At 66.9% G+C, this 53,600-nt stretch carries 63 protein-coding genes (1 of these 63 running past the window's edge); 39 read left to right on the forward strand and 24 right to left on the reverse strand.

The window, feature by feature from the left end; genetic code table 11:
- From ACZYSP_RS33280 to ACZYSP_RS33350, 15 genes are all read left to right on the forward strand, one after another.
- On the forward strand, positions 1 to 126 hold a 126-nt coding region (locus ACZYSP_RS33280; RefSeq protein WP_489018229.1), incomplete at its 5' end, for an EF-Tu C-terminal domain-related protein.
- A gap of 21 nt (positions 127 to 147) precedes the next feature.
- The gene (rpsJ, locus tag ACZYSP_RS33285) at positions 148 to 462 is read left to right on the forward strand and encodes a 30S ribosomal protein S10 (RefSeq protein ID WP_007838118.1); all 315 of its coding nucleotides are present in this window, start codon (positions 148 to 150) and stop codon (positions 460 to 462) included.
- Between the two features lie 153 nt (positions 463 to 615).
- Complete coding sequence (locus ACZYSP_RS33290) at positions 616 to 2,187, forward strand: hypothetical protein (RefSeq protein WP_354336776.1); 1,572 nt, start codon at positions 616 to 618, stop codon at positions 2,185 to 2,187.
- Positions 2,188 to 2,204: 17 nt separating this feature from the next.
- Positions 2,205 to 2,753, forward strand: coding sequence for a hypothetical protein (locus ACZYSP_RS33295; protein WP_354336777.1), 549 nt, complete (start codon positions 2,205 to 2,207; stop codon positions 2,751 to 2,753).
- Between the two features lie 237 nt (positions 2,754 to 2,990).
- Positions 2,991 to 3,671, forward strand: a complete 681-nt coding sequence (gene rplC, locus ACZYSP_RS33300) for a 50S ribosomal protein L3 (RefSeq protein ID WP_093057774.1) — start codon at positions 2,991 to 2,993, stop codon at positions 3,669 to 3,671.
- Complete coding sequence (gene rplD, locus ACZYSP_RS33305; RefSeq protein ID WP_019657681.1) at positions 3,671 to 4,291, forward strand: 50S ribosomal protein L4; 621 nt, start codon at positions 3,671 to 3,673, stop codon at positions 4,289 to 4,291. Before rplC ends, rplD begins: the two co-directional genes overlap by 1 nt.
- Positions 4,288 to 4,623, forward strand: coding sequence for a 50S ribosomal protein L23 (gene rplW / locus ACZYSP_RS33310; RefSeq protein ID WP_093057773.1), 336 nt, complete (start codon positions 4,288 to 4,290; stop codon positions 4,621 to 4,623). Before rplD ends, rplW begins: the two co-directional genes overlap by 4 nt.
- Before the next feature lie 2 nt (positions 4,624 to 4,625).
- Positions 4,626 to 5,450 carry a 50S ribosomal protein L2 gene (gene rplB, locus ACZYSP_RS33315; RefSeq protein ID WP_093057772.1) on the forward strand — a complete coding sequence of 275 codons (825 nt, stop codon included), beginning with the start codon at positions 4,626 to 4,628 and terminating at the stop codon, positions 5,448 to 5,450.
- A 10-nt stretch (positions 5,451 to 5,460) separates the two neighbouring features.
- Positions 5,461 to 5,739: a 30S ribosomal protein S19 gene (gene rpsS, locus ACZYSP_RS33320; protein WP_007838132.1), complete on the forward strand. Its 279-nt coding sequence runs from the start codon at positions 5,461 to 5,463 to the stop codon at positions 5,737 to 5,739.
- A 9-nt stretch (positions 5,740 to 5,748) separates the two neighbouring features.
- Positions 5,749 to 6,081, forward strand: coding sequence for a 50S ribosomal protein L22 (gene rplV, locus ACZYSP_RS33325; protein ID WP_007838134.1), 333 nt, complete (start codon positions 5,749 to 5,751; stop codon positions 6,079 to 6,081).
- A 17-nt stretch (positions 6,082 to 6,098) separates the two neighbouring features.
- Positions 6,099 to 7,013: a 30S ribosomal protein S3 gene (rpsC, locus tag ACZYSP_RS33330; RefSeq protein WP_093057771.1), complete on the forward strand. Its 915-nt coding sequence runs from the start codon at positions 6,099 to 6,101 to the stop codon at positions 7,011 to 7,013.
- A gap of 52 nt (positions 7,014 to 7,065) precedes the next feature.
- Positions 7,066 to 7,482, forward strand: coding sequence for a 50S ribosomal protein L16 (gene rplP, locus ACZYSP_RS33335; protein ID WP_007838137.1), 417 nt, complete (start codon positions 7,066 to 7,068; stop codon positions 7,480 to 7,482).
- A gap of 55 nt (positions 7,483 to 7,537) precedes the next feature.
- Positions 7,538 to 7,747: a 50S ribosomal protein L29 gene (rpmC, locus tag ACZYSP_RS33340; RefSeq protein WP_056589463.1), complete on the forward strand. Its 210-nt coding sequence runs from the start codon at positions 7,538 to 7,540 to the stop codon at positions 7,745 to 7,747.
- Positions 7,748 to 7,756: 9 nt separating this feature from the next.
- A complete protein-coding gene (gene rpsQ, locus ACZYSP_RS33345; protein WP_015867662.1) occupies positions 7,757 to 8,026 on the forward strand; it encodes a 30S ribosomal protein S17 in 270 nt (89 codons plus the stop codon).
- Positions 8,027 to 8,102: 76 nt separating this feature from the next.
- Positions 8,103 to 8,609: a peroxiredoxin gene (locus ACZYSP_RS33350; RefSeq protein WP_042578711.1), complete on the forward strand. Its 507-nt coding sequence runs from the start codon at positions 8,103 to 8,105 to the stop codon at positions 8,607 to 8,609.
- Between the two features lie 13 nt (positions 8,610 to 8,622).
- Here ACZYSP_RS33350 and ACZYSP_RS33355 read toward each other — a convergent pair whose 3' ends face one another.
- Positions 8,623 to 9,210 (reverse strand): GNAT family N-acetyltransferase, encoded by a 588-nt coding sequence (locus tag ACZYSP_RS33355; RefSeq protein WP_489018847.1) that lies wholly within the window; start codon positions 9,208 to 9,210, stop codon positions 8,623 to 8,625.
- Entirely contained in the window at positions 9,207 to 9,917 is a 711-nt protein-coding gene (locus ACZYSP_RS33360) for a cytochrome b/b6 domain-containing protein (protein WP_489018849.1), read from the reverse strand. The genes ACZYSP_RS33355 and ACZYSP_RS33360 overlap by 4 nt, the downstream gene beginning before the upstream one ends.
- Before the next feature lie 162 nt (positions 9,918 to 10,079).
- Here ACZYSP_RS33360 and ACZYSP_RS33365 point away from each other — a divergent pair, with 162 nt between their 5' ends.
- Complete coding sequence (locus ACZYSP_RS33365; RefSeq protein WP_489018851.1) at positions 10,080 to 10,526, forward strand: c-type cytochrome; 447 nt, start codon at positions 10,080 to 10,082, stop codon at positions 10,524 to 10,526.
- Between the two features lie 65 nt (positions 10,527 to 10,591).
- Here the strand turns inward: ACZYSP_RS33365 and ACZYSP_RS33370 are convergent, their stop codons facing one another.
- Positions 10,592 to 11,089: a TlpA disulfide reductase family protein gene (locus tag ACZYSP_RS33370; protein ID WP_093057766.1), complete on the reverse strand. Its 498-nt coding sequence runs from the start codon at positions 11,087 to 11,089 to the stop codon at positions 10,592 to 10,594.
- 89 nt (positions 11,090 to 11,178) lie between these two features.
- Between ACZYSP_RS33370 and ACZYSP_RS33375 the strand changes: the two genes are divergently transcribed.
- From ACZYSP_RS33375 to ACZYSP_RS33425, 11 genes are all read left to right on the forward strand, one after another.
- The gene (locus ACZYSP_RS33375; protein ID WP_093079074.1) at positions 11,179 to 11,724 is read left to right on the forward strand and encodes a hypothetical protein; all 546 of its coding nucleotides are present in this window, start codon (positions 11,179 to 11,181) and stop codon (positions 11,722 to 11,724) included.
- A gap of 169 nt (positions 11,725 to 11,893) precedes the next feature.
- Positions 11,894 to 12,349, forward strand: coding sequence for a PTS sugar transporter subunit IIA (locus ACZYSP_RS33380; RefSeq protein WP_093057764.1), 456 nt, complete (start codon positions 11,894 to 11,896; stop codon positions 12,347 to 12,349).
- Complete coding sequence (locus ACZYSP_RS33385) at positions 12,318 to 12,587, forward strand: HPr family phosphocarrier protein (RefSeq protein ID WP_093057763.1); 270 nt, start codon at positions 12,318 to 12,320, stop codon at positions 12,585 to 12,587. Before ACZYSP_RS33380 ends, ACZYSP_RS33385 begins: the two co-directional genes overlap by 32 nt.
- 10 nt (positions 12,588 to 12,597) lie before the next feature.
- Positions 12,598 to 14,400 (forward strand): phosphoenolpyruvate--protein phosphotransferase, encoded by a 1,803-nt coding sequence (gene ptsP, locus ACZYSP_RS33390; RefSeq protein ID WP_093057762.1) that lies wholly within the window; start codon positions 12,598 to 12,600, stop codon positions 14,398 to 14,400.
- A 133-nt stretch (positions 14,401 to 14,533) separates the two neighbouring features.
- Positions 14,534 to 14,908 carry a DUF4148 domain-containing protein gene (locus ACZYSP_RS33395; RefSeq protein WP_093057761.1) on the forward strand — a complete coding sequence of 125 codons (375 nt, stop codon included), beginning with the start codon at positions 14,534 to 14,536 and terminating at the stop codon, positions 14,906 to 14,908.
- Between the two features lie 126 nt (positions 14,909 to 15,034).
- Positions 15,035 to 15,502: a Spy/CpxP family protein refolding chaperone gene (locus tag ACZYSP_RS33400; RefSeq protein WP_093057760.1), complete on the forward strand. Its 468-nt coding sequence runs from the start codon at positions 15,035 to 15,037 to the stop codon at positions 15,500 to 15,502.
- 31 nt (positions 15,503 to 15,533) lie between these two features.
- Entirely contained in the window at positions 15,534 to 15,992 is a 459-nt protein-coding gene (locus ACZYSP_RS33405; protein WP_489018856.1) for a DUF4260 domain-containing protein, read from the forward strand.
- Positions 15,986 to 16,375, forward strand: coding sequence for a hypothetical protein (locus ACZYSP_RS33410; protein WP_093079069.1), 390 nt, complete (start codon positions 15,986 to 15,988; stop codon positions 16,373 to 16,375). The genes ACZYSP_RS33405 and ACZYSP_RS33410 overlap by 7 nt, the downstream gene beginning before the upstream one ends.
- Positions 16,376 to 16,425: 50 nt before the next feature.
- Positions 16,426 to 17,121 (forward strand): response regulator transcription factor, encoded by a 696-nt coding sequence (locus tag ACZYSP_RS33415; protein WP_176928901.1) that lies wholly within the window; start codon positions 16,426 to 16,428, stop codon positions 17,119 to 17,121.
- 91 nt (positions 17,122 to 17,212) lie between these two features.
- Positions 17,213 to 18,595, forward strand: coding sequence for a HAMP domain-containing sensor histidine kinase (locus ACZYSP_RS33420; RefSeq protein WP_093057756.1), 1,383 nt, complete (start codon positions 17,213 to 17,215; stop codon positions 18,593 to 18,595).
- 109 nt (positions 18,596 to 18,704) lie between these two features.
- Positions 18,705 to 19,748, forward strand: coding sequence for an NADP-dependent oxidoreductase (locus ACZYSP_RS33425; RefSeq protein WP_093057755.1), 1,044 nt, complete (start codon positions 18,705 to 18,707; stop codon positions 19,746 to 19,748).
- Between the two features lie 22 nt (positions 19,749 to 19,770).
- Here ACZYSP_RS33425 and ACZYSP_RS33430 read toward each other — a convergent pair whose 3' ends face one another.
- The 10 genes from ACZYSP_RS33430 to ACZYSP_RS33475 form a co-directional block, all read right to left on the reverse strand.
- Positions 19,771 to 20,088 carry a hypothetical protein gene (locus ACZYSP_RS33430; protein WP_093057754.1) on the reverse strand — a complete coding sequence of 106 codons (318 nt, stop codon included), beginning with the start codon at positions 20,086 to 20,088 and terminating at the stop codon, positions 19,771 to 19,773.
- A gap of 86 nt (positions 20,089 to 20,174) precedes the next feature.
- Positions 20,175 to 21,023: a DMT family transporter gene (locus ACZYSP_RS33435; protein WP_489018860.1), complete on the reverse strand. Its 849-nt coding sequence runs from the start codon at positions 21,021 to 21,023 to the stop codon at positions 20,175 to 20,177.
- An 84-nt stretch (positions 21,024 to 21,107) separates the two neighbouring features.
- On the reverse strand, positions 21,108 to 21,815 hold the full coding sequence (locus ACZYSP_RS33440) for a helix-turn-helix domain-containing protein (protein ID WP_489018862.1): 708 nt from the start codon (positions 21,813 to 21,815) through the stop codon (positions 21,108 to 21,110).
- Positions 21,816 to 21,865: 50 nt separating this feature from the next.
- Positions 21,866 to 22,417 carry a hypothetical protein gene (locus ACZYSP_RS33445; RefSeq protein WP_489018864.1) on the reverse strand — a complete coding sequence of 184 codons (552 nt, stop codon included), beginning with the start codon at positions 22,415 to 22,417 and terminating at the stop codon, positions 21,866 to 21,868.
- A gap of 43 nt (positions 22,418 to 22,460) precedes the next feature.
- A complete protein-coding gene (locus ACZYSP_RS33450) occupies positions 22,461 to 23,624 on the reverse strand; it encodes an SLC13 family permease (protein WP_354336789.1) in 1,164 nt (387 codons plus the stop codon).
- Complete coding sequence (locus tag ACZYSP_RS33455) at positions 23,621 to 24,883, reverse strand: MFS transporter (protein WP_093079063.1); 1,263 nt, start codon at positions 24,881 to 24,883, stop codon at positions 23,621 to 23,623. Before ACZYSP_RS33455 ends, ACZYSP_RS33450 begins: the two co-directional genes overlap by 4 nt.
- Positions 24,884 to 24,902: 19 nt before the next feature.
- Complete coding sequence (locus ACZYSP_RS33460; RefSeq protein WP_354336792.1) at positions 24,903 to 25,700, reverse strand: hypothetical protein; 798 nt, start codon at positions 25,698 to 25,700, stop codon at positions 24,903 to 24,905.
- Positions 25,701 to 25,851: 151 nt separating this feature from the next.
- Entirely contained in the window at positions 25,852 to 27,216 is a 1,365-nt protein-coding gene (locus tag ACZYSP_RS33465; RefSeq protein ID WP_489018867.1) for a sigma-54-dependent transcriptional regulator, read from the reverse strand.
- Positions 27,201 to 28,661, reverse strand: a complete 1,461-nt coding sequence (locus ACZYSP_RS33470; RefSeq protein ID WP_489018869.1) for a sensor histidine kinase — start codon at positions 28,659 to 28,661, stop codon at positions 27,201 to 27,203. The genes ACZYSP_RS33465 and ACZYSP_RS33470 overlap by 16 nt, the downstream gene beginning before the upstream one ends.
- Before the next feature lie 37 nt (positions 28,662 to 28,698).
- Positions 28,699 to 30,231 carry a class I adenylate-forming enzyme family protein gene (locus tag ACZYSP_RS33475; protein WP_093079059.1) on the reverse strand — a complete coding sequence of 511 codons (1,533 nt, stop codon included), beginning with the start codon at positions 30,229 to 30,231 and terminating at the stop codon, positions 28,699 to 28,701.
- 179 nt (positions 30,232 to 30,410) lie between these two features.
- Between ACZYSP_RS33475 and ACZYSP_RS33480 the strand changes: the two genes are divergently transcribed.
- A complete protein-coding gene (locus ACZYSP_RS33480) occupies positions 30,411 to 30,908 on the forward strand; it encodes a hypothetical protein (RefSeq protein ID WP_093079057.1) in 498 nt (165 codons plus the stop codon).
- Positions 30,909 to 30,923: 15 nt separating this feature from the next.
- Here the strand turns inward: ACZYSP_RS33480 and ACZYSP_RS33485 are convergent, their stop codons facing one another.
- The 3 genes from ACZYSP_RS33485 to ACZYSP_RS33495 are packed head-to-tail and all read right to left on the reverse strand — an operon-like array spanning position 30,924 to position 36,713.
- Positions 30,924 to 32,366, reverse strand: coding sequence for an efflux transporter outer membrane subunit (locus tag ACZYSP_RS33485; RefSeq protein ID WP_354336796.1), 1,443 nt, complete (start codon positions 32,364 to 32,366; stop codon positions 30,924 to 30,926).
- A gap of 5 nt (positions 32,367 to 32,371) precedes the next feature.
- Positions 32,372 to 35,509: an efflux RND transporter permease subunit gene (locus tag ACZYSP_RS33490; RefSeq protein WP_093079054.1), complete on the reverse strand. Its 3,138-nt coding sequence runs from the start codon at positions 35,507 to 35,509 to the stop codon at positions 32,372 to 32,374.
- Between the two features lie 13 nt (positions 35,510 to 35,522).
- A complete protein-coding gene (locus ACZYSP_RS33495; protein ID WP_093079107.1) occupies positions 35,523 to 36,713 on the reverse strand; it encodes an efflux RND transporter periplasmic adaptor subunit in 1,191 nt (396 codons plus the stop codon).
- A 138-nt stretch (positions 36,714 to 36,851) separates the two neighbouring features.
- On the opposite strand from ACZYSP_RS33495, the gene baeS reads away from it, so the two are divergent.
- Entirely contained in the window at positions 36,852 to 38,237 is a 1,386-nt protein-coding gene (gene baeS / locus ACZYSP_RS33500) for a sensor histidine kinase efflux regulator BaeS (RefSeq protein WP_489018873.1), read from the forward strand.
- Positions 38,234 to 38,938 (forward strand): response regulator, encoded by a 705-nt coding sequence (locus tag ACZYSP_RS33505; RefSeq protein ID WP_218149769.1) that lies wholly within the window; start codon positions 38,234 to 38,236, stop codon positions 38,936 to 38,938. The genes baeS and ACZYSP_RS33505 overlap by 4 nt, the downstream gene beginning before the upstream one ends.
- A gap of 18 nt (positions 38,939 to 38,956) precedes the next feature.
- On the opposite strand, the gene ACZYSP_RS33510 is transcribed toward ACZYSP_RS33505, so the two are convergent.
- Genes ACZYSP_RS33510 through ACZYSP_RS33545 form a run of 8 tightly spaced genes read right to left on the reverse strand, consistent with a single transcriptional unit; the run spans position 38,957 to position 46,227 of the window.
- Positions 38,957 to 40,093 (reverse strand): DegT/DnrJ/EryC1/StrS family aminotransferase, encoded by a 1,137-nt coding sequence (locus tag ACZYSP_RS33510; RefSeq protein ID WP_489018875.1) that lies wholly within the window; start codon positions 40,091 to 40,093, stop codon positions 38,957 to 38,959.
- A complete protein-coding gene (locus ACZYSP_RS33515) occupies positions 40,090 to 41,058 on the reverse strand; it encodes a Gfo/Idh/MocA family protein (protein WP_354336803.1) in 969 nt (322 codons plus the stop codon). Before ACZYSP_RS33515 ends, ACZYSP_RS33510 begins: the two co-directional genes overlap by 4 nt.
- A gap of 19 nt (positions 41,059 to 41,077) precedes the next feature.
- Positions 41,078 to 41,854: a hypothetical protein gene (locus tag ACZYSP_RS33520; RefSeq protein ID WP_489018877.1), complete on the reverse strand. Its 777-nt coding sequence runs from the start codon at positions 41,852 to 41,854 to the stop codon at positions 41,078 to 41,080.
- Positions 41,851 to 43,284, reverse strand: coding sequence for a glycosyltransferase (locus tag ACZYSP_RS33525; protein WP_489018879.1), 1,434 nt, complete (start codon positions 43,282 to 43,284; stop codon positions 41,851 to 41,853). The genes ACZYSP_RS33520 and ACZYSP_RS33525 overlap by 4 nt, the downstream gene beginning before the upstream one ends.
- Positions 43,281 to 44,282: a lipoyl synthase gene (gene lipA / locus ACZYSP_RS33530; protein ID WP_093057742.1), complete on the reverse strand. Its 1,002-nt coding sequence runs from the start codon at positions 44,280 to 44,282 to the stop codon at positions 43,281 to 43,283. Before lipA ends, ACZYSP_RS33525 begins: the two co-directional genes overlap by 4 nt.
- A 7-nt stretch (positions 44,283 to 44,289) precedes the next feature.
- On the reverse strand, positions 44,290 to 44,997 hold the full coding sequence (lipB, locus tag ACZYSP_RS33535; protein ID WP_177192834.1) for a lipoyl(octanoyl) transferase LipB: 708 nt from the start codon (positions 44,995 to 44,997) through the stop codon (positions 44,290 to 44,292).
- A 31-nt stretch (positions 44,998 to 45,028) separates the two neighbouring features.
- The gene (locus tag ACZYSP_RS33540; RefSeq protein ID WP_093079048.1) at positions 45,029 to 45,337 is read right to left on the reverse strand and encodes a YbeD family protein; all 309 of its coding nucleotides are present in this window, start codon (positions 45,335 to 45,337) and stop codon (positions 45,029 to 45,031) included.
- Positions 45,334 to 46,227 (reverse strand): D-amino acid aminotransferase, encoded by an 894-nt coding sequence (locus ACZYSP_RS33545; protein WP_093079047.1) that lies wholly within the window; start codon positions 46,225 to 46,227, stop codon positions 45,334 to 45,336. Before ACZYSP_RS33545 ends, ACZYSP_RS33540 begins: the two co-directional genes overlap by 4 nt.
- Positions 46,228 to 46,385: 158 nt before the next feature.
- On the opposite strand from ACZYSP_RS33545, the gene ACZYSP_RS33550 reads away from it, so the two are divergent.
- From ACZYSP_RS33550 to atpD, 9 genes are all read left to right on the forward strand, one after another.
- On the forward strand, positions 46,386 to 46,871 hold the full coding sequence (locus ACZYSP_RS33550; RefSeq protein ID WP_093057738.1) for an ATP synthase subunit I: 486 nt from the start codon (positions 46,386 to 46,388) through the stop codon (positions 46,869 to 46,871).
- Positions 46,872 to 46,875: 4 nt separating this feature from the next.
- Positions 46,876 to 47,745, forward strand: a complete 870-nt coding sequence (gene atpB / locus ACZYSP_RS33555) for a F0F1 ATP synthase subunit A (protein ID WP_093057737.1) — start codon at positions 46,876 to 46,878, stop codon at positions 47,743 to 47,745.
- 60 nt (positions 47,746 to 47,805) lie between these two features.
- Entirely contained in the window at positions 47,806 to 48,069 is a 264-nt protein-coding gene (atpE, locus tag ACZYSP_RS33560) for a F0F1 ATP synthase subunit C (protein ID WP_007830191.1), read from the forward strand.
- An 88-nt stretch (positions 48,070 to 48,157) separates the two neighbouring features.
- A complete protein-coding gene (locus tag ACZYSP_RS33565) occupies positions 48,158 to 48,628 on the forward strand; it encodes a F0F1 ATP synthase subunit B (RefSeq protein ID WP_093057736.1) in 471 nt (156 codons plus the stop codon).
- Between the two features lie 8 nt (positions 48,629 to 48,636).
- The gene (locus ACZYSP_RS33570; protein WP_489018883.1) at positions 48,637 to 49,167 is read left to right on the forward strand and encodes a F0F1 ATP synthase subunit delta; all 531 of its coding nucleotides are present in this window, start codon (positions 48,637 to 48,639) and stop codon (positions 49,165 to 49,167) included.
- A 48-nt stretch (positions 49,168 to 49,215) separates the two neighbouring features.
- Positions 49,216 to 50,769: a F0F1 ATP synthase subunit alpha gene (gene atpA / locus ACZYSP_RS33575; RefSeq protein ID WP_093057734.1), complete on the forward strand. Its 1,554-nt coding sequence runs from the start codon at positions 49,216 to 49,218 to the stop codon at positions 50,767 to 50,769.
- A 33-nt stretch (positions 50,770 to 50,802) separates the two neighbouring features.
- Positions 50,803 to 51,678 carry a F0F1 ATP synthase subunit gamma gene (gene atpG / locus ACZYSP_RS33580; protein ID WP_093057733.1) on the forward strand — a complete coding sequence of 292 codons (876 nt, stop codon included), beginning with the start codon at positions 50,803 to 50,805 and terminating at the stop codon, positions 51,676 to 51,678.
- A 90-nt stretch (positions 51,679 to 51,768) separates the two neighbouring features.
- Positions 51,769 to 52,155, forward strand: a complete 387-nt coding sequence (locus tag ACZYSP_RS33585) for a hypothetical protein (protein WP_093057732.1) — start codon at positions 51,769 to 51,771, stop codon at positions 52,153 to 52,155.
- Positions 52,156 to 52,292: 137 nt separating this feature from the next.
- Positions 52,293 to 53,600 carry the 5' portion of a F0F1 ATP synthase subunit beta gene (gene atpD / locus ACZYSP_RS33590; protein ID WP_093057731.1) on the forward strand. It continues 93 nt past the right edge of the window, so 1,308 of the gene's 1,401 nt are visible here — the first part of the coding sequence; its start codon is at positions 52,293 to 52,295; its stop codon lies off the right edge, out of view.

Here is a 53,600-nt window from a genome sequence, read left to right on the forward strand (position 1 = left end):
GACAACGTCAGCATCACCGTCAAGCTGATCAACCCGATCGCGATGGAAGAAGGCCTGCGCTTCGCCATCCGTGAAGGCGGCCGTACCGTGGGTTCGGGCGTCGTGGCCAAGATCCTCGACATCTAAGCCGGACGCAAAGGAATCACCATGGCTACCAAGCAAAAAATCCGCATCCGCCTGAAGGCATTCGACTACAAGCTGATCGACCAGTCGGCAGCCGAGATCGTCGACACTGCCAAACGCACCGGCGCGATCGTCAAGGGCCCCGTGCCCCTGCCGACCCGCATGAAGCGTTTCGACATCCTGCGTTCGCCGCACGTCAACAAGACGTCGCGCGACCAGCTGGAAATCCGCACGCACCAGCGCCTGATGGACATCGTCGACCCGACCGACAAGACCGTGGACGCGCTGATGAAGCTCGACCTGCCGGCCGGCGTGGACGTCGAGATCAAGCTGCAGTAATCCGTTCGACCTCGCGTCGCGGTTATTTGTGAAGCCCGCCTGCAGAAATGCAGGCGGGCTTTGTGCTTTATGTCACGCAGATGTGGCATCCTCGCCGGACGACAGCCTCCCTCCATCGAGGCGTCGGACAGCTGAAACGAGGGCAGCACAGCTATGAGACAAAGCATCTCTTTTGCGTCGGGTTTGGTGGCTTGCATCGCGGCGGCGTTGTTGACCGCGTGTGGCGGCGGTGGGGGAGGTGGCGGTGGCGGCATTCCCTTGCTGCCCGTGCTTCCGGCGACGCCAGTTGCCCTGAGCGGTACGGCCACCTATGAGTCGGTGCCCAATCCCAGTGGCCGCCTCGTGTATTCCGATATCTCGATCAAACCGGTGCGTGGTGCTTTTGTCGAAGTACTCGACGCCACCAGTGGCAGCCAGCTGGCCACGACTTCCACCGATGACAACGGCGCCTACTCGGCGAGCGTTCCGTCAAACGCGAACGTCGTTGTCCGCGTGCGCGCTCAACTGACCCGCACTGGCGCGCTTCCGAGTTGGGACGTCACCGTGCGTGACAACACGCAGTCGAACGCGATCTATTCCATGCAGTCGTCGGCATTCTCCACCGGCACCGCGGCGCTCACCCGCGACCTGCGCGCCGGCAGTGGATGGGGCGGGTCGAGCTACACCAGCCAGCGTGTGTCCGGGCCGTTCGCCGTGATGGACACGGTCTACACCGCGATGCAGAAAGTGCTGTCGGTGGCTCCGGCGACGGCGTTTCCGTCGCTGAAGGTGTTCTGGAGTGTCAACAACACCAACTCCGGCGGCAGCATCGCGCTGGGCCAGATTGGCACCACGTTCTTCATCGGAAGGAGTTCGGGTGCCGAAATCTACGTGCTCGGCAAGGAAGATGTGGATACCGACGAATTCGACGCGCCCGTGATCGCGCACGAATGGGGCCACTACTACCAGGCCTCCTTCAGCCGCGACGATTCGCCGGGCGGCGCGCACTCCACGAGTGAACTCATCGACCGCCGCCTCGCTTTCTCCGAAGGATGGGGCAACGGCTGGTCGGGCATTGCGTTGGGGCGCAGCAACTATGTCGATTCGGGTGGCCCTGGCCAGGCCCAGGGCGGCAGCCTCGATCTCACGCAGGGGCCGGCGACCAACCGAGGATGGTTCCGCGAATCCTCGATTCAGTCGATCTTCTGGAATCTGAATCAGCAGGTCGGTTTCAAGCCGATCCACGACACGATGACGGGGGCGCTATTCAGGAGTGGTGCGCCGGTCACGTCGATTCATCCGTTCGCCGTGGCATTCAACGCGACAGCGCAGGGCAGTGCATCCACGCTGGCCGCGTTGCTCACGGGGCAGAGCATCACGGTCAATGATGCCTACGGCGCGGGGGAGGGCAATGATGGCGGCGTGTCGATCGCGTTGCCGATGTACAAGCAGGCAGTGGTCGGTACGGCCACTTCGGCCTGTGTGACGAACGCTGCGGATCCTCAGCGTGACGGAAACAAGCTCGGAAGCTTCGCGTACCTGCGTTTCACGGCGCCCACCAACCGTGGTTACCAGTTCACGATCTCCCCGCCGGGGGGCGCTAATCCCAACTACGCGATCTATCGGGGTGGCGTGGTGAGCCGAAACACCAGTTCGGTCAACCTGTCGGCTGGCGACTATGTTCTGGTTGTCAACGATCTCAACAATTCCGCCACCAGCACCTGCTTCGGCGTGATCATTCAGTAGCAGCGAGGAAGGCCGCCATGAACCTCCGTTCCAGTTCGACGATTGCCGTTGCGGCATGCCTGACGCTAGCCGCCGCGTCGGCGCCGGTCTTTGCAGATGGCGTGCCGGCGCCCCGCACCGCGAAGCACGCAGCCTCGTCCCGCAATGCTGCGCCTATGACGGTCGCGGCACGCAAGCCCAACGATTCCGGTGTCGTGATCCAGTTCAGGGTAGAGGGCACGCCCCAGGTCGGCCGGCCGATCTCTGTTGTTCTGCAGTTCGGCGGCGTGAGCGATCCGGCGGGTGCCACCGCGCGCCTGACGACCGATGCCGGCCTGACCCTGACCACAAGCAGCAGCCTGGCCCTTCCCGCCGGCCAGCGTACGACCGCCACCGCCACGGTGACGAGCGACCGCGAAGGTCTCGCCTACCTGAACGTCTTTGTCACGCAGAACGGCGCCATGAGCATCGTCGCCATCCCCGTGCAGACCGGCTCGGCCGCCCCGGCCATGAAGGCTGCGGGCGAGATGAAGTCGTCCGCGGAAGGCGAAAAAATCATCTCGCTGCCGGCCAAAGAGCCGAAATAAGCCGCGAAAGACCCCGGAAACGGGGCTTCGGCGCCCTCAAGACGGCTACAACTGCAGTGCTTGCGCGGGGCCCGCATCGCGGGCTATAATCGCTGGCTCTGCCCTTGTTGCGTCCGTATTGGGTGCTGTTCTGGCAGAGATTTATCAACCTTCTTACGCTGTCGGGGAAGCCCGGCAAACGCTGTCGCCAATTGAAGTGGCAGCGGCGTAGGGAGTTTCCATTTTTGGAGAAAACAAATGAGTCTGAGCAACTCCCTCGGGTTGCTGGGCCGCAAGGTGGGGATGATGCGTCTCTTCACCGATGACGGGGACGCAGTTCCTGTCACGGTGGTGGATGTGTCCAACAACCGTGTGACCCAGATCAAGTCCCAAGAGACCGATGGCTACGTCGCCCTGCAGGTGACGTTCGGTTCGCGCAAAGCATCGCGCGTGACCAAGCCCGAAGCCGGCCACCTCGCCAAGGCAGGTGTCGAAGCAGGCGAAATCATCCAGGAATTCCGCGTTACCGCCGATACCGCTGGTCAGCACAAGGCTGGCGGCGTGATCGCAGTGACGAGCGTCTTCTCCGTGGGCCAGAAGGTGGACGTGCAAGGCACTTCCATCGGCAAGGGCTACGCTGGCACGATCAAGCGTCACAACATGAGCTCGCAACGCGCGTCGCACGGTAACAGCCGTTCGCACAACGTTCCCGGCTCGATCGGTATGGCACAAGACCCCGGTCGCGTGTTCCCCGGCAAGCGCATGACGGGCCACCTCGGCGACGTCACCCGCACGACGCAAAACCTCGACGTGTTCCGCATCGACGAAGCACGTCAACTGCTGCTCATCAAGGGCGCGATTCCGGGTTCGAAGGGTGGCTTCGTCACCGTGCGTCCCGCCGTCAAGGCCAAGCCGCAAGCGGCCCAAGGAGCGAAGTAATGGAACTCGAACTCCTGAACGAACAAGGCCAGGCCGCGTCGAAGTACGACGCCCCCGAGACCGTGTTCGGCCGTGACTACAACGAAGACCTGGTTCACCAGATCGTCGTTGCATTCCAGGCCAACGCACGCCAAGGCACGCGCGCCCAGAAGGACCGCGAACAGGTCAAGCACTCGACCAAGAAGCCTTTCAAGCAAAAGGGAACGGGCCGCGCCCGTGCCGGTATGACGTCCTCGCCGCTGTGGCGCGGGGGTGGCCGGATTTTCCCGAACATGCCTGACGAAAACTTCTCGCAGAAGATCAACAAGAAGATGTACCGCGCCGGCATGGCGTCCATCTTCTCGCAGCTGGCTCGCGAAGGCCGTCTGGCCGTGGTCGATTCGATCAAGGTCGACTCGCCCAAGACCAAGCCGCTGGCAGCCCGTTTCAAGGCGATGAATCTCGAGTCCGTGCTCGTGATCGCCGAAGAAGTCGACGAAAACCTGTACCTTGCCTCGCGCAATCTGGTCAACGTTCTCGTGGTCGAACCGCGCTACGCCGATCCGGTGTCGCTGGTTCACTACAAGAAGGTGCTGGTCACCAAGGGTGCCGTCGACAAGCTCAAGGAGATGTTCGCATGAGCCGCGTGAACCCTACCGCCGCTGAACGTACGTTCGAAGAAGGCCGCCTGATGGCGGTGCTGGTCGCCCCGATCGTGTCCGAAAAGGCCACGATGGTCGGCGAGAAGTCGAACGCTGTCACTTTCAAGGTGCTGCAAGACGCCACCAAGCCCGAGATCAAGGCCGCTGTCGAACTGATGTTCAAGGTCGAAGTCCAGGGCGTGTCGGTGCTCAACACCAAGGGCAAGACCAAGCGCTTTGGCAAGTCCATCGGCCGCCGCGACAACGTTCGCAAGGCCTATGTGACGCTGAAGGCCGGTCAAGAGCTCAACCTCGTCGGGGAAGGCGCTTAATCATGGCCGTCATCAAGATGAAACCCACTTCGCCGGGCCAACGCGGCGCGGTGAAGATCTCGCGTGACCACCTGTTCAAGGGTGCTCCTCACGCAGCCCTGCTGGAACCCCAGTTCCAGAAGGCCGGCCGTAACAACAACGGTCACATCACGATCCGTCACCGTGGCGGTGGTTCCAAGCACCACTACCGCGTTGTCGACTTCGTGCGCAACAAGGACGGCATCCCGGCCAAGGTCGAACGCATCGAGTACGACCCGAACCGCACCGCCCACATCGCTCTGGTCTGCTACGCCGACGGCGAGCGCCGCTACATCATCGCCCCGCGCGGTCTTGAAGCCGGTGCAACGCTGCTGTCGGGCGCCGAAGCCCCGATCCGCGCCGGCAACACCCTGCCGATCCGCAACATCCCGGTCGGCTCGACGATCCACTGCATCGAACTGCAACCCGGCAAGGGCGCGCAGATCGCACGTTCGGCCGGTACGTCGGCCACGCTGCTGGCCCGTGAAGGCGTTTACGCCCAGGTCCGCATGCGTTCGGGCGAAGTCCGCCGCATTCACATCGAATGCCGCGCGACCATCGGCGAAGTTGCCAACGAAGAGCACAGCCTGCGCCAGCTCGGCAAGGCAGGCGCCAAGCGCTGGAAGGGTATTCGCCCGACCGTTCGCGGCGTCGTGATGAACCCGGTCGACCACCCGCACGGTGGCGGCGAAGGCAAGACTGGCGAAGGCCGCCATCCTGTCGACCCATGGGGCAATCTGACCAAGGGCTATCGCACCCGTAACAACAAGCGCACGCAGGTCTTCATCGTGTCGCGTCGCAAGAAGTAAGGGATAGCCAATGACTCGCTCTCTCAAAAAGGGTCCTTTCGTCGACCACCACCTCGTGGCCAAGGCCGACAAGGCCGTGACGACCAAGGACAAGAAGCCGATCAAGACCTGGTCGCGCCGCTCGATGGTCCTGCCCGAATTCATCGGTCTGACCATCGCTGTGCACAACGGCAAGCAACACGTGCCCGTGTACATCACCGACCAGATGGTCGGCCACAAGCTCGGCGAATTTGCGCTCACGCGCACGTTCAAGGGGCACCCCGCGGACAAAAAAGTCCAGAAGAAGTAAGGAACGACCATGTCTGAAACACGTGCAGTCCTCCGCGGTGTCCGCCTGTCGGTCGACAAGGGCCGTCTGGTCGCGGATCTCATCCGCGGCAAGAAGGTCGATCAAGCGCTCAACGTTCTGCAGTTCACGCAGAAAAAGGCCGCTGTGATCATCAAGAAGGTGCTCGAGTCGGCAATTGCCAACGCCGAGCACAACGACGGTGCCGACATCGACGAGCTGAAGGTCAAGACCATCTACGTCGAGCAAGGTGCAACGCTCAAGCGCTTCACGGCGCGGGCCAAGGGTCGCGGCAATCGCATCAGCAAGCCCACGTGCCATGTGTACGTGACGGTTGGCAACTAAGAAGGCCTGGAAGAAATATGGGACAGAAAATCCACCCAACCGGGTTCCGCCTTGCGGTCACCCGTAACTGGTCCAGCCGTTGGTACGCAAGCGACCGCGATTTCGCGGGCATGCTGGCCGAAGACATCAAGGTTCGCGAATACCTGAAGAAGAAGCTGAAGAACGCTTCGGTCTCGCGCGTCATGATCGAGCGTCCCGCCAAGAACGCACGCATCACGATCTACTCGGCACGTCCGGGCGTCGTGATCGGCAAGAAGGGCGAAGACATCGAGAACCTCAAGCGCGAACTGGGCAAGCAGCTCGGCGTGCCGGTTGCGGTCAACATCGAAGAAGTGCGCAAGCCCGAAATCGATGCGCAGCTGATCGCCGACAGCATCACGCAGCAGCTCGAAAAGCGGATCATGTTCCGCCGCGCCATGAAGCGCGCCATGCAAAACGCCATGCGTCTGGGTGCCCTGGGCATCAAGATCATGTCGGCTGGCCGCCTGAACGGCATCGAAATCGCGCGTACCGAGTGGTACCGCGAAGGCCGCGTGCCGCTTCATACTCTGCGCGCCGACATCGACTACGGCACCTCGGAAGCCAAGACCACCTACGGCGTCATCGGCGTCAAGGTCTGGGTCTACAAGGGCGACACGCTGGGTCGTAACGACCTGCCGGCCGTCGAAACGCCGCGTCCTGAAGAAGAACGTCGTCCGCGCGGTCCGCGCCGTGATGGCCGCCCTGGTGGCGACCGTCCGGGTAGCGACCGTCGTGGTCCCGGCCCGCGTGCCGGTGCCCGTGGCCCGATCGGTGGCAACACCGCCCCGGCCGATGGCAGCGACAAGCCCGCAGAAGCAACCGGCGGTGCCGGTGCAGACTCGAAACCCGCCGTTAAGCGCGTCCGCAAAGCCGCGCCCGCTGCAGCAGCGGACGGTGCCAAGACCGAGTAATCGGTCGCTCCCGGGCACGCAAGTGCCTGGGGCCCTCACGGAGTAACAAAACATGCTGCAACCTGCACGCAGAAAGTTCCGCAAGGAACAAAAGGGCCGCAACACCGGCATCGCAACCACGGGTAACTCGGTTGCGTTCGGTGACTTCGGTCTCAAATGCACCGACCGCGGCCGCCTCACGGCGCGCCAGATCGAAGCCGCTCGTCGCGCGATTTCGCGTCACGTGAAGCGCGGTGGTCGTATCTGGATCCGCGTGTTCCCGGACAAGCCAATCTCTACCAAGCCCGCTGAAGTGCGGATGGGTAACGGTAAGGGCAACCCCGAGTACTACGTCGCTGAAATCCAGCCTGGCAAGATCGTGTTCGAGATCGTCGGCGTGCCCGAAGAACTCGCCCGCGAAGCGTTCCGCCTGGCCGCCGCCAAGCTTCCGCTGCGTACGACGTTCGTCGCTCGCCAGCTCGGCGCCTGAGAGGAGAACATCCATGGCAACACGTAAGAAAAAAGAAACCGCGGCTCCGGCCAAGGTGACGAAGGCCGCAACCCTGCGCACGAAGGACGTCGCGGGCCTGCAAGCCGAAATCAAGGATCTGCAGAAGGCCCATTTCGGCCTGCGCATGCAGAAAGCCACGCAACAGCTGTCGAACACCTCGACGCTGCGCGTCACGCGTCGCGACATCGCACGCGCCAAGACCATTCTTGCTCAGAAGCAGCAAGAAACCCCCGCCGCCAAGTAAGGAGTGAACATGACGGAAGCTAAAAAATCCCTCAAGCGCACCTTGATCGGCAAGGTGGTTAGCGACAAGCGTGCCAAGACCGTGACCGTGCTGGTCGAGCGCCGTGTGAAGCACGAGCTCTACGGCAAGATCGTGGCCAAGACGAGCAAGTACCACGCCCATGACGAAAAGGGCGAGTACAAGCTGGGCGACACCATCGAGATCACGGAAAGCCGTCCGATCTCGAAGACCAAGAACTGGGTCGTGACCCGTCTGGTCGAGAAGGCCGTTCTGGTCTGATCATCCCCGGCTCGATACAGCCCATCTCGAAACGGCCCACAATGTGGGCCGTTTTTCTTTTTCAGGAGCACATTCAATGATCAAAGTCGGCGACACCCTTCCTTCGGCCACCCTGCAGGAATATTCCGAGGTCGAGGGCGAAGGCTGCAGCATCGGCCCGAACGCCGTGGACGTGAGCAAGGCTTCGGCGGGCAAGACCATCGCGCTGTTCGCGTTGCCCGGCGCCTTCACGCCCACCTGCTCGGCCAAGCATGTGCCGGGCTACGTGCAGCACTTCGACGACTTCAAGGCCGCCGGCGTGGACGAGATCTGGTGCGTGAGCGTGAACGACGCTTTCGTGATGGGCGCCTGGGCGCGCGACCAGAAGACCGGCGCCAAGGTGCGCATGCTGGCCGACGGCAGCGCCGATTTCGCCAAGGCCACCGGCCTCACGCTCGACCTGGCCGGCCGTGGCATGGGCCTTCGCAGCAACCGCTATTCGATGCTCGTAAAGGACGGCAAGGTCGCGACGCTGAACGTCGAGGCACCGGGCAAGTTCGAAGTCAGCGACGCCGACACCCTGCTGGCGCAAGCCCGCGGCTGATCGGCCGCTCTGGTCAGAGATCCACCTTGAGATAGTGGGCCCCGGCGACGGGGTTGTGATAGTAGGGCGGCACCTCCGCGAAGCCCAGGTCTTCGTAGAGGGCCCGCGCCGACTCCATGTCGTCGAGCGTGTCGAGCAGCACGCAGCCATATCCCGCGCTGCGTGCGGCATCGATGATCGCCTCGGCCAGCTGACGGCCCAGGCCAAGGCCGCGGAACCCGGGGCGTACGTACAGGCGCTTCATTTCCGCGGCGTTTGCGTAGTCCGCGCTGTCGAGCGGCCGCAGCGCGCAGCACCCCGCCACATGCGCCAGCGTGCCGTCGGCACGTTGCAGCGTCGGCGCCTGGCGCCCGGCGTCTTCCGACACATTGACCGGATCGAGCAGCGCCAACAACAGCGTGCCGCGTGGCTCGGCGTATTCGCCCGGCAGCTGCGCCAGCTCGCTGTCGAAATCCTGAAAGTCCAGATCGATGCCCAGCGAACCCGCATAGTCGCTGAAGATCGCGCGCGTGGCCTCGATCTCGTGCGCCTCTTCGGGCGTGAGCAACACGACAGCCGGCATCGCCGACAGCGGCAGGGGGCGTGACACAGAGAAGCTCATACGCGCAACGAAGAAACCCAATAAGCCACGCCCGCGCACAGCGCGAACAACACCAGCGCAAGCCAGCGCGAGGCCGCGTCGTCGCGGCTCGGCGCCACCTGGCCGCTCTCTGCGGAAACCAGCTTGTCGCCCGTCACCATCGGCCGCACCAGGCGATGCCGCTTGACGAGCACGTAGAACAACACCGCCAGCACATGCAGGCTCACGAGCGCAATCACGGCCCACTTGCCCTGCGCCTTGTGCCAGCCCGTGGCCAGGCTCACGACCTCGCCCGAGACGAAACGAGTGAGCGGCCCCGACGCCGAGATTTCGTCGTCCGCCATCAGCCCGGTAGCGACCTGCAACGCCAGGATCGCCAGCACCGCAAACACCGACAGCGCGCCCAGCGGCGTGTGCCCGATCAGATGGTCCGGATGCGCCCGTCCGCGCAGGTACGCGACAACAGACCCCGGACCGTAGACGAAAGCCGCAAAGCGCGACCAGCGCCCGCCGACGAAGCCCCAGAGCAGCCGGAACAGCAGCAGCGAAAGCACCATGTACCCAAGGCGGAAGTGCCATTCCATGACGCCGCCCAGGCCGGTGCCGATCATGCCGATGACGGCGATGGCCAGCGCCCAGTGGAAAAGGCGCGTCGGCAGGTCCCAGACCCGCGTGCGGGCACCGGGGCCGGAGGCCGCGCGAAAGGCGGCCACGGAGGAGTCGGTCATCGAAGAAGGCGCCAAGGGGGCGCAATGCTGCGGAAGGCGCAGATTAGCAAAGTCCGGGCCCCAGTCTGCTTCGGGTTGTTGCTATGCGCTGGACACGGGCCGCCCCTACACTCGCCGGCAGTGCCGCATTCGACGGCGCTTTCCCCACAACGAGGACCCACGATGACCAGACTAGCTTCGTTCGCCCTTGCAGCCGCCTGCGCTGCCGTGTCTCTTCCCGCCGCGGCCCAGTTTGCCAAGCCCGAGGACTCCATCAAGTACCGCCAGAGCGCGCTGTTCGTGATGAGCCAGCATTTCGCTCGCCTCGGCGCCATGGCCAACGGCCGTGCGCCCTACGACGCCAGCGCCGCCGCCGCCAATGCCGAAGTGGTCGCCGACATGGCGAAGCTGCCCTGGGCCGGCTTTGGTGCCGGCACCGAGGGCGGCAAGGCCAAGCCCGAAGTCTGGAAGGAAGACGCCAAGTTCAAGGAGCGCCAGCAGAAGCTGATGGAAGAAACCGGCAAGCTGGTGACCGCTGCCAAGGCCGGCAACCTCGACGCGCTCAAGGCCCAGTTCGGCCCGACCGCCGCAAGCTGCAAGGCCTGCCACGACAGCTTCCGCAACCAATAAGCAAGCCGCTTCGCCAAAACAAAAGGCGCTCTTTCGGAGCGCCTTTTCGTTGGGAAGACCGGAGATCAGGCTTCGGCCAGCAGCTTTTCGATCAATTTGTGCAGTTCGGCGAAATCCGGCTCGCCCACATAGCGCTTCACGATCTCGCCGCGCTTGTTGACCAGGTAGGTGGTCGGCGTGAGCTTCACGTCGCCCCAGGCCTGCGCCACGCTGCCGGTGTTGTCGATCGCCACCTTGAACGGCAGCTTGCGCGTCTGGGCGAAATTGACGACATAGCTCGGCGGGTCGTAGCTCATGGCCACGGCCAGCGTGTCGTAGCCCTGTGCCTTGTATTTGTCGTAGGTGGCGATGACCTTGGGCATCTCGCCGACGCAGGTCACGCAGCTTGTGGCCCAGAAGTTGACCAGGGTGACCTTGCCCTTCAGGTCCGCCGTGCTCTTTTGCGTGCCGTCGAGCAGCACGAAGGTCGAGGCCGGCGCGGCGGTGGCGCCGGAGCCGAGGTACACGCCCACGCCGGTGGCCAATGCGATGACGACGGCGGCAGCGGCGATGTATTTTTTCATGGCTTCAAGCAAGAGAAGGGCGGCGCGATTTTAGTTCCGCGTGCCGGATCGTGCTGGCGGCCCTCGCGCGGTTCGATAATCGCTGCCCCATGCCGTCGTCGCCCGCTTTCTCTTCTTCCTGGCTGGCGCTGGCCGCGGCAGCCCTGCTCGCAGCCTGCAGCCCCACTTTCAACTGGCGCGAAGTGCCGGTCGCCGAATCGGGCCTGATCGCGCTGCTGCCCTGCAAGCCAGACCGCGCAAGCCGTGCCCTGCCGCTGGGCGCCGAATCGGTGCAGGTCGACATGGCGGGTTGCGAAGCCGGCGGCGCGACCTTCGCCATCGCGCATGCCTCCGCCAAAGGCCCCGAACAGGCCGAGGCCTGGCTCAACGCATGGCGCGCTGCCACGCGCGGCCAGCTGGGAGAAGCGCAGCAGATGACGCAAGCCCCCGCCAGCGTGCAGCGCGCGACCGCCACACCCGCCCCGTTGCGGCTCGATGCCCAGCCAAAGCAGCAGGGCGCCGCGCCGGTACAGGTGCTCTGGTTCGCCCAGTCGCAAAAAGACGGCACTGTGGCGCTTTACCAAGCCACCGTGCTGGGCGAGCCTTCCTCGGCCGAAGCGTCGAAGACATTCTTCGAGGGCCTGCGGCTTCCGTGAACGATCGCACCATTCGCTATTGTTTTGATAGTGCCTCCCGCGACAGGTGTGGACACACGGCTGTCTCATTTCGCGCGGCGTTGTCTGTTTTTCGGGGCTGCTGCGTTATGTCGTATATCTACTTCCCCTGGGCGCCCCCGCATAATCGACGAGTCGTCCTCCGTCCCGCATGAACAGCATCCTCATCATCGCCCACTCACCGTTCGCACACGCGCTGCGGCAGTGTGCGCTGCATGTGTTTCCCGATTGCGAGCAGGCCATCGTCGCGCTCGACGTGCTGCCCAACGTGTCGCCCGAAGAAACGCTGGCGGCCGCGCGCATCACCCTTGCGCAGCAGCTGCACACGCCGCGCTCGCAGGTGCTGGTGCTGGCAGACGTGTTCGGCGCCACGCCCTGCAACGTGGCGCAGAAGCTGGTGGACGGCGTCCGGTCGCGGCTGGTGGCGGGGGTCAATCTTCCGATGCTGCTGCGCGCCGTCACCTACCGGCATGAGCCTCTGGAGACGCTGGTGCAGCGCGCCCTCGCGGGCGGCACCGCGGGCGTCATGCAGGTGGCGGTGGCGGCTCCCCAGAATCAGGCGAAAAGAAAGCACAGTGATCAAGAAATCCGTGACCATCAGCAATAAGCTGGGCCTGCACGCACGCGCATCGGCCAAGCTGACCAAGCTCGCAGGCAGCTTTCCCTGCGAGGTGTGGCTCTCCCGCGGCGACCGTCGCATCAATGCCAAGAGCATCATGGGCGTGATGATGCTGGCCGCCGGCATCGGCTCGACCGTCGAGCTCGAGACCAACGGTGCGCAGGAAGAAGAAGCGATGAACGCCATCGTCCAGCTCATGGACGACAAGTTCGGCGAAGGCGAGTAAGGACCGTCCCATGACCTTCGCAGTCCACGGCCTCCCTGTTGCCCGTGGCATTGCCATCGGGCGCGCAGTGATGGTGGTGTCGAGCCGCATCGACGTGGCCCACTACTTCATCAAGCCCGAAGAGATCGAGACCGAGATCGACCGTGTGCGCACCGCGCGCAACGCGGTGGCCGACGAGCTCGCCAAGCTGCAGGCCAACGTCGCGCTGATGGGCCCCAACGACGCGCCGCACGAACTCGCGGCGCTGCTCGAGGTGCACCAGATGCTGCTGCAGGACGAGGCCTTGAGCGGCGGCGTCAAGCACTGGATCAGCGAGCGGCTCTACAACGCCGAATGGGCGCTGACCACGCAGCTCGAAATCATCGCGCGCCAGTTCGACGAGATGGAGGACGAGTACCTGCGCGAGCGCAAGGCCGACCTCGAACAGGTGGTCGAGCGCCTGCTGCACCGCATGAAGGGCACGGCCGCCGTGCTGGCGCCGAGCCCGCCGCGCCGCAAGCGCGCCGCCGCCTCGGACGACGACAACGACGACCCCACCGCAGGCGACGGCATCGACGTGCCGCTGGTGCTCATCGCGCACGACCTCTCGCCGGCCGACATGCTGCAGTTCAAGAAGAGCGTGTTCGCCGGCTTCGTCACCGACGTCGGCGGGCGCACCTCGCACACTGCCATCGTCGCGCGCAGCATGGACATCCCGGCCGTGGTCGGCGCGCGCACCGCGAGCCAGCTGGTGCGCCAGGACGACTGGGTCATCATCGACGGCGACGCCGGCGTGGTGATCGTCGATCCGTCGCCGATCATCCTAGCCGAGTACGGCTTCAAGCAGCGCCAGGGCGATCTCGAACGCGGCCGGCTCGCGCGGCTGCGCCACAAGCCGGCCATCACGCTCGACGGCCAGCGCGTCGAGCTGCTCGCCAACATCGAGATGCCCGAAGACACCGTGGGCGCAGTCAAGGCCGGCGCCGTGGGCGTGGGCCTGTTCCGCAGCGAATTCCTCTTCATGGGCCGCGAGTCGACCACGCGCCAGACCCGCCTGCCCGACGAAGAAGAGCAGTACCAGGCCTACAAGCGCGCGGTCGAGGGCATGCAGGGCATGCCCGTCACCATCCGCACCATCGACGTGGGGGCAGACAAGCCGCTCGACAGCAAGTCGGCCAACAAGCAGGAGCACCTGAACCCCGCGCTCGGCCTGCGCGCCATTCGCTGGAGCCTGGCCGACCCGGCGATGTTCCTCACGCAGCTGCGCGCCATCCTGCGCGCGGCTGCGCACGGCGAGATCCACCTGCTGATCCCCATGCTCGCGCACGCGAGCGAGATCCGCCAGACGCTGTCGCTGATCGACTTCGCGCGCACCGAGCTCGACAACCGCGGCGCGGTGCACGGCCCGGTGAAGCTCGGCGCCATGATCGAGATTCCCGCGGCTGCGCTCACGCTGCGCATCTTCCTGAAGCACTTCGATTTCCTGTCGATCGGCACGAACGACCTGATCCAGTACACGCTGGCCATCGACCGCGCCGACGAATCGGTGGCGCACCTCTACGACCCTGCGCACCCGGCGGTGCTGCGCCTCGTGGCCGACACCATCGCCGAGTGCCGTCGCCAGGGCAAGGGCGTGGCCGTGTGCGGCGAGATGGCCGGTGACGTGGCCTTCACGCGCCTGCTGTTGGGCCTGGGCCTGCGCAGCTTCTCGATGCACCCCTCGCGCATTCTTGCGGTCAAGCAGGAAGTGCTGCGCGCCGACACCAGCAAGCTCGAGGCGTGGGCCAAGAGCGTGCTGGAGTCCGACGACCCTGCCGCCGTGATGGCGGGTTGAGCGTACTTTTCACTCACCCTTGCGGGTGAGTGAAAAGAAACGATACACGCCGAAACTGCGGCGAAAGGACTTGCGGGAACCCCGCAAGCACGATCAGGCCTCCTCTTCCAACCCTGAAAGAAAGGCCTGCATCATGAAATCTCTCTCCCTGACCCAGATCATCGCCGTCGGCTCCTTCGCCATGCTCGCAGCAGCCGGCGCCAAGGCTGAAAGCTACGAGGGCGTGCAGCCCGCCGTGTCGGCCAAGAGCCGCGCCGACGTCAGCGCCGAAGCCGTGAGCACTGCATCGGCACCCAACCAGAACGTGGTGCGCGGTTCGCGCGGCGCCGAGACCATGGCCGTGTCGACCGAGCGCGGTCGCATCGTCGCCGAAGCCGTGCGCGCCACCGCTGCGCCCGACCAGAACGTGTCGGCCAGCTCGCGCGTGAACAGCCAGGTCATCTCGACGATGCAGAACCCCGTCGACGCGCGCGCCTCGGCTGCCAACGCCAAGAGCAGCCGCCTGTAAGCCGCCTGGTTCGCCTCCACGCGCGTCGCAATAAAACGAAACACGCCGCAACCGCAGCGAGAGGACTTGGCCCGGTGCAGATCGCACCATGGAGCTTCCTCCTCACAGACAACACAAGGAATCACCATGAAGTACTGGATCAAACGAACTCTCTTCGGTTTTGCGGGCGCCGCGATGGTTGCCGGCAGCATCGCCGGCTGTGCCGGTCAACGGCACGGCTGGGGCGGTGGCGACAGCGCCGAGTTCCGCGCGAAGATGATCGAGCGCGTGGGCAGCAAGCTCGAACTCGACGCCAACCAGAAGCAGAAGCTTACCGTGCTGGCCGAGAAGCTGCAGGCGCAGCGCGAAGCGATGCGTGGCGCCGGCGGCTCGGGCGATCCGCGCTCGCAGTTCAAGGCGCTGTTCGCGGGCAACAAGCTCGACCAGGCTGGCGCCACGCGCCTGGTCGAAGAGAAGACCGCCGCAGTGCGCAACGGCAGCCCCGAGATCATTGCCGCAGCCGCCGACTTCTACGACAACCTGAATGCCGCGCAGCAGCAGAAGGTGCGCGACTTCATGGACCGAGGTGGGCGCCGCTGGAGCCATCGTGGATAGGCTCCACTCAACCCCAGGCTTCGCGCACTTCGTGTCGCTTCGCCTTCCCCCTCTCCGGGGGCGACAGCAGTGGACCGGCGAAGCCGGCTCCACCGTATCTCCCGAACAGGCAGCGGCAGCCGGCGGGGTGCGTGCGCTGCTGCGGGTCGAAGGCGCGGTGGTGCTCGGCGTGGCACTCGCTGCCTATGCCCAGTTCGGCGTGGGCTGGGGCGTGTTCGCGCTCTGGCTCCTCGCGCCCGATCTCTCGCTGCTGGGCTACCTCGCGGGGCCGCGCGTGGGGGCGGCTCTTTACAACGCGGCGCATTCGTACGTCGGTCCGGTGCTGCTGCTGGCGCTCGGCGTGCTTGCGGCCATGCCGTGGGCGGTGGCCGGCAGCCTGATCTGGCTGGTCCACATCGGCTTCGATCGCGCGCTCGGCTACGGGCTCAAGTACGCGGCGGGCTTTGCCGCCACGCACCTGGGCCGCATCGGAAAGGCCGATCCATGGTGAGCGAACGCGGCACAGTCCCCGTCATGCGCCCGCAGGCCGCGCGCGCATGGATGTTGACCGAGGCGCTCGCGCTCGGCCTCGCATCGATGGTGCACGCCGGCCGCATCGTGCCGGGCTATGCGCATGGGCACGCCCGCATCGCCGAAGCGGTGATCGCCACCGTGCTGGTGCTCGCCACGGTCGAGACCTGGCTGCGCCCAGAGGACGCGCGCCGCGCCGCCATCTTCGGCCAGGGCTTCGCGTTGCTGGGCACGCTGGTCGGGCTCGGCACCATCGTGGCGGGCATCGGTCCGCGCACCGTGCCCGACGTGGTCTACCACGCGCTTTTGCTCTCACTCCTCGTGACGGGCCTGACCTGGGCGGTGCGATGCCGGCAGGTTTGATGGTCAGCGAGGTCATCCGCCATTTCCTTGCCAGGAGGCACAATCCCGCCATGCCGCGCATCCTGCTGATCGACGACGACGAACACCTCGCCGCGCCGCTGACCACCTACTTCGCACGCTTCGGCTGCACGCTCGAGAGCGCCGTGCGCCCGAGCGAAGGCCTCGCCAAGCTGCGCGCCGGCACCTACGACGCGGCCATCCTCGACGTCATGCTGCCCGAGATGGACGGCTTCGCGCTGTGCCGCGAGATCCGCAAGGAAAGCGACATTCCCATCGTCATGCTCACTGCCCGCGGCGAAGTGATGGACCGCGTGGTCGGCCTCGAACTCGGCGCCGACGACTACGTGCCCAAGCCCTTCGAGCCGCGCGAGCTGGTGGCGCGCGTGCAGACCATCCTGCGCCGCCAGCGCAGCGTGCCGCAGGCGGTGATCAACGGCACGCAGCACCGCGTGTTCGACGGCCTGTCGATCGACCTCGACCGGCGCCAGGTGCTGCGCCATGGCGAGCGCGTGGAGCTCACGGGCACCGAGTTCGAACTGCTGGCGCTGCTGGCCGCCGAACCCGGCAAGGTGTTCAGCCGCGACGACATCCTCAACCGCCTGCGCGGTCACGAGGCCGAGCTCTACACCCGCGCGGTCGACATCGTGGTGAGCCGCCTGCGCAAGAAGCTCGAGCCGCTGGACTGCATCAAGACGCTGCGCAACGCCGGCTATGCGCTTGCCGTGGCACGCAGCGAGCCTGCATGAGCGCAGCGCCGGGCCGCCCCAAGCAAGCTCGCACCGCAGCGCGAAGCGCGAAGGTATTTCAATGAGTCTCGGCCGTCGGGAATCCCGCAGGATGAGGTGGCGCGGCGAGGAGTGCCGCGACGAGCAATCGCGCGAGGACTGGCATGCGAAGTGGCATGCGCGCTGGAACGAGAAGGTGCAGGGCAAACGCCGCTGGCGCCGCTCGCTGCGTGTGCGGCTGGTGCTGATGTTCGTGGTGCTGGCCATGGTGATGGCGGCGGTGTTCATGGGCGGCATGAAGAAGGCCTTTTCCACCGGCTGGGCCGAAGCCGCCAAGCCGATGCTGACCGACTACGCCGACCGCCTGGTCTCGGAGATCGGCACGCCGCCTGACGTGGCGCGCGCACAGGCGCTGGTGGCCCGGCTGCCCATCACCATCCGCATCGTCGGCCCCAAGGTCAACTGGGATTCCAACCCTGGCGGCGCGAACAGCCCCGGTGGCTGGATGCACGACCGCGAAGACGTGTTCGGCGGCGACAAGTGGTTCATCCGCCCCACTGCAGACGGCCACCGCGTGATCTTCGGCTGGGCGCCCAAGCTCTGGCAACTGGCGCCGCGTGCCACCGGCTGGGCCACGCTCGGCGTGCTGCTGTCGTGCGTGCTGCTGGGCTATGCCTACGTGAGCCGGTTGCTGCGGCCGTTGATCGACATTCGCGAAGGCGCGCAGCGCTTCGGCCGTGGCGAGTTCACGCAGCCCATTCCGGTGCGCCGCAACGACGACCTCGGCGACCTTGCCGAACGCATCAACACCATGGCCGACGACATCCAGGCCATGCTCGACGCCAAGCGCGGTCTGCTGCTCGCCCTGAGCCACGAACTGCGCTCGCCGCTCACGCGTGCCCGGCTCAATGCCGAGCTGCTGCCGATCACGCCCGAAGGCCAGGCCGAGCGCGAGGCGCTGCTGCGCGACCTCAACGAGATGCGCGACCTCATCAGCGACCTGCTCGAAAGCGAACGCCTCGCGAGCCCGCACGTGGCGCTGCAGCGCGAACCGGTCGACCTTGCGGCGCTGATCCGCGAGATCGTGGCCGAGATGCCCGGTGCGCAGAACGTGCACCTCGACCTGGCCGAAGGCCTGCCGCCCCATGCCGTCGACCGCATGCGCATCCGCCTGCTGGTGCGCAACCTGCTGGACAACGCCCTGCGCTACAGCGCCGACGCGCCGCGGCCGCCGTGCGTGTCGCTGCGCGCGGTGCTCGACGGCAGGAAGCAGGGCATCGAGATCGAGGTGCGCGACCACGGCCCTGGCGTGGACGACGAACAGCTCGAACGGCTGACCGAGCCCTTCTACCGCACCGACGGCGCACGGGCGCGCGCCACCGGCGGCGTCGGCCTCGGCATGTACCTGTGCCGGCTGATCGCCGAGGCGCACGGCGGCGAGCTGACGGTGCGCAACGCCGGGCCGGGGCTGCAGATCATCGTCAGGCTGGCCTGAGGCAAGGCGGCCCGGCGGGCGCTGTCACCTGCGCTACCAGCCCGCCCGCAGGCCACGGCTACGATGCGCCTCCGTGCCAGCGTCCGGCATTCAAGGTCAAGGAGACACCATGAGCAGCTCACTCACCAACCACCAGGTTCGCCTCGCCAAACGCCCCGAGGGCACGGCCACCCGCGAAAACTGGAAATTCACCACCGAGCCCGTCGGCGAGCCGGCCGAGGGCGGCGTGCTGGTCAAGACGCTGTCGCTGTCGCTCGACCCCGCCATGCGCGGCTGGCTCAACGACGCCAAGAGCTACATCCCGCCCGTGGGCATCGACGAAGTGATGCGCGCCGGCGGCGTCGGCCGCGTCATTGCCTCCAAGAACCCGCAGTTCGCGGTGGGCGACACCGTATACGGCACGCTGGGCGTGCAGGAATACATCCTGATCCCCGAGGACCAGGTCAAGCGCAACGGCCTGGTCAAGATCGACCTGCGCGTGGGCACCATCACCCAGTGGCTCAACGTGCTGGGCATGCCCGGCATGACCGGCTACTTCGGCCTGATGGACGTGGGCATGCCCAAGGCCGGCGAGACGGTGGTGGTTTCCGGCGCGGCCGGCGCCGTGGGCCAGACCGTGGGCCAGCTGGCCAAGATCAAGGGCTGCCGCGTGGTCGGCATCGCCGGCGGCGCCGCCAAGTGCGACTGGGTGGTGAAGGAGCTGGGCTTCGACGCCTGCATCGACTACAAGGCCGGCGCAGGCGCGGTGCGCGAAGGCCTCAAGACCCACTGCCCGAAGGGCGTGGACATCTACTTCGACAACGTCGGCGGCGAGATCCTCGACATGGTGCTGGCGCGGCTCGCGCGCAAGGCCCGCATCATCATCTGCGGCGCCATCAGCCAGTACAACAACGCCAACAGCATGCCCGCGGCCGGCCCCAAGAACTACCTGAGCCTGCTGGTGAACCGCGCGCGCATGGAAGGCATCGTGGTGTTCGACTACGCCGACCGCTATCACATCGCCATCGCCGAGATGGCCGGCTACCTGAAAGACGGGCGCATGAAGAGCAAGGAAGACATCGTGAAGGGCCTGGACACCTTCCCCGAGTCGCTCAACAAGCTCTTTGCCGGAGAAAACTTCGGCAAGCTGGTGCTGCAGGTGGCGCAAGCCTGAAAAAGAAGCAAAAGGCGCTTCTTCAGCTTTCGTCGGGCCGCATGGGAATGTCGCCCATCGCCTCGTCTTCGCGAAGGCCCCTCGCGGCCTTCAGCAGTTCGATCGACATGCCGTCGCCATGGCCTGCAAAACCCCTGGCGATGCCTTCAAGCACTGTCGACAGGCCGGTGTCGCCGTCGCCGCGCGCGTCCATGCTGATGTTGAGCACCCGGGCCGCCATCTGGCGGTAGGTGACGGCGCCCGCGCCCTCCAGCGCGGCCACCAGGTCGAGGTACAGCGCCAGGTTCAGGTCGAACACCAGCTTGGGCGTGATCTCGAAATCCCTGTTCTTGTCGTCCATGTGGGTTGGCTCCTTTATTCCTGAGCCTCCACTCTAGCCAGAAAAGAAGACGCCGAGCCGTCGGATACAGCCTGATTCTGCGCAAGTCAGCGCGCGCGCGTGCCCATGACCGCCGCCGAGACGATGAGCCAGGCCGCCACGGCGATGGTCCAGGTGAGCGGCCGGCCGGTGACGAGCAGCAGCAGCGCGGTCGAGCCCAGCGGCGTGAGGTAGCTCAGGATGCCGATCTGCCGCGCGTCGCCGCGCTTGAGCGCGATGTCCCACACGAAGAAAGCCGCGCCCAGCGGGCCGAGGCCGCAGAGCACGAGCAGCAGCCAGTCCCGGCCCGACAGCGCCACCGAGGGCTCGAGCACGGCGTGGCAGGCCAGCGAGAGCACACCCGAGACCAGCCCGAACAGGCCGATCGCCGAGGTCGGGAAGGCCGCCACGCGCTTCGTCCAGAGCGAATAGCTCGCCCAGACGAAGGCCGAGCCCAGCGCCGGCACGAAGCCCCAGTACTCCTGCGCCCCCGTTGCCGCCGCGCCGCCGCTGCGCGCGCCGAGGATCGCGATCGCTGCGCCCGCGAACCCCAGCAGGGCAGCCACCACGTGCAGCGGCCGCAGCGACATGCCCGGCAGCAGCACCGGCGCCAGCACCACCATCAGCAGCGGCCACAGGTAGTTGACGAGGTTGGCTTCGACCGGCGGCGCATGCCGCAGCGCGATGAACAGCAGGAAGTGAAAGCCGAACAGCCCGTAGATGCCCAGCGCCAGCGTGCGCGGCGGCACCCGCCAGGCCGAGCGGTCGCGCAGCACCAGCGGCCAGCTCGGCACGCTGCCGACGATCAGCGCAAGGCCGGTCAGGAGAAAAGGCGACAGATGCGACAGCGCAGTGCCGAGCGAGGCGAGCGTGGCCCAGAGCGCGATGGCCAGCAGGGCGTAGACGGTGGACGACATGGGCGGCAAGCCTAAGCGACGCGGTCGTCGCGCAATGACGGTCCGTCGTCGCGCAACGACGGTCTTGCGCCGGGGAAGGCGCAGTCAGCGGCGCAGTGCGGCTGTCAGCGCCGATGGCGACCGGTAGCCCGTGCGGCGTGCCGCCTCAGCCACGCTCATGCCGCCCAGCCGCAGCTCACGCGCATGCGCCAGCCGCAGCGAGCGCAGCCAGTGCATCGCGCTCACGCCCTGCTCGTCGCGGCAGCGCTGCGCGAACTGGCTCGGGCTCAGGCAGGCGACATCGGCCAGGTCGGCCACGCTCAACGGCTCGTGCCAGCGGGCCCGGGCCCAGTCGGCGAGCAGGGGCCAGTCGATACGACGTCGGCGCGAATCGGCAGATGCCGGCGCCGGGCTCCAGGCCTCCAGCAACAGCGCGGGGCCGTGCTGCAAGGCCAGGGCCGAGGCCTGCGGCTGCTTCATGCATTGCGCCAGGTAGCGCGCCAGCGCGTGCAGTTGCGGCGCGTCGGGCGGTGCGCGCTCGGCGCAGCGGGCCCATGCCGGTTGCGTGGTGTCGAGCACCAGGCACAGGCTGCCGTGCTTGCGCGCGCTGAAGTCGTGCCGGTCGCCCGGGGCGACCACCTGCGCCTCGCCCACGCCGATGCCGGCGCCCCGGCCTTCCACTTCGATCTCCAGCACGCCGTCGAGGCCGATCAGCACCTGGAAGTGGTCGTGCGCATGGCTGCCATGCGAGTGGCCGTAGTCGCGCAGGGCGAGTTCATGGTGGGGCGACGGGGAGGAACCGAGGACAGGCATGGGCTGTCATGGATTGTCCGCGCAGCGCCCCGGCAATGCCACAGGAAGCATCAGCTTCCGTCGACGTCCTGCAGCGCCTGCCCGTTGACCCGCACCGCTTCGACCACGCGCCCCTGGCCCGTCGCCAGCGGCTGTGAGCGGCCCTCGGCCCGCACCTTGTCGCCGACCTTCAGCGCCAGCCGCGCGAGGCCGTCGGGCTTTGTGTGGACGAAGTCGCCGGTGTCCAGCACCACGCCGTTGGCCTGTCCGTGGCGCGCGTAGTTGAAGCGGACTACCGTGCCATCGACGCGTTCACCGGCGTCCACCTGCCGCGGCGCCTTGCCGTCGACCGAGGCCAGCCGCTCGAAGCGGTAGACCGTGTGTTCGGTTTCGCCTTTGGGCGAAGGGTCTTGTTCGATGCCCTCGATCACCAGCGCCTGGCCGGCCTGCAGGCCGGCAAACGTGGGCGCGGCGCATTCGTCGTGGCGATCGAACACGAACTGCGTGGGCACGCCGTCGGTGTCGATCAGCACGCCTTCGATGTGGCCCTTGGGGCTGTAGACCAGGTGCTGGAAACGGCCTTCGACCGACCAGACGTCGAGGGTGTCGTGAGGATGTGGCATGGAATGTCCTTTTTCGAGTGTGGTTGTGAAACGGAAAACGCGATCAACCGAGCCGCAGCAGCACCGCCGATGCCGCGCACACGATCAGGAAGGGAATGCCGATGCGATGGAACTCGCGCAACCCGTGCGGCACCTTGGCCAGCCGCAGCGCGATGAGATTGGCCAGCGAGCCCAGCACGCAGCCGAAGCCGCCCACGCTCACGCCCGCCGCCAGCGCGGGCAGGTCGTGCACGTAGCGGTCCAGCAGGATGGTGGCCGGCACGTTGCTGATGAACTGAGAGGTGGCGATGGCTGCAAGATACGCACGCCAGCCCTCGGCAATTGGCCACTGGCCCATCAGCGAAGCCACGGCCGGCAGTTCGGCCAGCTGTCGCAGGTCGACGAACATCAGCGCGATGATCGCCAGCAGCGCCCAGTCGACGCCCAGCAGCACGCGGCGCTGGAACAGCAGGTAGGCGATGAACACCGCCGCCAGGCCAGCCAGCAGCCAATGCCGGTCGAGCGCGACGACGAAGCCCACGAACAGCACGCCCGACAGCGCCAGCAGCCTCGGCTGCACCGGTGAGGCCTCGGCCGCCGGCTTGAGCGCGATGGCCGTGCGCGGCACCAGCAGCCACACGGCCACGAACAGCCAGAACAGCATGACCAGCACGGTGGGCGCCATCATCAGCATGAAGCCGCCGAAGCTTTCGCCGGTGCGGTGCCACAGATACAGGTTCTGCGGGTTGCCGATGGGCGTGAGCGCGGAGCCCGCGTTCACCGCCAGGGCCTGGAGCACCACCAGCCGCGCCAGCGGCAGGTGCGCCTGCGTGGCCAGCACGCGCGTGAGAGGTACCAGCAGGAACAGGCTCACGTCGTTGGTGACCAGTGCCGACAGCACGGCGGCCGTGGCGGTGAGCAGCAGCGCCAGTTGGCGCAGATTGGTGGTGCGCGCCAGCAGCCGCTGGGCGGCCGACTGCAGCATGCCGCTCTTTTCCACGCCCTGCGTGATGGCGAGCAGCCCGGCCAGGGCCCCCACAGTCTGCCAGTCGATCAGCTTGAGCCAGTCCATCGGCGCGCGCGGGCGCACGAAGGCGAACAGCACCGCCACCGCCACCAGCACCCAGAGCAGGCCGTTTCCGCCGCCTTCGTGGGTTGCGGGAGCGTCGGCCCCGGAAGCGGCGGACGAGGAGGAAGATGCCAGGGTCGGCACGGTGTCTTTGGTCATGGAGCGGCGGTGGTCAGTGCGGAGGCGGCCGGCGCGTTCGCCATCGAACGGCGCCGGTCGCGAGTTTCCGGCATTGCGAGCGCAAACAGCGTCAGCGCAGCGGCCGCGATGCCCGCCAGCATCACGAAGGCCGTGCCATAGCCGGCCAGGTGCGCGACCGTGCCCGCCACCAGGTTGCTGAGCGCCGCGCCAAGCCCCACGCAGGCCGCGCCGATGCCCAGCGCGAAGTTGAAGTGCCCGCTGCCGCGCGTGATGTCGCCGATCATCAGGGTCAGCATCACGCCGAAGATGCCCGCGCCGATGCCGTCCAGCACCTGCAGCGACAGCAGCGCGGCCGGGCTGTCGGCCAGCAGGTACAGCAGCCCGCGCACCGGCAGCACCGCGAAGCCGGCCAGGAAGATGGGTTTGCGCGCCAGCCGCGGCGCCCAGCGTCCGACCGCCAGGGCAATCGGAATGGTGACCAGCTGCGTGACGATCACGCCTCCCGACAGCCACAGCGTGGCCGAGGTGCCGGCCTGCGTGCCGACCTTCTGCGCCACCAGCGTGAGCATGGCGGCGTTGGCCAGGTGGAACAGGAAGGCGCAGACCAGCAGCACGATGAAGCGGCGGTCGTACCAGCGTGCGGTGGAACGCGGTGCGTCGGCCTCCTCGTGATCGGCATCGGCGCCGCGCGCCAGCCGTGGATCGACGTCGCGCTTGCGGATCAGCATGGCCGCCGCGATGGTCGGCAGCGCCATCGCCACCGCGTAGAAGAACATGGCATGCGGCCCGAACGCGTGGCCCACCCAGCCCGTGCCCAGCGCCCACAGCACCGTGCCGGCCGCTGTGATCGCGGCGTTGCGGCCGACGCGCGCATCCAGCCCGGCGCGGCCCACCATGCCCAGGCTGACAGCCGCGATGGCCGGCGCCACCAGCGTGCCCGCAGCGCCGATGAGCGACTGGCCCGCCAGGATCACGCCGTAGCCCGGCCAGTTCGCCATGACCACCAGGCACACCGCGATGAGCGAAATGGCGCCCGCGATCCAGCGCGGCTTGTGCCGCGCGCTGTCGATCAGCGCACCGGCCGGCGCCTGCACCAGCAGCCCGACCAGCGCCGAGACGAACATCACGGTGCCGATGCGCTGCGGGTCCCAGGCCAGCGTGCCGGCCATGAAGACGATCAGGAACGGGCCGACGCCGCCCTGGATGTCGGGCGCGAAGAAGGCCAGTGCGTCGAGTGCGCGCAGGCTGCGGCGCGAAGGTGCGGCGGAGGAGGTCATGGCAGGCTGGACTGGAAGATCAGGATGCCGGCATCGGGGCCGGTGGCGCCATCAGCGGCGCGTATGGCGCGGGGCTGGCGCCCCTCGGACCACGGGGACCGCCGGGGCCTCGGTGCGCAGGCACCAGCCCCGGGCCGCCGAACACCTCGCGCACCGTGTCCGCGGTCGGACCCATGCTGGTGGCCTCCAACGCCGTGCCCTGTGCGCCGCGCGTGCCCCAGCCGCGCGCATGGAACTGGGCGCCGGGCTGCAGTTGCGCGCCGTACATCGCGCCGATGTGCGGCGGAAAGCGCACGGTGGTCTTGTCCGCGAGAAGCACGCCGTGCACGTCGCCACGGTCGGTGTACAGCAGGCGATCGATGCGCCCGCCCGCCGACAGGGCAACGAGCGCGCCCGGTTCGCGCGGCGGCGGGGCCATGCCGGGCACCGGCGGCTCGTCGGTCACGCTGCGGCCGTTGGCGGCGAGCGACTGCATGCGCACCACCGGCACGCCGGGCGCGCGCCAGCCGCTGACCTGCACCGTATCGCCGGGCCTGAGTACCTGCATTACGGCGGCCGAGAGGTGCGGCGGAAAGGCGACCTGCGTGCCGTCGGCCAGCAGCAGCCCGTCGGCCTCGCCGTTCGGGTTGAGCAGCCATTGCTGCACGCGGCCGCTGGCGACCGTGCCCGCTGTCGGCACGGCGTGTGGCAGTGGCGCGGTGGCGCCGGGCCGCTGCGGGGGGATCGGTCCGCCCGGTGGTGGGGGCGGCATCTGGGCGAAGGCGGCGCTGCCGGCCAGCAGGCAGGCGGCGGCGATGAAGGTGATGCGGGGTGTCATGGTCAGCTCCTTGTGTGGATGGATGCCCAAGGACATCTCACACAACGTGCCAGCGCATGAATCCTTTTAAATCAACGACTTGCGCGTGTCCGGCAGCCGGCGTCCGCATGATCCGGAGACACCGGGTGTCCGGTTTGCGGACACCTGCGGCTCATTCGAGCCCGTACTGCGCCAGCTTGCGATACAGCAGTTGCCGGTGAATGCCCAGCCGGCGTGCCGTTTCGGCGCGGTTGCCCTGCGTCTGCGCGAGCGCGTGGGCGATCAGCAGGCGCTCGAGCTTCTCGACGGCGGCTGGCAGTTCGCCCTCGAGCCAGTCGGCGGGCAGCGTGGCGGGGGCTTCGCCGGGAGCTGCGGCACCGAGCGCGAGGTCCAGGTCCGCGCCGCCGATCACGCGGTGCCGCACCAGCGCATGGCAGCGCTCCATCACGTTGCGCAGCTCCCGCACGTTGCCCGGCCACGGGTGGCTCAGCAGCCGCTGCGCCGCCTCGGCCGACAGCGCCTTGGGCACGGCATCGGGCGCACCCTGCAAGGCGGCGCGGCGCAGGAAGTGCTCCGCCAGCGGAATGATGTCCGCCAGCCGCTCGCGCAGCGGCGGCATGCGGATCGACAGCACGTCGAGCCGGTACAGCAGGTCTTCCCGGAAGCGTCCTTCGCGCACGGCGGCGGCCAGGTCGCGGTGCGTGGCAGCGACCACGCGCACGTCGACCTTCACCGTCTTGTGGCTGCCCAGAGGCGTGACCTCGCCCTCCTGCAGCGCGCGCAATATCTTGGCCTGCACGTCCAGCGCCATGTCGCCGATCTCGTCGAGCAGCAGCACGCCGCCGTCGGCCGCGCGAAAGCACCCGGGCCGCTCGCCGGTGGCACCGGTGAAGGCGCCGCGCACGTGGCCGAAGAGCTCGCTCTCGAGCAGCTCCTTCGGAATGGCCGAGCAGTTGACGGCCACGAAAGGGCGTTCGGCGCGGGCCGAGTAGCGGTGCAGGGCGCGCGCCACCATTTCCTTGCCGGTGCCCGTCTCGCCGAGCACCAGCACCGGCATCGCGTTGGCGGCGGCCAGGCCGATGCGCTTGTGCACCTCGCGCATCGCCTGGCTCGGGCCGATCAGGTCGGTGTCGTCGTCGTCCCCGGTGTTGCTGGCGGACGGCGAGGCTGCCGTGTGCCGCTGAAGCGCGCGTTCCAGCACCTCGCGCACCGCCTCGCGGCTGATCGGCTTGGCCAGGTGGTCGAAGGCACCCAGCCGCATCGCCTCGATGGTGTTGCCCGCGCTCGAGAACGCGGTGAGCACGATCACCGGCGGCAGCCGCGCCATGCGCGCCTGCAGGGCCGCAAGCGTCTGCAGGCCATCCATGCCGGGCATGCGGTGGTCGAGGAACACGGCGTCGAAGCGCTCGCGCGACAGCGTCTCGATGGCCTCGTTGCCGCCGGCGACGGCGACCGTCTCGTGGCCCAGGCCCTGAAGCGTTTCGGCCAGCGTGTCGCGAAACGCGTCGTCGTCGTCGACGATCAGGAGGTGCGCCATGGAAGTTCCAGTTCGAAGCGGGTGCCCGGTGTCAGCGGCATGTGATGCAAGTCACCGCCGTGCGCCAGCGCCACTTCGCGCGCCAGCGCCAGGCCCAGCCCGGTGCCGTCGGCGCGGCCGGTGGCGAAGGGCTCGAACAGGCTGGCTTGCAGCGATTCGGGCACGCCGGGGCCGTCGTCGTCCACGCGGATGGCCAGCGTGTGCGCTTCGGGCGGCAGGGCCGAGAGCACGACGTGGCCGCCGCGCGGCGCATGGCGCACCGCGTTGTCGAGCAGGTTGTCGATCGCGCGCGCCAGGTGCACCGGGTCGAACACGGCGCTGGCGGGCGTGTCGTGCTGCAGCGTGACCTGCACGCCGGCGGCATCGGCCTTCGGCGCCACGGCGGCCACACGCTCGTCGAGCCAGCGGTGCAGCTCCACTTTTACCGGTGCCAGCGTCACCGGCTGCACGAGCGCAAGAAGGCTCTGCACCAGCCCGTCGAGCCGGTCGATCTGCCCGACGATCACGCGCAGTGCCTCGCCCTGCTTCTCGGGCGTGGCGGCCAGCGCGTTCTCGGCCTTCAGCCGCATGGTGGCGATGGGGTTGCGGATCTCGTGCGCGATGCCGCCCGTCATGCGGCCCAGCGCGGCCAGGCGCTGGTCGCGGCTGCGCTGCTGGGCGGCCGCGCGCAGGTGGGCGCGGGCCTCCTCGAAGCGCTGGCGGTAGTGGTTGAAGCCGTCGACGATGCGGTCGAGCTCGCGCACGCCGGTGCGAGGCAGCTCCGGCATGGCACCGCCGTCGGCATCGGCCTGCGCCAGCCGGTTTTCCAGGCGTTGCACGTGGCGCAGTCCGCGCAGCAGGATGAAGCCCAGCCACAGGCCCGAAGCCAGTACCAGCAGCAGCAACACGCCCAGCCCGGTGCGCAGGCTGTCCTGCGCAGCCAGCGCACCGCCGTTGGTGCGGGTCATGGTCCAGGCCGCCAGGTCGTTGCCCGGCGCCGCCAGCGGACAGGCCGCGACGATCAGCGCCTCGCGGCTGCCGCGCACCACGTCGGTCTGCGGCTGTTGCGTGCGGGCCGCAAGCTGCGCCATTTCGGCGATCAGCGGCTGCTCGGCGGCAGGCACGTCGCGCTTCACGCCGCTGCCTTCGTAGGTGGGGTAGGCGTAGGCCAGTTGGCCGCCGCTGGCCTGCCACACGCCGCCTTCGACGTGCGGCGCCTCGACCAGCACCAGCTGCAGCAGCACTTGCAGCAGGTCGACCTGGGGTTGTGCGGGGGCGGGCGCGGTGGCCGACCTGGCATAGCGCGCGGCGATGGCCCGGCACGACTGCTCGGTGGCCGTGCGCCCCGCCGCCACCTGCGCCCCCGCACTGCTGCGGTACAGCGTCAGCATCACCACGGCCAGCGCGGCGCACATGCCGAACAACAGCACCCAGAAGAACAGCAACTGAGCGCGCAGGGATTTCATCTGGCGCGATCCTGCTCCGCCTTCGGGCTGCTGCGCATCAGCCGTGGTCACGTTCACGCAGTTCGCGCTTGAGCACCTTGCCGATCGCACTGCGCGGCAGCTCGTCGATGAAGCTCAGCCGCGCCAGGCGCTGTGTCTTGCCGAGCTGGGCGTTGGTCCATTGCAGCAGCGCGTCTTCGCTCGTGGCGTCGCCCTCGCGGCGCACCACGAAGGCCACCGGCGTCTCGCCCCATTGCTCCGACGGTACGCCGACCACGGCCACATCGGCCACCGCCGCATGGCCGCGCAGCACGGCCTCGAGGTCGCTCGGGTAGATGTTGAAGCCGCCGCTGATGATCATGTCCTTCTTGCGGTCGAACAGCGTGAGGAAGCCGTCGGCGTCGAAGCGGCCCACGTCGCCGGTGCGGATGAAGCGCTTGCCGGTGGCGTCGAACCACTCGGCCTCGCGCGTCTTCTCGGGCTGGCGGTGGTAGCCGGTCATCATGCCGCCCGAGTGGCCCACCACCTCGCCGGCCACCTCGGTGTTGTTGCGCGGCAGCTCGTTGCCTTCCTCGTCGATCAGGCGGATGTCGCTGCCCTCGGCGGGCTGGCCCACCGTGTGCAGCTTGGTCGGGTGCAGGTGCGCTTCCAGGATGCAGGTGCCGCCGCCCTCGGTCATCCCGTAGAACTCGATCAGCCCGCCGGGCCAGCGCTTGAGCACGTCGGCCTTGAGCGCGGCGTTGAAGGGCGCGCTGGTGCTGAACTTGAACTTGTAGGAAGACAGGTCGTGCTCGTCGAAGCGCGGGTGCGCCATCAGCCGCTGGTACTGCACCGGCACGAGCATGGTGTGCGTCACGCGGCGCTTCTCGGCCAGCTGCAGATAGCCGAGCGCGTCGAACTTGGGCATCAGCACCACGCAGCCGCCGAAAGCCAGCGTGGGGAAGAACACCACCAGCGTGGTGTTGGAGTAGAGCGGCGTCGACAGCAGCGTGACGGTGTCGGTGCTGTATTCGTACCTGGCGCCGCGCTGCACGTGGGACCAGCGCATGCCGTGGCCCTGCACGATGCCCTTGGGCTCGCCGGTGGTGCCCGACGAATAGATGATGTTGAAGGCCCACGCGGGCTGCACCTCGACGGCCTCGGGCTGCGAACCGGCCGGCGCCAGCCAGCCTTCGATGTCGCGGCCGACCTGCGAGCCGTCCAGTGCCACGCGCGGAATGCCGCCTTCCTTCGCGGGGCCGATCACGTCGGCTGCCGATGCGTCACTGAACAGGATGCGCGCGTCGGCGTCCTCGATCATTCGGGCCAGGCTGGCGGGCGTGGAGCCGGGCGCCAGCGGGGCCACCGCGACGCCCGCGCGCAGCGCACCCAGGAACACGGCCGCGTAGTTCACCGACGACGAGGCGCAGATCGCAATGGCGTCGCCCGCCTTGAGCCCGTCGCGCTGCAGGCTGGCCGCGACGCGGTCCATCAGCGCGTCGAGCGCGCGGTAGTCCAGCGTGCGCGTGGCATCCGCCAGCGCGGCGTGATCGGGGGTGTGTTGTGCGTGGAGGCGAACCAGATCGGCAATGGCGCCGAAACTGCGTTCCATAGAGGCTTGAACAGCGGGGTGCATGGGAGAGTCAGTCCTTCATCTTGGCCAGCCGGCAGGATAGCGGACCTGTCGCGCGTGGCCAGCGCCTGGGCGACGCCTGCCGGTGCAGGACACAGCGCCGTCAGTTGCCGATCAGGAAGGCGGGGCCACGATGCCCGACCACCAAGGAGCTCACCATGGGATTACTCGACATCCTCCAGCAGGCCATCGGCAACAACAGCAACAACCCCGAGGCCCATATCGATCAGGTCGCGCAGCACGCCTCGCCCGGCGAACTTGGCGCGGGGCTCGCCGCGGCCATGCGCTCGGACCAGACGCCGCCTTTCGGCGACACGGTCGGCAAGCTGTTCGGACAGTCGTCGCCCACGCAGCAGGCTGGTGTGCTCAACCAGATCCTGGCCACGCTGGGCCCGGCCGCCGCCTCGGCGCTGGCCGGCGGCGTGCTCGGGCGCGTGCTGCAGCCGGGGCAGACGCAGGTCACGCCCGACCAGGCCTCGCAGCTGTCGCCCGCGCAGGTGACCGAGATCGCCACGCACGCCGAGCAGCAGCATGCCGGCGTCATCGACGAGGTGAGCCAGTTCTACGCGCAGCACTCGGGGCTGATCAAGACGCTGGGCGGCGCGGCCATCGCCATCGCGCTGGCGAAGATGAAAGAGAACGCCACGCGCGGCTGAAAGACTCCGGGTCGATCAGCGTGCCGACGCCGTGGTTTCGGCCCGCACCGTGTCCCCGCCGCCCATCACCTTGTAGAGCGTGATGCGGTTGCTCTGCTCCGACAGCCGCAGGCCGATCAGCGTCTGCTGCGCCGTGTAAAGCGAGCGCTGCGCGTCCAGCACTTCGAGAAAGCTGTAGCTGCCGCTGCGGTAGAGCGCGTTCGACAGCGTGTAGCTCTTCTGCGTGGCATCGACCAGCGATTGCTGCGCCGCAATCTGCTCGCCGATCGAGCCGCGCGTGGCCAGCGCATCGGCCACTTCCTTGAACGCGGTCTGCACCGTCTTCTCGTAGGTGGCGAGGTCGATCTCGCGCTGCGCCTTCGCCGAGTCGAGGCTGGCGCGGTTGCTGCCGGCGTTGAAGATCGGCAGGCTGACCGACGGTGCGAAGCTCCAGGTGCTGTTGCCGCCCTTGAACAAGCCCGACAGCGCCGTGCTCGACGAGCCTGAACTCGCGGTCAGCGAGATCGTCGGGAAGAAGGCCGCGCGCGCCGCGCCGATGTCGGCGTTCGAGCCTTGCAGCGTGTGCTCGGCGGCCAGCACATCGGGCCGCTGCTGCAGCAGTGTCGAAGGCAGCCCCGCGGGCACGTCGACCAGTGCGCTGGCCGTGGCCATGCCTGCGGCCGGCAATAGCTCGTCGGGCACGGTGGCGCCGGCCAGCAGGTCCAGCGCGTTGCGATCGAGCGCTACCTGCGCGGTGTAGCTGGCCACGTCCACACGCGCCGAATCAACGGTCGTCTGCGCCTGGGCCAGCGACAGCGCCGAGCTGGCGCCCAGTTCATGCATGCGGCCGGTCAGCGCATACGTGCGCTGCTGGCTGGCCAGCGTGTCCTGCGCGAGCTTCAGCCGTTCGTTGTCCGCGGCCAGCGTGAGCCAGGCCGAGGCGACTTCCGCCACCAGGCTGATCTGCGTGCTGCGGGTCGTGGCCTCGGTCGACAGGTAGCTTTGCAACGCCGCCTCGTTGAGGTTGCGCACACGGCCGAACAGGTCGAGCTCGTAGCTGCTGAAGCCCAGCGACGCGCTGTATGTCGAGCCGATGGACGATTCGCCGCTGCTGCTTGTTGCCGCCGAGGTGCGCGCGCGGGTGGCACCCGCCGTGGCCGCGATGCTGGGGAACAGTTCGGCGCGCTGCACGCCGTATTGCGCGCGCGCCTTCTCGATGTTCTGCACCGCCACGCGCAGGTCGCGGTTGTTGGCCAGCGCGAGCGCGACGGTGCGGCGCAGCCGGTCGTCGGTGATGAAGCTCTGCCAGCCGGTGGTGGCGGAGGCGGTTGCGTCCTTGGCCTCCTTCGCACCCGTGGAGGCCGGCCAGGTGGCGGGCACCGGCGCTTCGGGCCGCGAGTACACGGGCGCGAGGTTGACGCAGCCGGCCAGCAGCGCGGCCGTGATGAGAGCGGAGAGTCTGAAATGAATTCGGGTCATGGCATTCATGCCTCAGGCAGCGCGGTCAGCGTGGATGCCGCCGCGGGTTTTTTCTTTTGCGCGAAGAAGCGCCGGATCACGACGAAGAACAGCGGCACGAAGAAGATGCCCAGCGCGGTGGCGGTCGCGATGCCGCCGAGCACGCCCACGCCGATGGCGCGGCGGCTGCCCGAGCCCGCGCCGGTGCTGAGTGCCAGCGGCAGCACGCCGAACATGAAGGCCAGCGAGGTCATGAGGATGGGCCGCAGCCGCAGGCGCACGGCCTGCAGCGTGGCCTCGACCAGCGCAACGCCTTCGTCCTGCAGCTGCTTGGCGAATTCCACGATCAGGATCGCGTTCTTCGCCGACAGCCCTACCGTGGCCAGCAGCCCCACCTGGAAGTACACGTCGTTCGACAGCCCCGCCAGCTTCGTGGCCAGCACCGCGCCCAGCACGCCCAGCGGCACCACCAGCATCACCGAGAACGGCACAGACCAGCTCTCGTACAGCGCGGCCAGGCACAGGAACACGAACAAAATCGACACCGCGTAGAGCAGCGGCGCCTGTGAGCCCGACAGGCGTTCCTGATACGAGCTGCCGGTCCATTCGTAGCCGATGCCCTGCGGCAGCTGCTTCATGATGTTTTCCACCGCGTCCATCGCCGCACCCGAGCTCACGCCCGCGGCGGGGTCGCCGATCAGCTCGAACGACGACATGCCGTTGTAGCGCGACAGCTGCGGCGAGCCGTACGTCCAGCGGCTGCTGGCGAAGGCCGAGAACGGCACCATCTCGCTGCTGGCGTTGCGCACGTACCAGCTGTTCACGCTGTCGGGCTGCATGCGGAAGGGCGCGTCGGCTTGTACGTAGACCTTCTTCACGCGGCCGTTGTTGATGAAGTCGTTCACGTAGCTGCCGCCCATGGCGCTGGACAGCGTGTCGTTGATGTCCGAGGTCGACAGGCCCAGCGCCGCGGCCTTGCGGTCGTCGATGTCGATGGCGAACTGCGGTGTGTCGTCCAGGTTGTTGCTGCGCACCTGGCTCAGCGCGGGGTCTTTCTTGGCCAGGGCCAGGAACTGCTCGCGCGCCTGTGCCAGCGCATCGTGGCCGATGCCGCCCAGGTCCTGCAGCTGCACGTCGAAGCCCGCGTTCGAGCCCAGGCCGCGCACGGCCGGCGGCAGCATCACGAACACGTTGGCGTTGCTGGTGCGCGCGGCCATCTCCATCGTGAAGCGGCGCGACAGCGATGCGGCGTCTTGCCCGTCGCCGCCGCGTTCGCTCCAGTCCTTCAGCGTGATGAAGGCATTGCCCGTGGCCTGGTCGCCGCTCAGGCCGGTCAGCGTGATGTAGTGGCTGACTTCCTTCTGCGAGGACAGGTATTGCTCGAAGCTCTTCATGGTCTGCTGCAGCTGCTCGTCGGTGGCGCTGGCGGGCAGCTTCACCTGGGCCATCAGCGTGCCCTGGTCTTCGTCGGGCAGGAACGAGGTGGGCAGGCGCATGAAGGTCACGGCCAGCACGCCCACCAGCAGCGCGTATACCAGCAGGCTGCGCTTGCCGCGCCGCAGCAGGCCGCCGACGCCCGAGCGGTAGCGGTCTGCATTGCGCTCGAAGTTGCGGTTGAACCAGCCGAAGAAGCCGCGCTTCTCCTGATGCTGGCCGGCCTCCACGGGCTTGAGCAGCGTGGCGCACAGTGCCGGCGACAGCGTAAGCGCCACCAGCACCGACAGCAGCATGGCCGCGACGATGGTCACCGAGAACTGGCGATAGATCACGCCCGTCGAGCCGCCGAAGAAAGCCATGGGAATGAACACCGCCGACAGCACCAGTGCAATGCCCACCAGCGCGCCGGTGATCTCGCGCATCGACTTGCGCGTGGCTTCCTTCGGCGAGAGCCCTTCCTCGGTCATGAGCCGCTCGACGTTCTCCACCACCACGATGGCGTCGTCCACCAGGAGGCCGATGGCCAGCACCATGCCGAACATGGTCAGCGTGTTGATCGAGTAGCCCAGCAGCGCCAGCACGCCGAAGGTGCCCAGCAGCACCACCGGCACCGCGATGGCGGGCACCAGCGTGGCGCGCAGGTTCTGCAAAAAGAGGTACATGATCAGCACGACCAGCACCATCGCCTCGCCCAGCGTCTTGGCCACTTCCTCGATGGAGATGCGCACGAAGGGCGTGGTGTCGTAGCCGACCACGGCCTTCATCTGGTTGGGGAAGAAGGGCGCCAGCTCCGCGAGCTTGGCCTTCACCGCGTTCGACACCGTGAGCGCGTTGGCGCCGGTGGCCAGCTTCACGCCCATGCCGGACGACGGCTTGCCGTCGAAGCGCGAGCTGACGGTGTAGCTCTCGCTGCCGAGTTCGATGCGCGCGACGTCGCCCAGCCGCACGATCGCGCCGCTGCTGCTGTCCGACTTGACGATCACCTCGCGGAACTGGTCGGCGGTGCGCAGCTTGCTGCGCGCGGTGATGGTCGCGGTGAGCCGCTGGCCCGCGGCCGCCGGCAGCGCGCCGAGCTGGCCGGCAGAGACTTCGGTGTTCTGGCTGGTGAGCGCGGTGGTCACGTCCGAGGGCATCAGCGAATACTTCTGCAGCCTGGCGGGGTCGAGCCAGATGCGCATGGCATAGCCCGAACCCAGCGTCTGCACGTCGCCCACGCCGTCGATGCGGCTGAGCACGTCGAGCAGGCTGCTGGAGATGTAGTCGCCGATGTCGGTGGCCGAGGCGCTGCCGTCCTGCGAGACCAGCGAGACGATCATCAGGAAGTCGGTGCCCGATTTGGTGACCGTCACGCCCTGGCTCTGCACCGATTGCGGCAACTGCGACTCGGCCTGCTGCAGCTTGTTCTGCACCTGCATCTGCGCCACGTCGGCGTTGGTGCCGGCCTCGAAGGTGAGCTCGATGCGCGCGGTGCCCGACGAGGTGCTGCTCGACGACATCGAGACGAGCCGGTCGAGGCCCTTCATCTTCTGCTCGATCACCTGCGTGACCGAGTCCTCGATGGTCTTGGCCGAGGCACCGGGGTAGGTCGCGTTGATGGAGACCTTGGTGGGTGCGATGTTGGGATACTGCTCCAGCGAAAGCGTGGCAATGGACAGCCCGCCGGCAAGCATGATGACGATGGCGATGACCCACGCGAAGATGGGCCGGTCGATGAAGAAGCGTGCCATGTGCGTTGCTTCCTCAGCGGCTGGTGCCGGCGCTTGCCGCGCTGGCCACCGTTGCGGTGGTGTCGGCGGTCACGGGTTTCACTGTGTCGCCCACTTTGACTTTGAGCGAGCCCTCGACGATCACGCGCTCGCCCGCCTTCAGCCCGTCGGTCACCTGCCAGCGGTTGCCGACAGCGCGCGACACCTTCAGCGCGCGCTTCTCGACCTTGTTGTCGGCAGTGACCACCAGCGCGGAGGCATCGCCGCTGGCCGTGCGCGTCACGCCCTGCTGCGGCACCAGCAGCGCCCGTTCGGCCACGCCCTCTTCGAGTACGGCGCGTACGTACATGCCGGGCAGCAGCGTGCGCTCGGGGTTCGGCACCAGGATGCGCAGCGTGACCGCGCCCGTGCCTTCGCTGACGGTGACGCTCGCGAACTGCAGGCGTCCGGCGTGGGCGTAGACCGTGCCGTCTTCCAGCAGCAGCTTCACGGAGGCTTCGCTCTTGTCGCTGCTGCTCTTGAGCGTGCCGGCCGCCAGTTCGCGCTGCAACCGCAGCAGATCGGTGGTCGATTGCGTTACGTCGACGTGGATCGGGTCGAGCTGCTGCACGGTCGTGAGCGCGGTGGTCTGACTGGCCGTGACCAGCGCGCCCGGCGTGACCGTCGAGGCTTCGATGCGCCCCGCGATCGGCGCGGTGATACGTGTGAAGCCGAGGTTGATGCGCGCCGTGTCGAGCGAGGCGCGGGCCACGCCGAGTTCGGCCTCGGCCTGCTGCAGCGTGGCCTGGCTGTCGTCGTTGGTCTGCTGGCTGACGGCGTCGATCTTCGCGAGCTCGGCATTGCGGCGCGCGGTGACCTTCGCGGAGTTGACCGTGGCCTCGGCCTTGGCGACGCTGGCCTGCGCGCTGGCGTAGGACGCCTTGTAGCTGGCGGGGTCGAGCTGGTAGAGCACCTGCCCGGCCTTGACCAGCGCACCTTCTTCGAACAGGCGCTGCTGCACGATGCCGCCGACCTGCGGGCGGATCTCCGCGCTCAGGCGGGCGCGGGTGCGGCCCGACAGCTCGGTGGTGATCGGCTGGTTCTCGGGCTGTATGGTCACCACGCCGACTTGCGCGGCGGGGAGCTGGGGCGGTGCGGAAGAAGAGCCGGAGCATCCCGCGATCGCGCCCAGCAGGCCGAAGGCCAGGGCGCACGCGAGGCCGGTGCGGATGAAGCGGGAAGACATGTTCAGAAGATTCCAATCGGGTTTGGAATCCATGGTCTTCAGTGAATGTGGAGCGAATGTGGAGGTCCCTGCGGCATGCACGGCCATGGGCGCTGAATGCACCGCGCGGGCCTCATCTGGCTTATCTTGTGGCCCTTCATGAAGATCAGCATCACCACCAAGCTCTTTCTCGCCGTGCTGGCCACCGCCGTGCTGGCCGTGGTCGCGATGGGCGCCGCCTCGCGCTGGAACTTCGAGCGCGGCTTTGTCGGCTACCTCAACGAGCAGGGCGTGGAGCGGCTCGACTCCGTTCTGCCGAACGCCGTTGCGGCCTACCGGCAGAACGGCAGCTGGGACTTCCTGCGAGACGACCCTGGCCCGTGGTTCGAGATCATGCGGCCCGCGCCTTCCGCCTCGGGCGAGCGCTTCGAGCCGGGGCGCACCCCGGCGCTGGTGTCCGACCTGACGGGCGCCGTGCTGCGCATCGCGCTGCTCGATACGGACAGGAAGGTGATCGTGGGCTTCAGGGAGATTCGCAAGGGTGCCATTGAACGTGCCGTGGTGGTCGACGGCAAGACCGTGGGCTGGGTCGCGATGATGCCGTTCCAGAGCGTGAGCGAGGCCGGCGACCAGCGCTTCCAGAAAAACCAGCTGCGCGCGAGCTGGGTCATCGGCAGCCTGTGCGTGCTGCTGGCTGCGGGCATTGCGTGGTGGATCGCGCGGGTGCTGCTCGCGCCCGTCAAGCGTGTGGCAGCGGCCACGCACCGATTGACATCGGGCGACTACGCGAGCCGCGTGGCGGTGGCATCGCACGATGAGGTTGGGCAACTGGCGCGTGACTTCAATTCGCTGGCCTTCACCTTGCAGCGCAACGAGCGGATGCGTCGCGAGTTCATGGCCGACGTGTCGCACGAGCTGCGCACGCCGCTGGGCGTGCTGCACGGCGAACTGGAGGCAATGGAAGACGGCGTGCGCCGCCTCGACGCGCAGGCCGTGCGCTCGCTGCAGCACGAAGTGGGCATGCTCAACAAGCTGGTGACCGACCTGTACGACCTGTCGATGGCGGACGTGGGCGCACTCGCGTACCGCAAGGCCGACATCAACCTGCGGGAGCTGCTGGAGCTGAGCGTGGATTCGTTCCGCGAAAGGCTGGCTTCGGCTGGCCTGCGACTGGAGCTGGTGCTGCCCGCGCAGCCGCTGATGATGTTCGCCGACGAGCGGCGCATGCAGCAGCTCTTCAGCAACCTCGTGCTCAACGCCTGCCGCTATACCGACGCGGGCGGCGTGCTGCGCATCGAGGCGCGCGAAGACGACAACCAGATCGCGATCGATCTCATGGATTCGGCGCCGGGCGTCGACGCGGCGCTGCTGCCGCGCCTGTTCGAGCGCTTTTTCCGCGGCGAGGGTTCGCGCAACCGGGCCAGTGGCGGCGCGGGGCTCGGCCTTGCCATCTGCCGCAGCATCGTCGAGGCGCATGGCGGCACCATCGAGGCCAAGGCTTCGCCGCTGGGCGGGCTGTGGATTGCGGTGCGGCTACCGCAATGAACGACACGACCATGGCAACTGCTTCTTCTTCGTCCGCGCACGTCCTGATCGTCGAGGACGAGCCGCGCATGGCGGCGCTGCTCGCCGACTACCTCCAGGCCTCGGGCTACACCTCGCAATGGATCGCCAACGGGCTGGAGGTTGTGCCCTCCGTGAAGGCTCGCCGGCCCGACCTCGTGCTGCTCGACCTGATGCTGCCCGGACAGGACGGCATGAGCGTGTGCCGCGAGCTGCGGTTGTTCAGCGAGGTGCCCGTCATCATGCTCACGGCGCGCGTCGAAGAGGCCGACCGCCTGATGGGCCTCGAGATCGGCGCGGACGACTACATCTGCAAGACGCCATTCAGCCCGCGCGAGGTGGTGGCGCGCGTGAAGGCGCTGCTGCGCCGCAGCGGCTATGCGTCACGCGAGGCATCGCCCCTGCAGATCGACGAGCAGACGTACAAGGCGACGCTGCACGGCACCCCGCTGGGGCTCACGCCGATCGAGTTCCGCCTGCTGAAGGCGCTGGCCGACGCACGGGGCCGTGTGCTGTCGCGCGACAAGCTGCTCGACCATGTGCATGCAGACCAGCGCGCAGTGACCGATCGGGCGGTGGACAGCCATGTGAAGAACCTGCGCCGCAAGCTCGATGCGGCGAGCCAGGGGCAGGAGTTGATACGGTCGATCTACGGGGTGGGGTACCGGCTCGACTTGCCTTGATCGCCGCGTTCGCCCGTATCACGCGCCAGTCGCAGCAGCTCGCCGCACGGCACCGATGATGTACTCGATTTCCTCGTCGTCGAGCATCGGGTAGAGCGGCAACGCGAGCGAACAGCCGGCCAGCGTCTCGCTGCGCGGCAGGGAGCCGTTGCCGTGCCAGGGCTGGAGTGCCTCGTGCCGGTGCAGCGGCTGCTCGTAGTAGATGCGGGTGGCGATGCCGGATGCGGCCAGCCGGGCCGCAAAGGTTTCGCGTTCGCGCGGGCCAGGCAGCCGGACGACGAAGTAGTTCCACGCGTGGCCGGGCGAGTCTGGCGGCAAGCGAATCGGCAAGTCCGCCCAGGCCGACAGGTAGCGTGCGGCGATGGCACGCCGTCGCGCGATGAGGTCCGGGAAATCGTCCAGGGCGGCATTGAGCAGGCAGGCCTGCAGTTCGTCCATGCGGCTGTTGTGCCCGAGGCAGTGGTGCTGGCCGTCGTGGTAGCCGTGGTTGCGCAACAGGCGGGCCTTGCTGGCGTGGAGCGGGTCCCTGAAGGCCAGTGCACCGGCGTCGCCGGCAGCACCGAGAGTCTTGGTCGGATAGAAGCTCATTGCCGCGGCGTCGCCCCAGGTGCCGGCGTTGCCCGCCGCGGTGCCGTCACTGGCCCGGGCACCGAGGCACTGGGCCACGTCCTCGACCAGCAGCAGTTTTTCGTCGCGGCAGTAGGCGGCCAGCTCGGGCAGGCCGCTCGGGTCGCCGAAGAGGCCGACCGCGAGGATCGCGCGGGTCCGGGGCGTTCGGGCATTGCGGAAATGCGCAAGCGTTGGCAGGAAGTCGTCTGGCGCACTGTCGACGAAGACCGGCCGCGCGCCGGCGCCGAGCACTGCTTCCGCGCACGCGACGAAGGTGTAGGTAGGCATCAGGACCTCGTCCAGCGCGTCCCCTCCGCCCGCGCTTCCGATGCCGAGGCTCTTGAAGGCCAGCAAAAGCGCTTCGGAACCCGACCCCACGGCCACGGTCTCGCGGCCATGCAGCAGCGCCGACAGCCGCGCCTCCAGAGCCTGGACCTGCGGCCCGAGGATGTACGTGCCGCTGCGCAGCACGGCGGCGAGGGCCTGGGCCAGGCGCGTCGCCATCGGTTCGGCGGAAGCCGCCGGCCGGAACAGCGGGATTTTCATGCGTGCAGTATCTGGCAGGCCCGGGTGACAGCCACAAGGCCGTCGGCACCCGACGCGACGCGGCTGGCCTGACCCAGGATGGCGCGCCGGAAGCCCTGGTACTGCCGTGTCAGGGCATCGTCGCCGGTCGTCGTCGCTGTCGAACGGCGCAGATCCAGCAACTGCTCACGGTGGCCGTCGCACACATGCAGTCGGGCGCTGGCCGGCATGCTGCCGTAGCCGCTCTCGAATTCGGCGATCAGGGCACCCAGCCGCACTCGGGCGCGGATGCTTTGTTCGCCGATGTGCCGCGCGAGCACTTCCAGCGGTGCTTCCACGGGAATCGCGCACAGCCAAGCGAACAGGTCGATGTCGTGCACCATCAGGTCCAGTACGCTGTCCCTGGCCGTGGCGACGCGGGTCGAATAGCGGCGAAACCGCATGAAGGGACGCCGGCCCTGCTGGCCCTGGCTGTGGCTTGCCGCCGCGTTCCGCAGTCGGTCTAGCACGGCTTCGTCGAACACCGGGTTGAAGCGCTCGATGTGCCCTGTGCTCAGGGTGACGCCGCATTGCCGCGCGGTGCGGATCATCAGGGCGCCTTCGTGCCGGTCGATGCAAAGCGGCTTCTCGACCAGCACGTGGCAGCCGCGCCGCATCAATGCCATCGCGACTTCGGCGTGCGCGTCGTCGCTGGTGGCGACTGTGACCGACGCGATGCCCGGCGGCAGATCGTCCAGGCTCGGCAACAGCGGCAGCGCTGCGAGTTCGCTGGCAGCGCGGGCCGACGACGAGCAATCCACCAGGGCACGCAGGTGGAAGCCGCTCAGGGCGAGGAGCTTTCGGGCATGGACGCAGCCGAAGCGGCCGAGGCCCACGACTGCATGGGCCAGCGGAGCGTCGAGCGGGAGCGGAACCGCGAAGGTGGCGATGGGGTCGGCGACGATGGCCGCGCTGTCGTCGTCGATGGCAGGCGTCGTGAAGGACATCGCGGCGTCGATGGCTGTGTCAGCTCATTGCGTCGCGCAGCCGGTCGGCCACGGCTTGCAGATGGGCGCCACGGATCACGTGCTTGTACACGCCGGCCGCGACGCGCTCTTCGCCGATGATTTCGAAAGAGGGCTTGGTTGCAGGCGCTTCCGCCAGTTCGTAGCGCGTGGGCTGTGCGGCGAAGAGGCATTCCCGCCCATAGGCCTGGACGCCGAACTCGGCGATGAAGCCCGCCAGCTCCCGCTCCAGCTGGCCGCCGAAGCTGCGCGCATAGCCGTGCATGTCGTCCAGCTTGGCCTGCAGCTCGTGCTCGTCGAGCTCCACCATGACATGGCGCTCGGAAGCCAGCCGCGCCGACGGGCTGGGATGGCCCACGGTGGGATAGCCGAGCGAGACGACCTCGCAGCCGCGCGCTGCGGCGTGCGCGGCGACCTGGTTGGCCAGCAGGCGACACAGGTCGTGCGAAGGGTTGTAGTCCTCCGCTTCGTCGGCGACGATGCAGTCGATGCCTTGTTCGACGACGTGCGTCGTCAAGGCACTGACCCACTGCGTGAACAGGCGCGTGTCTCCTTCGAGCAGCGCCCGGTAGATGTCGGCGTCGGCGACCGGCTGCACAACCGCTGGAATCCAGTTGGCACCAGCTTGCGCCAGGTTGTCGATCGTCGGCTCGAGCCGCGGCACACCGGTTGACCCGGCGCCGTTGGTCAGCACCACGAAGTCCGGCCGCTCGTTGCGCAGCCACTTCCACAGCAGCAGTTCGTGGCCCGAATGGGCGGCGATCACCAGCGGCTTCATGCGCTTGGGCCGCCCGGGCGGACAAGGGTCGAGATACGGCGCAGCGGACCGGTCACGCGCCATGAGTGACTGGCATAGACCTCGCGCAACTGCGCCTGGAGCAGGGCGAGTTCGGCGCGCGCCTGCCGGACCTGCTGCTCGGCTCCGGCCAGCCGTGCATTGCAGTCGGCGTTCGATTGCGCGGCCGCATGGTCCGCCAGCTGCCGTGCTTCGGCCTGCGCGGCGGCATGGTCCGCCTGCCGCTGTGCTTCGGCCTGCAGCGCGTCGATCCGGTCCTGATACATGCGCTGATGGTCGTTGAAGGACTGCTGAAGGCCTGCGACGTGCTGATGCAGAGACGCAATGGTCAAGTGTGCCGCCGAAGGGCTGCCGCGCCGGATCCAGTCCTGCATGTAGCGGGACATCTCGTCCGCGCGCTGGTTCGCTGGAACCCCGATCACCGGATGTTGCCGGACGATGCGCTGCACGCAGCTTTCGAGCGCGCCGAGCGTGGCGTCGAGGCTGCCGTGTGCGCGCATCCATTCGCCGGCCTTGCCTGCATCCCCGGCGTCATAGCGGTCGAGTTCGGCGCCCACGCTCTCCCGCGTGATCGGCCGGATCAGCAGCGCCCGGCCGAAATTCCAGTGCCGTGCATGGGCCACGGTTGCAGCCGTCACCATCTCGGCCATGCCCCACACCGGGTCGAGCACCACCACCGCGTTGCCGGTACACAGCGCCTCGGTGGCGCAGCGGCCCTTGCCGAAGACGATGTCGTAGCGGCCGAGCGCCTCCGCCGGGTCGGGCAGGTGGTTGCCGGTGCCGCTGCCGATCACGTCCAGCGACAGTCCGCGCTGCACGCAGGCGGCGCGGATTTCCTCCAGCTGCGCGTTGTGCGAGGCGTAGTTGCTGAAGACCAGCGCCGTGCGGGGCTGCGCCGGCAGGTCGCCGCGCCGGGGAAAACGCGAAAGGTCGACACCGTTCTGGATCAGCTCGATGCGCTCGCGCGCGATGCCGAACTCGTGCACCAGGCGCTGCGCGCAGTTCTCGTCGACGGCCACATGGCACACGACCTGTGCGAACTGCGCCGGGCGCCCGTGATCGTCGCTGCGGTCATGGCATATCGTGAGGACCGGCACGTCGTGGAAATGCAGCAGCGCGCGAACCGTCTCGTGGTGCGTGTTGCCGACGATCACGTCCGGCCGCGCAGCCATGTCGGCCAGGTCGGTGACACAGGCGATGGAGGCGAAGCGCAATTCGTTCGCCATGTCGCCGAAGGCCGTCGCGAAGATGGTGACGGCGTGTCCGCGACGGCGCAGCCACATCGCCAGGTCGCGGGTGAACATTTCGGCGCCTGTGCGATGCAGCAGGTAGCACATCGCCAGCAGGATGTGCAGGGGTTTGCCGGACTGCGGCGCGTCCGGTGTGGGGGCCGTCGCCGTGTCGTTGTTCAATCGAGCGACGGCGCGCCGGCCAGAACGTGTCCTGCCTGCTGGTCTGCGTGATAGCTGGACCGCACCATCGCACCCACCGCTGCATGGCTGAAGCCCATCTTGTAGGCCTCTTCCTCGAACATCTTGAAGGTGTCGGGGTGCACGTAGCGGCGCACCGGCAGGTGCGAGCCCGACGGCGACAGGTACTGGCCGATGGTCAGCATGTCGATGTCGTGGGCGCGCATGTCGCGCATGACCTGCAGGATTTCTTCGTCGGTCTCGCCCAGGCCGACCATGATGCCGCTCTTGGTCGGCACGTTGGGGTGGAGCGCCTTGAACTTCTTCAGCAGGTTCAGGCTGAACTGGTAGTCGCTGCCGGGGCGCGCTTCCTTGTAGAGGCGCGGCGCGGTTTCGAGGTTGTGGTTCATCACGTCCGGCGGGGCGGCCTTGAGGATCTCGAGGGCGCGGTCGTCGCGGCCGCGGAAGTCGGGCACCAGGATCTCGATCTGCGTCATCGGCGAGAGCTCGCGGATGTTCTTGATGCAGTCGACGAAGTGCTGGCTGCCGCCGTCGCGCAGGTCGTCGCGGTCGACACTGGTGATCACCACGTACTTCAGGCGCAGCTTGGCGATGGTCTTGGCGAGGTTGAGCGGCTCGTCCTTGTCGAGCGGGTCGGGGCGGCCGTGGCCCACGTCGCAGAACGGGCAGCGGCGCGTGCACTTGTCGCCCATGATCATGAAGGTGGCGGTGCCGTTGCCGAAGCATTCGCCGATGTTCGGGCACGAAGCCTCTTCGCAGACGGTGTGCAGGTTGCTCTCGCGCAGGATCTGCTTGATTTCGTAGAAGCGCGTGGTGGGGCTGCCGGCCTTGACGCGGATCCACTCGGGCTTCTTGAGCACTTCGCCGGCCTGCACCACCTTGACGGGAATGCGCGAGAGCTTGGCCGCCGCTTTCTGCTTGGCCAGGGGGTTGTAGTTTTCGGCGCTCTGGGCGTCGCGGACGACTTCTGTGGTGCTCATTGGTGTGTCAAGGCGCCAGGAAAGTGGAGAGCTTCTGGCTCAGCACCGTGGCGGCTTCTTCCCATGTGGTTTGGATGCCGATTGTAGAAAGGTCGACCGTTTGCAGCCCTGCATAGCCGCAAGGGTTGATGCGGGAGAAGGGTTCGAGGTCCATCTGTACGTTGAGCGCCACGCCGTGGTAGGTGGCGTGGCGGCTCACCTTGATGCCCAGCGCCGCGATCTTTCCGAGGCCGCGGAACGGGTCGGCGGCGGGCATCGGGCCGGTCAGCGCGGCGTGCGAGAACGGGTCGTCCAGGCGCACGTAGATGCCCGGCGCGCCGGGCACGCGTTGGCCGGTCACGCCGAAATGGGCGAGCGTGCGCAGCACCGATTCCTCGATGCGGTAGACGTATTCCTTGACGAAGTAGCCCGCCCGGCGCAGGTCGATCAGCGGGTAGGCCACGACTTGGCCGGGGCCATGGAAGGTGACCTGTCCGCCGCGGTCGGTCTGCACGATGGGGATCGCGCCAGGGTTCAGGATGTGGTCCTGCTTGCCCGCGATGCCTTGCGTGAACACCGGAGCGTGCTCGCAAATCCATAGCGCATCGGGTGTGTCGGGCGTGCGTTCCAGCGTGAACTGCTTCATTGCTGCGAAGGTATCGGCGTAGTCGACGCGGCCCAGCGGATGCAGCTCGATGGCGGGAACGGTGGCGGGAACGGTGGCGGTGTCTGTCATGGCGTGGTCCGCCGCGCGGGCCGCTTGTGGGTCAAAGCACGACCTTGACCATCGGGTGCGCGGACAGCGCGCGATACAGGTCGTCGAGCTGTTCGCGGCTGGTGGCCGTGACGGTGATGGTCACGCCGAGGTAGTTGCCGGCCTTGCTGTCGCGCAGCTCGACGGTGGTGGCGTCGAAGGTCGGGTCGAATTGCTCGGCGATCTGCGTGACGGCATGCACGAAGCCGTCGACCTTGGCGCCCATCACCTTGATCGGAAACTGCGAGGGGTACTCGATCAGCGACTCCTTGCGCGGGTCGGGGATCGCGTTGGTGTCGGTGGTAGTCGTGTTGTCGGTCATGCCAGGGCTCCGTGCTTCTGTGCGTTGTGTTGCTTGGCCTGCTGGTAGGCCGCGTACAAGCTCTTGTAGATGGGGCCGGGGCGGCCGTTGCCAATAGGTTGGCCGTCGAGCGTGACGACGGGCAGCAGCTCCTTGCTGGCCGAGGAGATCAGCAGCTCGTCGGCGGCGAACACCTCTTCGCGCGAGATGGGGCGCAGCGCAAAGGGAATGCCATGCGCCTTGCACAGGCGTTCGAACAGGCTGTAGCGGATGCCGGTCAGCACGAGGTTGTTCTTGGGCGGGCCCATCAGCTTGCCGTCCTTCACGATCCACACATTGCTCGACGAGGCTTCGCTGAGCCATTCGTCGCGGAACATGATGGTCTCGGCCGCACCGGCTTCCACGCTGATCTGCCGCGCGAGCACGGCGCCCAGCAGGCTGGTGCTCTTGATGTGGGCCTTCTGCCAGCGGAAGTCGGCCGCGGTGACGCAGGCCACGCCCTTGGCGCGGATGGCGTCGGAGATGGGTGGCAGCGGGTTCACCATCACGAACACCGTCGGGCGCAGGCCGCGCACCATCGCGTGGTCGCGTGGTGCCACGCCGCGCGTCACCTGAAAGTACACTGACTGGGGTTCGTCGCCGCCGGGCTCGACCAGGCGCATCACGATCTCGCGCCATTGCTCGAGCGAAAGCGGGTTCTCTATTTGCAGCTCGGCGAGCGAGCGGTCGAGGCGGGCCATGTGCTCCTCGAAGCAAAAGGGCTGGCCGAAGTAGACGGGGACGTATTCGTAGATGCCGTCGCCGAAAATGAAGCCACGGTCGAGGACGCTGATCTTCGCGTCGCGCAGGGCGGTGTACTCGCCGTCGAGGTAACAAAGCGTGGCAGGCAGGGCGTCGGTGATAGGGTGCATGAAGGAATTATGGTTGTGTGCGCCGCGTCGGGTTCGCGTCAGGGAATGCAGCGTCGATTTGCATGCGCGACAGCGCGGGGTGGCGGGACCGGCTGGGTTTTTACTTATAATCAATGGCTTTGTAGAAATTCTGGGTCGTCATCCGGGCTTCATTCGAAATGAAAACAATCGCCCGTCAAGACTCGGAGGTCGCTGAAGACCTCGATGCAGAATTCAAGCCGTTGACCGCCGATGAGGCGCGTGAACTGCGAGCAAAGAACCCTTCGGTCTCCCCATGGCGGGTGATCGCGGGTCAGTTGGTTGTCGGTCTGGTGGTGGCTCTGGCCGCCTGGGGACTGACGGGGAGGCAAAATCTGGGTTGGTCCGCCGCTTACGGTGCGATCGCGGTGGTTGTTCCATCGGCGGTTTTCGCACGCGGGCTGACCGGTCGGTTTTCTTCCTTGAATCCGGGCACTGCGGTGTTCGGATTCTTCCTGTGGGAAATGGTCAAGATGGCCTTGTCCGTGGCGATGCTGATCGCCGCGCCAAGGCTGATAACGGCGCTGAGCTGGCCAGCAATGCTGATCGGCCTGGTGGTGACAATGAAGGCGGCCTGGTTGGCGGTGATGTTCTCGCCCCGGCGCCGGCAACAGAGAGACGAGTAACGGAATGGCTGCTGAAAACGCTGCGGAACATGGTCAGACCGCGGGTGAATACATCGTTCACCACTTGACGCACCTGCAAAGCTCCAAGCCCGGAGGTGTTGCTGACTTCTCGGTTTTCAATTTCGACTCGCTCTTTTTCTCGATCACGCTCGGCATCCTGGGTTGCTGGCTGCTCTGGCTGGCTGCCCGCAAGGCCACTTCGGGTGTTCCCGGCCGTTTTCAAGCGGCTGTCGAACTGCTCGTCGAAATGGTCGACCAGCAGGCCAAGGGCATCGTCCACAACGCCACGAGCCGCAAGTTCGTCGCACCGCTGGCCCTCACGATCTTCGTGTGGATCTTCCTGCTGAACGCAATGGACCTGTTCCCGGTCGATTTGTTCCCGGCAATCTGGGCCAAGATCTTCCACATCGCCGGCGAAGACCCGCACCACGCCTACCTGCGCGTCGTGCCCACCGCCGACCTCTCGGTGACCATGGGCATGTCGGTGGCAGTGCTGCTGATCTGCATCTACTACAACATCAAGATCAAGGGCGCCGGCGGCTGGATCCACGAGCTGTTCACCGCACCCTTCGGCAACCACTGGGCGCTGTACCCCTTCAACTTCGCCATGCAGATGATCGAGTTCGTCGCCAAGACGGTCTCGCACGGCATGCGGTTGTTCGGCAACATGTACGCCGGTGAACTGATCTTCCTGCTGATCGCCCTGATGGGCGGTGCCTGGTCCATGTCGGCCACCGGCATCGGCCTGGCCATCGGCCACATCATCGCGGGCACGGCCTGGGCCATCTTCCACATCCTGATCATCACGCTGCAAGCCTTCGTGTTCATGATGCTGACGCTGGTCTATATCGGCCAGGCCCACGATCACCACTGATCATCAGTTTTCGTTTCTGTTTTTTGTTTTCTCTTCAACCAAAGTCCTCTAGGAGTCATCATGGAAGTTATTAGCTTTGTTGCACTGGCCGCCGGCCTGATCATCGGTCTGGGCGCTGTGGGCGCATGTATCGGCATCGGTATCATGGGCAGCAAGTACCTCGAGTCGGCCGCACGTCAGCCTGAGCTCATGGGTGAACTTCAAACCAAGATGTTCCTGCTGGCTGGTCTGATCGACGCCGCTTTCATTATCGGCACCGGTATCGCTCTGTGGTTCGCAACGGCCAACCCGTTCCTGGCTCAGATCGCCAACCTGCCGAAGTAAGTCTTTCTCGTCGGACCTGCGTCGTCGTTCCCTAGTCCTCTGGCGTCTAGCGAATGGCTTCGATTCAATCCCAAAGAGAGGGTGAAAAGTGAGCATTACCGGTACCCTGATCGTTCAGATGATCGTGTTCCTGATCCTGGTCGGGTTCACGATGAAGTACGTGTGGCCGCCGATCGCGAAAGCGCTGGACGACCGCGCTGCGAAGATCGCCGAAGGCCTCGCTGCCGCCGACAAGGCCAAGTCCGAGCTGTCCGCCGCCAACAAGCGCGTGGAAGCCGAGCTGGGTCAGGCACGCAACGAGTCCGCACAACGTCTTGCCGACGCCGAACGTCGCGCCCAGGCCATCGTTGAAGAGGCCAAGGCCCGCGCGACCGAGGAAGGCAACAAGATCGTTGCAGCCGCACGCGTCGAAGCCGACCAGCAGGCACTGAAGGCCCGTGAAGCACTGCGCGAGCAGGTTGCCGCACTGGCCGTCAAGGGCGCAGAGCAGATTCTGCGCAAGGAAGTGAATGCAGGCGTTCACGCCGATTTGCTCGCCCGTCTGCAGACCGAACTCTGATAGAAGCCATGGCAGAACTCGCCACCATTGCACGCCCCTACGCCGAGGCGCTCTTCAAGGCGTCGTCGTCCGACGTCGCCGGAACCAGCGCCTGGCTCGAAAAGATTGCCGCCATCGCGGCCAATCCGGAGCTCCAGCAGTTCGCCGACAACCCGAAGGCCACGGCCGAACAGGTGATCGGCGTGGTCGCCGGTGCATTCGGTGCACCGTTGGCCGCTCATGCCCAGAACTTCCTGGGTGCGCTCCTCGAGAACGGGCGCTTTTCGGTGCTGCCGGAAATTGCGAAGCAGTTCCGGGCACTGGCCAACGCGAAGAGCGGTTTGTCCGACGCCGTGGTCTACAGCGCCTTCCCGATCGACGGCGCTGCGCTGGCCAATGTGTCGGCCGCGCTCGAAAAGCGTTTCGGTCGCAAGCTCCAGGTCACGGTCCAGCAAGAGCCGGAACTGATCGGTGGCATTCGTGTGGTGGTCGGCGACGAGGTGCTCGACACCTCCGTCAAAGCGCGCCTTGAACAAATGAAAGTTGCGCTGGCAGCCTGACGGTTTCCAGCCCTCTACTTGTAGCCTCAAAGAAAGAAGGAAAGAGTCATGCAACTCAATCCCGCAGAAATTTCCGAACTGATCAAGAGCCGCATCGAGGGCCTCGGGGTCAGCGCCAACATCCGTAACGAAGGCACCGTGGTGTCGGTGACGGACGGCATCGTGCGCGTGCACGGCCTGTCCGACGCGATGCAGGGCGAAATGCTCGAATTCCCGCCCACGGCAGACGGCACGCCGTCGTTCGGCCTGGCGCTGAACCTCGAGCGCGACTCGGTCGGCGCCGTGATTCTGGGCGAGTACGAGCACATCTCCGAAGGCGACACCGTCAAGTGCACGGGCCGCATCCTGGAAGTGCCCGTGGGCCCCGAGCTCATCGGCCGCGTGGTGAACGCACTGGGCCAGCCGATCGACGGCAAGGGTCCGATCAACGCCAAGATGACCGACGTGATCGAAAAGGTCGCGCCGGGCGTGATCGCCCGCAAGTCGGTCGACCAGCCGATGCAGACCGGCCTGAAGTCCATCGACTCGATGGTGCCCGTCGGCCGTGGCCAGCGCGAGCTGATCATCGGCGACCGCCAGACCGGCAAGACGGCAGTGGCCATCGACGCGATCATCAACCAGAAGGGTCAGAACATGACCTGCGTCTACGTTGCGATCGGCCAGAAGGCTTCGTCGATCAAGAACGTGGTGCGCGCACTGGAACAAGCCGGTGCCATGGACTACACGATCGTGGTTGCGGCTTCCGCTTCGGAATCGGCTGCCATGCAATACGTGTCGGCCTACTCGGGCTGCACGATGGGCGAGTACTTCCGCGACCGCGGCGAAGACGCCCTGATCGTCTATGACGACCTGTCCAAGCAGGCCGTTGCCTACCGCCAGGTCTCGCTGCTGCTGCGCCGCCCGCCGGGCCGCGAAGCCTACCCCGGCGACGTGTTCTATCTCCACAGCCGTCTGCTCGAGCGCGCAGCCCGCGTGAACGCCGACTACGTCGAAGCCTTCACCAAGGGTGAAGTCAAGGGCAAGACCGGTTCGCTGACCGCACTGCCGATCATCGAAACGCAAGCCGGCGACGTGTCCGCTTTCGTGCCGACCAACGTGATCTCGATCACCGACGGCCAGATCTTCCTGGAAACCAACCTGTTCAACGCAGGTATCCGCCCCGCCATCAACGCCGGTATCTCGGTGTCGCGCGTGGGTTCGTCGGCTCAGACGAAGATCATCAAGGGCCTGTCCGGCGGTATCCGTACCGACCTGGCGCAGTACCGTGAACTGGCTGCGTTCGCGCAGTTCGCTTCCGACCTGGACGAAGCCACCCGCAAGCAGCTCGACCGCGGTGCCCGCGTGACCGAACTGCTGAAGCAGGCACAGTACAGCCCGCTGCCGATCTCGCTGATGGGCGCGTCGCTGTTCGCCGTGAACAAGGGCTTCATGGACGACCTCGAAATCAAGAAGGTGCTGCCGTTCGAACATGGCCTGCACCAGTTCCTGAAGTCCAGCCACGCCCCGCTGCTCGACAAGATCGAGAAGGCCAAGGCGCTCGACAAGGAAGCGGAAGCCGAATTGCTGGCAGCCGTCACCGCGTTCAAGAAGTCGTTCGCCTGATCGACCCCTTGATCGACGCAAGAAGGAGCTCTCATGGCAGCTGGTAAGGAAATCCGCGGCAAGATCAAATCGGTGGAAAACACCAAGAAGATCACCAAGGCCATGGAAATGGTCTCGGTTTCCAAGATGCGCAAGGCGCAGGAACGCATGCGCGCCGCTCGCCCCTACAGCGAAAAGATCCGCAACATCGCAGCCAACCTCGGCAAGGCGAACCCGGAGTACACCCACGCGTTCATGAAGACGACCGATGCCAAGGGCGTCGGCTTCATCATCGTGACCAGCGACAAGGGCCTGTGCGGCGGCTTGAACACCAACCTGCTGCGTGCCGTCACCGGCAAGCTGCGCGAAGCGCAGGCAGCGGGCAACGTGGTCGAGTCGGTCGCCATCGGCAACAAGGGCCTGGGTTTCCTGAACCGCATCGGCGCCCGTGTGGTGGCCCATGTGACGCAGCTGGGCGACACGCCGCATCTGGACAAGCTCATCGGGCCGGTCAAGACGCTGCTGGACGCCTATGCCGAAGGCAAGCTGTCGGCGGTGTACCTGTGCTACACGAAGTTCATCAACACCATCAAGCAAGAGCCGATGGTGGAGCAACTGCTGCCGCTGAAGGCCGAGACGCTGCAAACCGAGTCGGGCCATCATTCGTGGGACTACATCTACGAACCCGACGCGCAAAGCGTGATCGACGAGCTGCTGGTGCGCTACGTGGAATCGCTGGTGTACCAGGCCGTGGCCGAAAACATGGCGTCCGAGCACTCGGCGCGCATGGTGGCCATGAAGGCTGCGACCGACAACGCGGGTAACGTGATCAGCGAACTGAAGCTGGTCTACAACAAGACCCGTCAGGCAGGCATCACCAAAGAGCTGTCCGAAATCGTGTCCGGCGCGGCCGCGGCCGCAGGCGTTTGATTGAGGCAATGCAACAGGCCGCGTTGCTGATCGGATGCGCTCTGCGCGCCCGGTAACCCAAGGCCTTTATTTAAGGGGACTCTGCGCAAAATGAAGAAGATTCTTGCTCTGGTGGCTATTGCTGCCGCTCTGACTGCTTGCTCCAAGAAGGAAGAGGCGCCCGCGCCTGCACCGGCTCCCGCTGCTGCACCCGCCGCTCCGGCTCCTGCCCCCGCTCCCGCAGCAGCGCCGGCTGCTCCCGCTGCAGCCCCGACGGCATCGGCCGCCGACCTGCCGCAGGAGTGCAACGACTACCTGGCCAAGGTGCAAACCTGCGTGGGTTCGCAAAGCGGCGCCGCTGCTGACGCGATGAAGGCCAGTCTCGACCAGACGAAGGCCACCTGGGCTTCGATGGGCGCCGACAAGGCCGCGTTGGGCCAGGCCTGCAAGGCTGCTTCGGACGCTTTCGCTGCGCAAGCGACGGCCATGAAGTGCTGATGAACTGACGAGAAGAAGTAGAGATTCAAGGGTGCCGGCCCGTCCGGCATTCTTGCAAAAGCGGCCCGTTTTGGCACCAGGACGCTTCTGCAAGAACCTGTCGCAAATTTATTGAGATCCATCCAGAAGGAAACGCCATGGCTGAAGGAAAAATTGTCCAATGTATCGGCGCCGTGGTCGACGTGGAGTTCCCGCGTGACCAGATGCCCAAGGTGTACGACGCCTTGAAATTCGAAGGCGGCGGGCTGACCCTCGAAGTTCAGCAGCTGCTCGGCGACGGCGTGGTGCGCACCATTGCACTGGGTTCGTCCGACGGCCTGCGCCGCGGTCTGATCGTGACCAACACCGGTGCACCCATCACCGTGCCGGTCGGCAAGGCCACGCTCGGCCGCATCATGGACGTGCTCGGCCGTCCGATCGACGAGCGCGGCGAAGTGGGCCAGGAGCTCACCGCTTCCATCCACCGCAAGGCTCCCGCGTACGACGAACTGTCGCCCTCGCAAGACCTGCTGGAAACCGGCATCAAGGTGATCGACCTGGTGTGCCCGTTCGCCAAGGGCGGCAAGGTGGGCCTGTTCGGCGGCGCCGGCGTGGGCAAGACCGTGAACATGATGGAACTCATCAACAACATCGCCAAGGCTCACTCGGGTCTGTCGGTGTTCGCCGGTGTGGGTGAACGTACCCGCGAAGGCAACGACTTCTATCACGAGATGGCCGACTCCGGCGTCGTGAACCTCGAGAAGCTCGAGGACTCGAAGGTGGCCATGGTCTACGGCCAGATGAACGAACCCCCGGGCAACCGTCTGCGCGTGGCGCTGACCGGCCTGACCATCGCCGAGTCGTTCCGCGACGAAGGCCGTGACGTTCTGTTCTTCGTGGACAACATCTACCGCTACACGCTGGCCGGTACCGAAGTGTCGGCTCTGCTGGGCCGCATGCCTTCCGCCGTGGGCTACCAGCCGACGCTGGCTGAAGAAATGGGCCGCCTGCAAGAGCGGATCACGTCGACCAAGGTCGGCTCGATCACCTCGATCCAGGCCGTGTACGTCCCCGCCGACGACTTGACCGACCCGTCGCCCGCCACGACCTTCGCTCACTTGGACTCGACCGTGGTGCTGTCGCGCGACATCGCCTCGCTCGGCATCTACCCCGCCGTGGACCCGCTGGACTCGACCTCGCGCCAGCTCGACCCGAACGTGGTCGGCGAAGAGCACTACAACGTGGCCCGCGCCGTGCAAGGCACGCTGCAGCGCTACAAGGAACTGCGCGACATCATCGCCATTCTGGGCATGGACGAACTGGCTCCCGACGACAAGCTGGCAGTGGCCCGCGCCCGCAAGATCCAGCGTTTCCTGTCGCAGCCGTTCCACGTGGCCGAAGTGTTCACGGGCTCGCCCGGCAAGTACGTGCCGCTGGCCGAAACCATCCGTGGTTTCAAGATGATC

It is taken from the genome of Variovorax sp. F042, from assembly GCF_057814215.1.

Coding starts and splice junctions, on each gene's coding strand:
- rplB (WP_093057772.1), top strand. CDS start 4,626: ATGGCCGTCATCAAGATGAAACCCACTTCGCCGGGCCAACGCGGCGCG.
- atpA (WP_093057734.1), top strand. CDS start 49,216: ATGCAACTCAATCCCGCAGAAATTTCCGAACTGATCAAGAGCCGCATC.
- ACZYSP_RS33545 (WP_093079047.1), bottom strand. CDS start 46,227: ATGCACCCTATCACCGACGCCCTGCCTGCCACGCTTTGTTACCTCGAC.
- ACZYSP_RS33485 (WP_354336796.1), bottom strand. CDS start 32,366: ATGACCCGAATTCATTTCAGACTCTCCGCTCTCATCACGGCCGCGCTG.
- ACZYSP_RS33490 (WP_093079054.1), bottom strand. CDS start 35,509: ATGGCACGCTTCTTCATCGACCGGCCCATCTTCGCGTGGGTCATCGCC.
- ACZYSP_RS33355 (WP_489018847.1), bottom strand. CDS start 9,210: ATGAGCTTCTCTGTGTCACGCCCCCTGCCGCTGTCGGCGATGCCGGCT.
- ACZYSP_RS33395 (WP_093057761.1), top strand. CDS start 14,534: ATGAAATCTCTCTCCCTGACCCAGATCATCGCCGTCGGCTCCTTCGCC.
- rplD (WP_019657681.1), top strand. CDS start 3,671: ATGGAACTCGAACTCCTGAACGAACAAGGCCAGGCCGCGTCGAAGTAC.
- ACZYSP_RS33380 (WP_093057764.1), top strand. CDS start 11,894: ATGAACAGCATCCTCATCATCGCCCACTCACCGTTCGCACACGCGCTG.
- ptsP (WP_093057762.1), top strand. CDS start 12,598: ATGACCTTCGCAGTCCACGGCCTCCCTGTTGCCCGTGGCATTGCCATC.
- ACZYSP_RS33450 (WP_354336789.1), bottom strand. CDS start 23,624: ATGACCAAAGACACCGTGCCGACCCTGGCATCTTCCTCCTCGTCCGCC.
- lipB (WP_177192834.1), bottom strand. CDS start 44,997: ATGACAGACACCGCCACCGTTCCCGCCACCGTTCCCGCCATCGAGCTG.
- ACZYSP_RS33550 (WP_093057738.1), top strand. CDS start 46,386: ATGAAAACAATCGCCCGTCAAGACTCGGAGGTCGCTGAAGACCTCGAT.
- ACZYSP_RS33295 (WP_354336777.1), top strand. CDS start 2,205: ATGAACCTCCGTTCCAGTTCGACGATTGCCGTTGCGGCATGCCTGACG.
- baeS (WP_489018873.1), top strand. CDS start 36,852: ATGAAGATCAGCATCACCACCAAGCTCTTTCTCGCCGTGCTGGCCACC.
- ACZYSP_RS33470 (WP_489018869.1), bottom strand. CDS start 28,661: ATGAAATCCCTGCGCGCTCAGTTGCTGTTCTTCTGGGTGCTGTTGTTC.
- ACZYSP_RS33520 (WP_489018877.1), bottom strand. CDS start 41,854: ATGAAGCCGCTGGTGATCGCCGCCCATTCGGGCCACGAACTGCTGCTG.
- lipA (WP_093057742.1), bottom strand. CDS start 44,282: ATGAGCACCACAGAAGTCGTCCGCGACGCCCAGAGCGCCGAAAACTAC.
- rpsS (WP_007838132.1), top strand. CDS start 5,461: ATGACTCGCTCTCTCAAAAAGGGTCCTTTCGTCGACCACCACCTCGTG.
- rplV (WP_007838134.1), top strand. CDS start 5,749: ATGTCTGAAACACGTGCAGTCCTCCGCGGTGTCCGCCTGTCGGTCGAC.
- ACZYSP_RS33360 (WP_489018849.1), bottom strand. CDS start 9,917: ATGACCGACTCCTCCGTGGCCGCCTTTCGCGCGGCCTCCGGCCCCGGT.
- ACZYSP_RS33425 (WP_093057755.1), top strand. CDS start 18,705: ATGAGCAGCTCACTCACCAACCACCAGGTTCGCCTCGCCAAACGCCCC.
- ACZYSP_RS33435 (WP_489018860.1), bottom strand. CDS start 21,023: ATGTCGTCCACCGTCTACGCCCTGCTGGCCATCGCGCTCTGGGCCACG.
- ACZYSP_RS33400 (WP_093057760.1), top strand. CDS start 15,035: ATGAAGTACTGGATCAAACGAACTCTCTTCGGTTTTGCGGGCGCCGCG.
- atpG (WP_093057733.1), top strand. CDS start 50,803: ATGGCAGCTGGTAAGGAAATCCGCGGCAAGATCAAATCGGTGGAAAAC.
- atpB (WP_093057737.1), top strand. CDS start 46,876: ATGGCTGCTGAAAACGCTGCGGAACATGGTCAGACCGCGGGTGAATAC.
- ACZYSP_RS33505 (WP_218149769.1), top strand. CDS start 38,234: ATGAACGACACGACCATGGCAACTGCTTCTTCTTCGTCCGCGCACGTC.
- ACZYSP_RS33570 (WP_489018883.1), top strand. CDS start 48,637: ATGGCAGAACTCGCCACCATTGCACGCCCCTACGCCGAGGCGCTCTTC.
- ACZYSP_RS33585 (WP_093057732.1), top strand. CDS start 51,769: ATGAAGAAGATTCTTGCTCTGGTGGCTATTGCTGCCGCTCTGACTGCT.
- ACZYSP_RS33440 (WP_489018862.1), bottom strand. CDS start 21,815: ATGCCTGTCCTCGGTTCCTCCCCGTCGCCCCACCATGAACTCGCCCTG.
- ACZYSP_RS33460 (WP_354336792.1), bottom strand. CDS start 25,700: ATGACACCCCGCATCACCTTCATCGCCGCCGCCTGCCTGCTGGCCGGC.
- rpsC (WP_093057771.1), top strand. CDS start 6,099: ATGGGACAGAAAATCCACCCAACCGGGTTCCGCCTTGCGGTCACCCGT.
- ACZYSP_RS33415 (WP_176928901.1), top strand. CDS start 16,426: ATGCCGCGCATCCTGCTGATCGACGACGACGAACACCTCGCCGCGCCG.
- ACZYSP_RS33410 (WP_093079069.1), top strand. CDS start 15,986: ATGGTGAGCGAACGCGGCACAGTCCCCGTCATGCGCCCGCAGGCCGCG.
- ACZYSP_RS33480 (WP_093079057.1), top strand. CDS start 30,411: ATGGGATTACTCGACATCCTCCAGCAGGCCATCGGCAACAACAGCAAC.
- atpE (WP_007830191.1), top strand. CDS start 47,806: ATGGAAGTTATTAGCTTTGTTGCACTGGCCGCCGGCCTGATCATCGGT.
- ACZYSP_RS33445 (WP_489018864.1), bottom strand. CDS start 22,417: ATGCCACATCCTCACGACACCCTCGACGTCTGGTCGGTCGAAGGCCGT.
- ACZYSP_RS33475 (WP_093079059.1), bottom strand. CDS start 30,231: ATGGAACGCAGTTTCGGCGCCATTGCCGATCTGGTTCGCCTCCACGCA.
- rplW (WP_093057773.1), top strand. CDS start 4,288: ATGAGCCGCGTGAACCCTACCGCCGCTGAACGTACGTTCGAAGAAGGC.
- ACZYSP_RS33420 (WP_093057756.1), top strand. CDS start 17,213: ATGAGGTGGCGCGGCGAGGAGTGCCGCGACGAGCAATCGCGCGAGGAC.
- ACZYSP_RS33510 (WP_489018875.1), bottom strand. CDS start 40,093: ATGAAAATCCCGCTGTTCCGGCCGGCGGCTTCCGCCGAACCGATGGCG.
- ACZYSP_RS33495 (WP_093079107.1), bottom strand. CDS start 36,713: ATGTCTTCCCGCTTCATCCGCACCGGCCTCGCGTGCGCCCTGGCCTTC.
- ACZYSP_RS33455 (WP_093079063.1), bottom strand. CDS start 24,883: ATGACCTCCTCCGCCGCACCTTCGCGCCGCAGCCTGCGCGCACTCGAC.
- rpsJ (WP_007838118.1), top strand. CDS start 148: ATGGCTACCAAGCAAAAAATCCGCATCCGCCTGAAGGCATTCGACTAC.
- rplP (WP_007838137.1), top strand. CDS start 7,066: ATGCTGCAACCTGCACGCAGAAAGTTCCGCAAGGAACAAAAGGGCCGC.
- ACZYSP_RS33540 (WP_093079048.1), bottom strand. CDS start 45,337: ATGACCGACAACACGACTACCACCGACACCAACGCGATCCCCGACCCG.
- rpsQ (WP_015867662.1), top strand. CDS start 7,757: ATGACGGAAGCTAAAAAATCCCTCAAGCGCACCTTGATCGGCAAGGTG.
- ACZYSP_RS33365 (WP_489018851.1), top strand. CDS start 10,080: ATGACCAGACTAGCTTCGTTCGCCCTTGCAGCCGCCTGCGCTGCCGTG.
- ACZYSP_RS33290 (WP_354336776.1), top strand. CDS start 616: ATGAGACAAAGCATCTCTTTTGCGTCGGGTTTGGTGGCTTGCATCGCG.
- ACZYSP_RS33370 (WP_093057766.1), bottom strand. CDS start 11,089: ATGAAAAAATACATCGCCGCTGCCGCCGTCGTCATCGCATTGGCCACC.
- ACZYSP_RS33515 (WP_354336803.1), bottom strand. CDS start 41,058: ATGTCCTTCACGACGCCTGCCATCGACGACGACAGCGCGGCCATCGTC.
- rplC (WP_093057774.1), top strand. CDS start 2,991: ATGAGTCTGAGCAACTCCCTCGGGTTGCTGGGCCGCAAGGTGGGGATG.
- ACZYSP_RS33375 (WP_093079074.1), top strand. CDS start 11,179: ATGCCGTCGTCGCCCGCTTTCTCTTCTTCCTGGCTGGCGCTGGCCGCG.
- ACZYSP_RS33350 (WP_042578711.1), top strand. CDS start 8,103: ATGATCAAAGTCGGCGACACCCTTCCTTCGGCCACCCTGCAGGAATAT.
- ACZYSP_RS33465 (WP_489018867.1), bottom strand. CDS start 27,216: ATGGCGCACCTCCTGATCGTCGACGACGACGACGCGTTTCGCGACACG.
- ACZYSP_RS33430 (WP_093057754.1), bottom strand. CDS start 20,088: ATGGACGACAAGAACAGGGATTTCGAGATCACGCCCAAGCTGGTGTTC.